Source organism: Thermobifida fusca NBRC 14071 = JCM 3263, assembly GCF_001592045.1.
Taxonomy (GTDB): domain Bacteria; phylum Actinomycetota; class Actinomycetes; order Streptosporangiales; family Streptosporangiaceae; genus Thermobifida; species Thermobifida fusca.
In genome coordinates, this window is sequence record NZ_BCWB01000012.1 from 1 (window position 1) to 44686 (window position 44686).

Sequence of the window (44686 nt, forward strand, 5' to 3'; positions counted from 1 at the left end):
CAGCTCCTCACCGGATCGCTCAGCCTCTACCACGATCTGCTCTGGCAGCGGCCGTGGACTGCCTTGCCGCTCATCCGCGGCCACCGCCTCCTGGCGGGACTGTCGCTGTCAGAGACCTTCGCTTCGCTCGCTGACCGCCGTGACCTCCGCGCATGGCTTGCCGATATCCGGCACTCCATCGCCACGGGAGAACCGCCGCGCCGCTCCCTGTTCGGATGGGACGTCCTGCCCAAGTGCGGGCCGTGGCTGACCGCCGAGGCGCGCGAGCGCGTGCTGGCCCGCTTCGACGCGGTCCTGGAGTCGCTGGAGCCTCTCGCCCCGACCCGAGGCAGGCACGCTGACCTGGCCGCGATCCGCGCGGCCGGCCGCGACCTGCGACTGCTGCACCAGCTCGGCAGCAGCGACCTGCCCCGCATGGAATCGCCGTTCCTCGACGACCGCGTGGTGGAGGCCTGCCTTCAGGTGCGCCACGAAGGCCGGATGAACCCGTTCGAATTCAAGTCCCTCATGAAAACGGCCATGGCTTCCCTCCTCCCCGCGGAGTTCTTGACCCGCCAGTCGAAGACCGACGGCACTCCGCTCGCTGCGGAGGGGTTCACCGAACAACGCGATCGCATCATCCAGATATGGCGGGAGTCCCGACTGGCGGAACTGGGGCTCATCCACCCCGACGTGCTCGTGGAACGGGTCAAACAGCCCTACTCGTTCCGGGGCCCGGACTGGGGCATGGAGCTCACCCTCACCGTCGAGCTGTGGCTGCGGTCCCGCGAACGTGTCCTCCAAGGAGCAAACGGTGGAGACAACAGGAGCTGAATTCCGGCTACGTCCCGAGATCTCAGTCGCGCAAACCGACTACGGCATGGTGCTGCTGGACGGCCGCAGCGGTGAGTACTGGCAGCTCAACGACACCGCGGCGCTGATCGTGCAGCGGCTGCTGGACGGGCACTCCCCCGCCGACGTGGCCCAGTTCCTCACCAGCGAATACGAGGTGGAGCGGACCGACGCGGAACGCGACATCGCCGCGCTCGTCACCAGCCTGAAAGAGAACGGGATGGCGCTGCCATGAGCGAGAACGTAGTGCTGCAGCGCAGCAACGTGCGCCTGTCGTGGCGGACGAAGTGGGCGGCGCGCTGCGCGGTGGGAGCGGCCCGGCTCTTGGCCCGCAAACCCCCGGAGCGGATCCGCGCTACCCTGCTGCGTCTCCGGGGCGAGGTGCGGCCCGCCACCTACGAAGAGGCCAAAGCCGCCCGGGACGCGGTGCTCGCGGTCAGCCTGCGCTGCGCCGGACTGCGGGCCTGCCTGCAGCGTTCGCTGGCTATCGCACTGCTGTGCCGGATGCGCGGCACCTGGGCCACCTGGTGTGTGGGGGTTCCCCGCCGCCCGCCGTTCATCGGACACGCCTGGGTGGAGGCCGAAGGACGCCTCGTGGAAGAAGGCGTCGGCTACGACTACTTCAGCCGTCTGATCACCGTGGACTGACCCTGCCGTGCCTCTGTCTCCTCCCCGCTCCCTGCGCCTGCTCGTCGCCCACCTGTGGCCGCACCGCCGGGCCGTGGCCTTCGGTGCGCTCCTCGGACTGCTCGGCGGTATCGGCACCCTGGCTGAGCCGCTGGTGGCCATGGCCGTGGTGGACGCACTAGGAGAAGGGTCCCCGCTGGGCTGGCTGCTGGCCCTGCTCACCGTGCTGGTCGTCGGCGGGGCCGCGCTTGCCGGGCTGAGCTCCTATGTGCTGCACCGCACCGCCGAGAGCATGGTCGCCGCGGCCCGGAGACGCCTGGTCTCCCACATTCTGCTGCTCCGCGTGCCCGAGCTCGACCGGCTCAAGCCCGGCGACCTGCTCTCCCGGGTGACGTCCGACACCACCTACATCCGTTCCGCGGCCGGCCAGGCCCTGGTCGACTCCGGGAGCGCGCTGCTGGTCGCGATCGGCTCGATCGTGCTCATGGCCTGGATCGACCTGCCGCTGCTGCTGGTGTGCCTGGCCGTGATCGGGGTGATCGGGGTGGGGTCGGCCATGATGATGCCGCCGATCCGCAGGGCCAACGAACGTTCGCAGCGGGCTGTGGGCGAGGTGGGCGCGCTGGTGGAGCGCGCACTGGGCGCGTTCCGCACGCTCAAAGCCAGCTCAGCGGAGCGGCGGGAGATCAGCGCGGCCAAGGCCGCGGTGCGGACCGCGTGGCGGGAAGGGGTGCGTTCCGCGGCGTGGACCGCGGCGACCAACGTCGCTGTTGTCGTCACGTCGCAGGCCGCGTTCCTCGTGGTGCTGGGGGCAGGCGGCGCCCGGGTAGCGATGGGGGCGATCGACGTCTCCGAGCTGATCGCGTTCCTGCTCTACCTGATGCGGCTCACCGGTTTCGTCGCCCAACTGGCGCAGGCGGTCAGCAGCCTGCAGAGCGGGCTGGCTGCGATGCGCCGCATCGCGGAAGTGGAGCAGCTCCCAGTGGAGCACATCGGCGTACCGCCGCGGCGCACCCCGGCCGCGACCTCCGCGGCTTCGGTCTCGTTCACCGGGGTGTCGTTCCGGTACCGCGAGGACGGGCCGTGGACCTTGCGGAATGTGACGCTGGACGTGCCCGCGGGCGGGCTGACCGCACTGGTGGGCCCCTCCGGGGCAGGGAAGACTACGCTGTTTTCCCTGGTGGAGCGGTTCTACGATCCGCATGAGGGCGTGGTCGCCATCGACGGCGTCGACGTGCGCGACATTCCGCTGGTCCGGCTGCGGTCCATGATCGGCTACGTGGAGCAGGACGCCCCCATCCTGGCGGGCACGCTGCGCGACAACCTCTGCTTTGCGGCCCCGCACGCCGACGAAGAAGAGATCCGGCGGGTCGTGGAACTCACCCGGCTCACCTCTCTCGTGGAGCGGCTGCCGGACGGGTTGGACACGCAGGTCGGCCACCGGGGCACCACCTTGTCGGGGGGTGAGCGCCAGCGGGTGGCGATCGCCCGGGCCCTGCTGCGGCGGCCCCGGCTGCTGCTGTTGGACGAGGCGACGTCGCAGTTGGACGCGACCAACGAGACCGCGCTGCGGGACGTGGTCGTCGCTATCGCGAAGACGACGACGGTCATCATCATCGCGCACCGGTTGTCGACGGTGGTGGACGCGGACCGGATCGCGGTTGTGGAAGGCGGCCGGATTCGGGCCGTGGGCAGACACACCGACCTGCTTCTCATCGACGACCTCTACCGGGAGCTGATCGAAGCCCAGCTTCTCGCGTCGTGAACGGGCTGGTGCCCGTCCCGGAGGGCGCCGATTGCTGCGGCGAGTTCCGCTGCCGCGGGCCTGCGGTCCGGGTCGGTGTCCAAGGCGGCCTGCACCCAGGGCAGCAGCAGGCTGGGGGTGCCGCGCAGGTCGGCTTCCCCGTGGAGGACGCGTTCCACGGTCTGCCGCAGTGTGCCGGATCCGAACGGCCGCCGCCCGGTGGCGGCGTAGGCGACGAGGCCGCCCCAGGCGAAGACGTCGGCGGCGGGTCCGGGAACGCGGTGGTGGAACTGTTCTGGGCTGATCCACCCGGGGGACCCGAGGATCTTGCCGCTGTCCGCGTCGCCGGTTTCGCTGGTGCGCCGGGCGATCCCGAAGTCGATGATCTTCGGGCCGTCTCCGGCGAGGAGGACATTGCCGGGTTTGAGGTCGCGGTGCACGATCCCGGCACGGTGGAGGGCCGCGACCGCTTCGGCCAGCCCGGCGGCGAACTCGAGGAGCTCTACCCCCATGAGCGGTCCTTCCGCGTCGACGCGGCGGCCCACGGTGGGGCCTGCGATGTAGCGCATGGCCAGCCAGGGCCGCTCGGTGTGGATGTCGGCGTCGAGGAGCGGGGCCGTGTACGTGTCGGCGACCTCCCTCAGCAGGGCGACTTCGCGGGCGAACCGGTTCCGGCAAGTGGTGTTGGCGGCGACCATCGGGTGGAGGACTTTGACTGCCACCCAGTGGCCTGCGGAGTCGAGGGCGGCGTAGACCGCCGCGGCGCCTCCGGTGCCGATCCGTTCGACGATCCGGTGCCCGCCGATCTGCTCCGGCTCTTCCTCGGGTTCGTCGGTGCTTTCGACGTCGTCGACGAGGGCGTAGGGAACCGTGCCCAGTTCACCAGAAACCGCCATGAAAGTCCCCCCGAACGCAAACCAGTCAGGCACTCACTTACCGGCCGCCACTTCCCAAACCGCCCACTTTTCTCACATGGGTGCGGGGAGAAATCCCGGCGTGGTCCTGGAGTGCCCGCGGGTGGGCGGATGTCCGGCTAGGTGAGGCGGTCGGCGTCCAGGTCGGGTTCGCAGAAGAGACCGCCGACGGTGGGCCCTTCGGGGTCGAGGTCTTCTTCCGGAGCGTCCCCTTCCCACTTGTCGGCGAACACTTCAGCGTCGTCGCGGGGGGTGTATCCCAGGGCACGGGCCTCGTCCAGGGACCACCAGCGCCGGGTGTTGTCGGAGACGCCCCACACCACCCGGAATCCCGGGGAGGGCGCGCGCAGGCAGGCTTCGACGAGGTTCGCGCAGTCGTCGGGGGACAGCCAGGTGGCCAGCCCGTGGCGGCCGAGGGGGTGGGGTCCGCAGTAGCCGATGCGCAGGCAGATGATGTCCATGCCGTAGCGGTCGGCGTACAGGCTGCCCAGGGCTTCCAGGGCGACTTTGCTGACCCCGTAGTAGGTGTCGGGTCGGGGGAACAGGTAGTCGGGGGCGGTGCCCGCAGCACGGGGGTGGAATCCTACGGCGTGGTTGGAGCTGGCCAGCACCATGCGGGTGACTCCGGCCCGGCGGGCCGCTTCTACTGCCACGTATCCGCCGTGGATGTTGGTGTGCAGGATTTCTTCCCACGGCGCTTCGGTGCTGCGGGCAGCCAGGTGGACTACGGCGTCCACCCCGTCCATCGCCTCGGTCATCGCGTCCAGGTCGGTCGCATCACAGGTGACGATCTCCACGCCCGGCCCGGGTTCGAGCGGGCGACGGTCGTGCAGGCGGAGGATACGTCCGGGGCGGACCATGCGGGGGCGCAGCAGGGTGCCGATCCGGCCTCCTGCACCGGTGATGAGGATGCGTTCGGTCATGGGCGTATCTTTCTAGGTGCGCCGATCGGGGGAGAAGCCGGGGCGGTTTCCGCAGGGCGTAGGCAGGCAGCGCCGGCCGGGTTCCGTACTTCGTGTCTGGCTGCGGGGAGGCGGCGCTGACGGCAGAGGGGGTGCCGCCTGCCGGTCGTGTGAGGCGGGGTTCGGGCATCCCGCGCCTTCGCGGGCGGGACCTCGGGGCTGACTGCCGCTTCGCTCAGGGGTGTCCTCGTGGGACTGTGCCCCCCGGGGCGTTGGAGCACCGCTGTTCGGCTGCTGGCCGCTTCCCGGGCCTGGCAGGGCAGGCGCCTGCTCCCCTGCGGGTGCTGTTCGATGGCTTACCCGGCGGGCACAGGAATGCGCGGATGTCCCATGCCGGTCTCGGCTCGAGTGTGCCTCGGAACTGAGGACGGGGCGCAGCGCGGCGTAGACAGAGGGCTGGGGCCGGTGTGCTGCCTGGGTGGACCGGTGCACCCGTGGGGTGGCGAGGTGTCCGGCCCGCACGCTTAGGGTCTCCGGCTGGGCGCGGGCTCTGCTGCCGGGGCGGGGTGGCTGGGTCGGGCAGCAGGGGGTTTGTGGGGATGGGTGGGGCGCAGGGCTGGGAGTGCCTGCCTGGGGGCCGTGGGTTGGTGCGGCGGCTCGCCCGTGCTGGTTTCGGGTGCCTTCCCGGCCCACGGGACGTGGGGGTGGACTGTGGGGCTAGGCAGGCGGGGTTTCCAACTGCACCATGATGGCCCGGCCTTCCGCGGTGACTTCGCCGTTGCAGCGGATCTCCCCGGAGACGAACACTTTGCGGCGTTCCACGCCGGTGATCCGCGAGGAGACGACCAGCGGCGTGTTGAGCGGTGTGGGACGGCGGTAGTCGACGGTGAGGTTGCCGGTCAGGCAGACGCGGCCGAAGACGGCGGTGGCTTCGCCGAGCACCTGGTCGAGGAGGGCGGCGACCCACCCGCCGTGCACGAATCCGGGAGGGCCTTCGTAGAAGCTGTCGAGGGTGACTTCCCCGTAGAGGCCGTCGCCTTCGACGCGCAGGTTCTGGAGGGGGGCCATCGGGTTGGCGGGGCCGCTCACCGCGTTCGCGATCGTGTTGTAGTCGATTCGTCCGCCGTCCCACGTCTGCCGCACCATGGCGCCGACGGGACGGCGGCGGGTGTTGAGCCGCCCGGTGAGTTCTTTGACGATCCGGTTGGCTTCGGCGAGTTCGTCCGGGTCGGCCTCCGTGTGTGCCACAGCGTCGACCAGTTCCCGCACTTGGGCGACCAAGATGCGGAGTTCCTCGGGGAGTTCGTGGCGGTCGACCACGGTGAACCCGTAGTCGGCCGGGTTAGGCAGGTCAGCGATCGGGTGTGCATCGACCGTCATGGGATTGTCATTAGCCCTTCGTCACAGGTGAACTCGGTGGGAATCGCCGCAACCACCACGATGTTACTTACGAGTAAGTCTGTGGACTACTGTACCCCGGGGAAGTCGAATGAAATTCACATTCTCGGGGATTGATACATCCTGTCCCCTCCTCCCCCGTACGGTCCGCGACGGGACGCCTGACCGCTGGCCGGATGCCCCTTCGGGCGCGCACGCTCCGCTATGGCGGTTTCACCGGGGTCTCGCCCGCCGCGGCGATAGCCAGGTCAGGTTTCTGTCTTCGGCTGCGGGTCGGCTAGGTTCTCTGGCGTGAATCGTCCAACCCCGCTGTCCCGCCTTTTCGCGCTGGCGCGCCGACCCCCCGTCCGCGACGGGTTCGGGGTCGGGCTCGCTGTCGGCCTCTCCGGCCTCGCTTTCGGCACCACGGCAACCACCGCGGGCCTCTCTGTTGCCCAGGCGTGCGTGCTCAGCCTGCTGGCGTTTACCGGCGCCTCCCAGTTCGCGCTGGCCGGGGTGGTGGCTGGAGGCGGAAACCTCATCGCGGGGGCGGTGGGCGCGCTGCTCCTCGGCTTCCGCAACACGTTGTACGGCCTGCGGATGAGCGAGCTCCTCGGCTGGCGCGGCCCAGCGCGGGCCCTCGCCGCTCACGGAGTGATCGACGAGACCACCGCGGTGGCTCTGGCGCAGCACGGGCGGGCAGACATCCGCGCCGGCTTCACCACGACTTTCGCCACCCTGTTCCTCTTGTGGAACGCCACCACTGTGATCGGCGCGATCGCGACCGAGCGCATCGGCGACCCTGCGACTTTCGGTCTCGACGTGGTGGGTCCGGCGACTTTCCTGGCCCTGCTGTGGCCGCGGTTGAAGGAAGGGAACCGCGTGCTGGCTATCGCGCTGCTGGGGGCCGCGATCGCACTGGCCACGACTCCCCTGCTGCCGCCGGGCGTCCCGGTGCTGCTGGCGTCGATCGCTGCCCTGCTCGCTTTGGGGGACCGTGCCGCGGACACCGCGCAGACCACGGTGGAGGAGGACGGGAAATGATGTTGTGGATCGCCGTGGTGGCCACCGGGCTCGGCTGCTATCTGCTCAAATACGCGGGAATGGCGGCGCCGCGTGCGCTTCTCGACCACCCGCTGGTGCGCCGGTTCGCGATGGCTGTCCCCGTGGCCCTGCTGGCCGCGCTCATCGCCCTGCAAACCGTAGCGGAGGGCAACCAGTTGGTCGTCGACCTGCCGCGGCTCGGCGGGATCGCGGCCGCGGTGGTGGCTCTCCTCCTGCGGGTCCCTTTTCTGCTCGTGCTGGTGATCGCCGCGGCGACCACGGCGAGCCTGCGGGCGCTCGGACTGGGCTGAAGCGCCGGAGCAATTCAGCACCCCGGGTTTCCCGGGTGGTGCAGCGGATTCGGAATGTCCTTCCGCTGGGGAAGACATCCGGTCGCGGGGGCGTCACAGGACAGCAATAGAGTACAGAAAATCCTTTTCTCTCCTATTCCTGCTTTTCGCCCCCTTATCGACCGAATTGTCGGTTCGCTGGTGGGGCTATCCCCGCTGCGTCTCCTGGGAAAGGTAGAGCTCGAACGCCCGGAGCACCGCCTCTGGTGCGGCACGCTCCTCGGTCTCGCCTGCAAGGAGGGTGTCTAGGTCTCCCATGGGCACAGCGGCCAGCAGGTCGCCTTGCGCTGCCGTCTCGCTGTTCTCCACGAAGCGGACGGTCGGGCTAGCCATTTCCTCTTCTTTGTCAGGCATAGCGAATGCCTTTCTCACCTGGAGAACAAATATTGCCCGAGAGTAACAGCGCCCTCACCAATAGACAACACCTTAAAGCCCGGTCTTATCCCTTTTCTTCACATCTGCGCACACAGAATTGTTCCGCGACACGGAATTCCCTGCCAGAGTCATCCGGATAAGTCGTCTCTGAGAAATCGGTGTCGGCCAGGGCCGCTGCACTGTCGCCGGACGTGCCTGCCCGCCGAGACACCTCGGCTCGACGGGCACCCCACCAGGGGGCCTTGTCCGTGGATGCCCTGGATACTCTGGACGTGGCACAGGCTTGCCGTTCCCTGGCTCAGGCTGTGACCGCGGCACTGGTCAGCTCTGCTGCACCCCACGTGCCGAGGGATGCCCGGTCGGTGCTGGACGATTGCGCAGAGAAGCCGACCGTCGCTCGGCGTTACGGGACCCCGGTGCCGCTGGCAGGGAAAGCGGGCACAGAGCGCCTCGCGGCGCTGCCGTGCTTACGCCACTTTCCGGTACCGGGAAGCGCCGATCGTGCCGCGGAGTTCCGCGCGTTCGACATCGGTCGCCGCGCCGATGTACCCGGCTAGCTCAACCAGGTCCTCTTGGCTGGCCCCTTCCCAGACGACCTGTACCCGGGTGGAGATGTCGAGGGGGATGTGGAGGACTGGACCGCTGAACGGGTCGCTGAGCACGGTGAAGCCGTCGTATTCGATGACCTGGTAGATCCTGTGGTCGTCAGGCTGCCCCTTGTACCGCCCGTTCGTCTCCTCAGGACGGTACACGTAGAGCTGGATCGGCTGGGCGCTCGCCTTCTTGACGTGCCGGTATTCCACGAGGACGTCTTGCTGCTCCGGGTGGGGCTCCACGCTGGTGAGCGTCCAGTCGGGGTGGCGGAGCACCGGGATGGCGGAATACCGGTCGTATTCAGCGCGCAGCACAGTCTGCGTCACCTGGCTCTCCGTGACAACCCCGCCGATGAGGGTGGCGAACGTGATCCCGGTGAGGATCATCGGCACTGTCCTGCGCTTGTGCAGGCTGGCAGCCACCAGGCAGACCACCACCCCGCAGGCCGCGGAAAGCCCTGTCGTCCACCACACGCTGAGGACCGTGCCGTACACCGCGGCCCGCACGATCGCATATCCCAGGGGGACGACCAGCGCGAAGGTGGTGAACACGGCGCTTCGCGGCACGCCGAGGCTGTGCAGGGTCTGGCGCAGCACTCCCCACAGCCCGATGAGGGCCAGGAGTCCCGCAAGCCCAAGGGCGATGACGGCTCCAGGGGCTAACGGGAAAGAGTCGTCCGGCCATAACAGTTCAACCGGCGCGAAGACGGTGGTGAGCGCCGCCACCGCCATCACTGCGGAGGCGAGTGCGAACACAAGGGCACCTACCGTGCGCCGCCACCACACCGGCGGGTGCTTCGTGGCGCTTCGGTCAGCGACAGGGGCGGGGGATGGAGAAACAGTCATGGTCGGTGGTCCAATCACTCTTTGGGAGCGCTCCCACAATGTAGACCATTTCTCTCGGAAATAATGCGCTGTTACTCCATCCCCAGGTGTGATGTTTCCGGCAGCCCCGCCGCGGATCCGCAGTACCACCGCACCAATCTGGTGCGTATCCCCACAATGGCGTGCGACGTACCGGACCCCAGAATTCCTCGACGTGGCGGTGAGTGCGCGCTGTCCGACCCCTGCACGCCGGAAATCCCGCGCGGGCAGCGCACCCGTCAGGTGTGCCGGACATGGCCGCCGCCGGCGGTTTCCAGCGCGTGACCGCGTTTTCCTCTTCTTCCGCTTCCGGACTACCCAGGCCGACGGAGACCCGCTTTTATCCCCGAGAATCGTAGGAGCTTTCGGCCGTCTCCTCAGGTTCTGATCACTTCGGATACCACGAAATCCCCATTGTTGCATGGGAAGGCAATTCTCTGCCGGGCAGGGGTGTTCCATGGGCGTAGTCTCACCCCATGACCGGTACTGCCCCACGCGGCGATGTGCGCCCGCCGACCATCCACGCCGATGAGAAGACCACCCTGCTCGCTTTTCTCGACTATCTACGGGAATCGATCACCGCGAAATTAGCGGGACTGTCGGACGAGCAGGCCCGCACCCCTGGAGTGCCGTCCGGCACCAGCTTGCTGTGGCTGATCAAACATCTCACCGCGGTAGAGCACGACTGGGTCATGTGGGCTTACCGCGGTGAGACAGGTCCACGACGGGAACGTCAGGTGCGGATCACCGCGGACGACACCGTGGCCCAAGCGGTGGCCGCGTATCGGGAGATGGCGCAGCGCACTACGGAGATCGCATTGGCCTGTGACGACCTCCACCGTCCCGGCGTGCGGTCGCTGCGCGAGCACGGCCCCGCGCCCTCGCTGCGCTGGGTGCTGGTGCACCTGGTAGAGGAGACGGCCCGCCACGCCGGGCACGCTGACATCCTCCGCGAGCAGATCGACGGCGCGGTTGGCCGCTGAGACAGCGCGGCCTACCGTCCTGCTCGGAACGCAGCGCCCCGAGGTGGCGAGCCTGCTGGCGCGGGCCGTGACCGGCACTCCACGGCCCGCTGCCGGCCGACGTCAGGGTTTGCGGAGCACGCCGCCGAGCTCCCAGATCTTCTTGGTCTCAGAGGAGCGGCCGACGTAGGGGCGCAGCGGCTCGGGGACGGGGCTGAGCGGCGGCTGGTTGGGGTCGGGCCGCCATTGGGCGACGTCGACGATGCCGGGCTCGACGGGCTCCAGACCGGCGACGAACGCGTGCAGCTCCGCGGGGCGGCGCACCCGCCCCCACGGCCCCAGGGCGAGCATCTCTGCGGTGAAGGCGTCCCCCGCAGCCACATCGTCGCTGCACAGATGGGAGATAGCGAGATAGCTGCCGGACGGCACCGCGTCGAGCATGGTCCGCAGCGCACCCCCCGGGTCGGCACTGTCCGGCAGACAGTGCAGGACCGAGAAGTACAGCAGACCGACCGGCTGGTCGAAGTCGATGAGGGCCCGCAGGTCCTCGCTGGCGAGGATCTCCTCGGGACGCGCCATGTCCGCCGTGATCACCGTGGTGTTGCCGTCTCCGGCGAGCAGCGCACGCCCGTGCGCCAACACGATCGGGTCGATGTCGACGTACACGACCCGGGCGTCCGGTTGGAACTGCTGGGCGACCTCGTGCACGTTGTTCTTTGTGGGCATGCCGCTGCCCATGTCGATGAACTGGCGGATTCCGGCCTCGCGCGCCAGGTAGCGCACCGCGCGGTAGAGGAAGAGGCGGTTCTCCCGCGCGACGTCGAGCATTTCGGGCGAGACCTGGACCAGAGCGAGCGCCGCCTGGCGGTCGACCTCGAAATTGTCCTTACCCCCCATCCCATAGTCGTAGATTCGGGCGACGGTGGGCTGATCGGTACGGATTTCCGGAGACATCGGACGGGTCGGTCCGGACACCTGACGCACACTCCTCACGGGATTTCGCTCATTGCCGTCGTGACGATAGTAATCGTTAGAGCAAGAATTTACCGATCTTTGACGCAATTAATTTCATATTTCAACCGTCATCGCCGCAGCACGCTCGTTTCCCGTGGTCACGACGCCCGCAACCCATTTCCTCATAAGGAATCGAAATGTCGCACTTATGACTTTCTGCCGGTTTTTAGTCCTGGGCTTCGCAGAGATTCCTGCGCTGAGCAGACACCGCCCCTCCACCAGCACCAGGCGTCTCGCCATGATCATTGTTGCTCGCACGCCGCAAAAAGAACCCGCAAAACCCCTCTTTTCGGACAGCACCTTGGTGCTGGCTCAGCGCAGCGCAGACTCGTATTCCCTGCGGGTGTAGGTCTCAGACGTGCGGGTGCCCCGGACACTGCAGGAGACGCTCAGATACTCCGCCGCATCCTCGCCATGGTCAAGGAAAACCAGGTCTGGCCTTTCCTCCTTCGGCACGTTGAGCATGAAAACGGCGCTCGTCCGGTCGAGGAGGCCGTCCCACCGGGTCACCGCAGCGGGTGCAGGCAGGGAGGACAAGCGGACCGTTCCCGGACAGGTCTTCCGGACCAGGGCGAGGGTTTCCGGAGTGTCCATCATGAGGGGCGCCCGGTCACAGAAGCGGGCCCACTCCCCCGCGCTCGCGCACTCCCCCGGCCTTTCCTCAGTCGGCTTGCTCTCGTCATGCACCGGGGGTGCACTGTCTAGCCCGGACGGCCGGGGACCGAACTCCTCGCGCAGAGTCACCCGTCCCATGTACCGGCTGTAGTAGGAGCCGGAGTAGTGGGTGCCGACCACGGCAAGGTCGAAACGGCCGGGCAGGTACTTCCACAGTGCCCAGAGGACCCCTTCGAACTGCTCCTTCCAGTCCGCGGGGATGCTGCCGCCCAGGTCGTCCTCCACCGACACCGAGGCGTAGACCACCGTGCCTTCCGCCTCGTCCTCGTAGACGAGGACAAAGGGATCGAGCGAACTCCCTTGTCCCTCGAACTCTTCGAGGAACACTGCGACGTCAGTGGGGCGGGTGGGGCGCGGGCCGTACTGGACGGCGAGGAAACCGAGGATGAGCAGGAGCACCAGGCTGAGCACTCCCCCGATCACCAGCCAGGCAGCCTTACGCGAGGCGTGGGGAGCCGGCGTCTGCGGTGGGACGGCGGCAGGCCCCAGGGGAAGACCGCAGTGGCTGCAGAACGGACCGCGGACAGGTGCAGTGCAGCGGGGACAGTTCATGGCATTCCTCAACGGTGGGGGATGGATACCGCAAGGCTCGAGGCCCTCAGCCGAGAAGCCCGCAACCCGAAGAGCGTGTGACGATTACACCACGACAAAACTATGTTTGCAAAGTTTTCGCTGATTAAGTGAAGCCATGTTAACTCTCGGTAGAGTGTCCTGGGCTGCCCGCCTTTGACCGCTCAGCGCCGAGAGGCGGCGCAGTCGACAGCAACGGGCTATCGCCACACCGCCAGCAGGTGCCCCCTGGGAAACGGAGTCTTGTTCCTACGACCGGCACGGTTGACCATCGCGCCTGCACAGGGCGTGACCGGCTAGTGGGACAAAGGGGTGCGGCGGTGGCGGGACAAGTCCGTGCCGCCACACCTGGAGTCCGGGTTCGCTATCGAAAGTGCCTGGCTGCGGGCAGGCCGAGACCGCCGGGCTCACCTGGTCGAGGAGCTGGACGAACAAGCCTGAGAGGCATCTGCTGATACAGCAGTGGATGCTCTTGAGCCTTCCCGGCTACAACCGGTCGTTCTTGACACTTGCGAGGAAGGCGACCCATTCAGCCTGGATGAAACCCAGGTGACCGAGGTGTCGGTTCTGAATGTCACGCACCAGGACTGACTCGGGAGTCCCAGCGACCTCAACGCAGTTGCCGCCGGTCTGGTTGCTGTGACTGGACTTGCGCCAGGAAATGGCGACCTCGACGCAAGCTCCCGCGTTACCGCCGCTGCAGCTGGATTTACGCCAGTCAAGGCTCTTGATCGCGAGAGTTCTCCTCTCGCTTCATGAAGGATCTTGAGGGGGTTCACGTCGAGGCAAGGCCTCCGCCTGCAGCGCACCGAAGATAGTGTTGCATCGCTGTATATCTTCAAGTGTGCCAGTGACAAATTCCCCATCATGTGCTCTGCATGAGCTAGTGGTGAGCGATCCGAGAACGCCATGATGCGAAACGGTCCGGACAGTCCGGGATGGGATACCAGACGTCCTGGGGAATCACTTGGAACTTGATTCGGTCCTCGTCCACCAATTTCGCTATATGGTGAAGTTGGTCTCGCATAATCTCTGGCGTTCCGAAACGGCGGCGGAGGACGACTTCGTCCACAACGAACCACAGTAGCGGCCTGTCAGGTCCCTCAACTACTTTACTTCATGCCGTTTGACGCGAGCTTCCGCAAGCCGATCGATCTCGTCTTTCCCCGCAATAGGACGCCCTTCACGCATGACCACTCGCGCGTAGTCCTCTGTCTGGAGAAGTCCAGGGATGAGGACCGTTTGGTACTCGCGGAGCTCGGTTGCTACCCGCTCCAAAGCGATGATGCCAGCAAACCAGTCAGGCGCTCCTTCCCGGCTTGCAAGGCTGATCCACAGCCGGGTGAAGGAGCTTCCTGTGTTGTAGACAGCGTCCAGTTTTCCGCAAAATCCTTTGTGGGAAGTCGTGTTCCCCACTCAATAGCACTGAACATCGACGGAGAAACATTTTTTCGCCTTGGCCACCTCAGCCTGCGAAAGCCCAGATAGTTGCCTGAATCTTCACAGCTCGACCCCAAACCGAATCCGCACCGGGTGTTGGGTGTCCACCATGCTCTACATCTCAACACAAACCAACTGGATCCACTATTGAAATCGACTAAAACTCCAAATGAGTGGACCCTATAGAAAAGGGTTCTTCGCGGTGAGGCTGTCCCCCGGCCAGCCCGCCCCTCGCAGCGCCCGACCCGCACTCACCTGTCCGCCGCGCTGGCTGCAGGGGACCACCCCCTGCGCGGCGCCCGACCAGTGGAGAAACCGCACCCATGGACCACGACACCGCCCCCTCCGGCGAGGGGTTCGTGACCCTGTACGCCGGGCCGCTGGACGGCCTGGTGCTCACTGCCGCCCACCTGGACCGCATGGCCCAGGACCACGGCAGCGAACGCTACTTCCTGCTGACCAACCGCGGCGTCACCGGCCTCTACCAGGAGGTCGACGGCCGCTGGGTCTACGCCACCCCGCGCCTGCCGGCCGCCCCCGACCAGCCCACCGACCAGCCCGAGGAGCCCGCATGACCCCCACCCCCAAGACCCCGGACGGGCAGGAGACCGACGAGGTCTACCGGGTGCGCGGCCAGCGGGTCTGGCGCGACGGCGCCGAGCTGTCCACCCGCCGCATCGAGGCCTTGGCCGCCCGCCTGGCCGCCGTGGCCCGCGCCCGCCGCGAGGCCGAACTGCGCGCCGCCTACCCCGTCGGCACCCGGGTGTGGCTGAGAGGCGACCCGACGCCCCGCACCGTCACCGGCTACACCGACTCCCCGGGCCTTCCGCCCTCGCTGCGTCTGTCCGGCCACACCATCGCCCGCCCCCGCCAGGTCACCCGCAACCCCCCGACCTGACCCGGGCACACCACGACCTTCTTTCCGCCCGACGGCCGCCCGGCCGTCCCGACCCCCACGGAGCCGCACCATGCCCGTGTCCGTTCCGCCGTCGCCGCCGCCCCGCCCCCGGATGCGCCCGCCGCGCCCCTGGGTGCCCGACGACCCGCCCGAGACCGTGCTGCCCGCCTGGATGTACGCCTGCCGGGAGCCGCACCCGCCGCACCGCGTGGTCCGCCCCGACGCTCCCCCGCCGTCGGAGCCGGTCCGGCCGCGGCGGTCCCGCGGCCGGCACGCCCGGCACCGGCGTGTCCGAGAGTGCTCTGCAGAGCAGCGGGAGCTGATCGTGCTGGCCGCGCTGCTCGGCGCGCTCCTCGGCGGGTACGCCTGCCTCGCCGTGACCGTCTCCGTCTGCCCCCTGTGAACAAGGGCGGGGAGCGGAGAGTGCGCCGCCGGGCCGGGACGCCCTCCCGGCCCGGCGGTGTTCTTCCTCCGCGACCTCGGAGAACCGGACACGGCGGCACGTTCCAGCCAGTCTGTGTACACCGAGCACCAAACAACAACAGACGAAACAGAATGGGATTGACATAGTTTTCGTACATCATCTAAGTTCGCAGCAACGTAACTCCCCCGTTCCGGCCCCGCCCCCGCTCGCGTCCGCCCCCGCGTGTTGGAGCCCTCATGCCCTCCCCTGACCGAAAGCCCCGCCAGGTCACCCCCACCGAACTGCTCGACATCCGCGAAGCCGAGTGGCGGCCCCGCCTGGAGTCGCGCTCCCTCGTCAGCGAGACCGTGCTGCCCCAGAAACACCTGGACCAGGCCGCGGTCGCGCTCGGCCGCGTCCTCACCCAGGCCCTCGACCGGGGACGCGAGCCCCGTCTGCTCCGCTGGCCCGCCTGCGTGGCCGCCGTCACCGCCGGCATCGCCACCGCCCGCTACTCCCAGGGCGCGTTCTGGCCCGCACTGTGGGAGACCGCCCGCGTGCCCGCCGCCCGGCAGGACGCCGACACCTGGGGGAAGGCGTTCCTGGGCGCCCTGGACCGGCTGGGCCTGGACCCCTTCCCCGACGAGCACTTCCCCTACGTCACGCCGATCCTCATGCACGCGGGCATCCCCACCTACTGCCTGGGCGACGTGTTCACCCTGCTGCTGGAACGCAGCGTGCGCACCCCCGGCCTGGACGCCCCCGCCTTCCACCACTGGGCCGTGTCCGGACGGCACCGCCTCAACAGCCTCGACGTGCCCGCGCGGCGGTTCATCACCGAGGGCGGCGACTACGCCCTGGAGGTCGTCGACCGCTGCCTGGACCTGCTCGACCGGCTCCGTGACGACCCCGACGCCGACTGCCGGTCCGTGGGCCTGCCGCCGCGCTTCCTCGCCCCCGCCCGCGAGGCCCTGGAACGGGCCGCCGCGTCGGGGACCCCGGTCGCGCGCCCCGCCACCGGCGGCCCCCGGCGGCAGCAGGGCGCCCGGCCCCGGCTGCGCCTCGACCCCTACGCGCACGGCGTGCACGTCGCGCTGCCCGTCATCGGCGACAGCGACGACCACATCGTGCGCTGGCGCATCACCACCGACAGCGGCACGTACCAGGTGCGCGGCCACGGCCGGTGGGCCGCCGCCGCGGGCACCGCCTCCCCCACCCTGTTCCCGCTGCCCGCCCCCAGCCGCACCGTCCGCGTGGAACTCGGCGACACCGGCTTCACCGAACACCTGCCGCTGGTCGACCCCGAGGACCCGCTGCTCGTCTTCACCGACGACGGCGACCCGCTCGACCCCCGGCTCGCGCTGCCGCCCGGCCGCCTGTGGCTGCTGCACCCCGCCGACCGGGCCCTGCTGCGCTCCGGCGGCGACACCGGCGACGACCTGGTCGGCGACACCCCCTACGGCTGGGAGGGGTGGACACTGCTGCGGGTGACCCTGCGCCGCGGCGACCGGATCGGCCTGGAGGGCTGCCCCGAGCGCCTCGTGCACGGCCGCGCCCGCCCCCACCTCGACCAGTCCGCTCCCGTGCGGGGCGTGTCGACCACGTCCGGCTCCCCCGTCCACGCCGACCTGCCCGTGGTGGTGCTGCCCGACGCCGAGGGCGAGGCCGTGGACTGGCACATCGACGTGCTGCACGCCGACACCGGACGGCTGCTGGCCGGCGCCACCGGCCGCAGCGGGCAGCGCGTCAGCCCGCTGGAGGGCCTGCCCCGCCCCGTGCTCGGCTCGTTCCTGGTCACCGTGCGCGGCCCTCTCGGCCGCGGCCTGCGCCGCCACCTCACCGTCGCCGAAGGGCTCACCGCCCGCTACGAGCCCGCCTTCCGGGCGCTCACCCCCACCGGGCTGGAACCGGTGGACGCCGTCCTGGCCGGACCCGACGGGCTGGACGTCGAACCGGAGGCGCAGCGGCTCGGCTCCGGCGAGGCGACGCTCGCGGCGCGGCTGCGCACCGCCGCCGCCGAACTGGCCGTCACCGTCCGCCCGCCGCACCTGGCCGTACTGTGCACCGGCGACCCCAGCCCCCAGTGGCGGCCCCAGCCGCTGCGGCTGGCCACCGAGACCGTGACCGGGGTCGGCGACCTGCTGCTGCGCCTCCCCGAAGGCGAGGAGGACAGCGGGCTGCCCGGGCCGCTGTCGGTGATCTCCGGTGAGGACGTGGTGCAGCGGGTGGAACCCGCGGCGCACCGGGGCGGCGCCACCGTCCGCTACCCGATCGCCCAGATCGGCGACACCGCCGCCGCCCACCGGCACCTGCGGATCGCCGCCCCCTACCGGGACCGGGTCCTGCACGTCGCCGTGGTCAGCCCGCGCCGCCTGGCCACCGGGGCGCACCAGGAGGACGGCGCCGTCGTCCTGGCGGACTTCCCCGGCATGCCCGGGGTCGATGCCGCCCTCTACCCGCACCGCGCGCCGTGGCGGCCGCCCCGGGTGGTGCCGGTGTCCAAGGACGGCCGCATCGCCCTGCCCGAGGACCTGCGCGACGGCGGCCCGCTGGAGGTGCTGCTGGCCGTGGACGACCCGTGGTCGGCGGCGGAGTGGCCCGACTGGCCCGACCGGCGCGACGCCAACCGGCTCACCTGCCCCGCGCCCGGCGTCCCCGACTCCGACGACCCCGAGGAGGTGCTGCTCTCCCGGGTCCTCGCCGGGGAGGCCGACGCCGACCGGCTGCGCGGCACCGACGAGACCGCCGCCCGGCTGTGGCGGGTCGTGGGCCTGGCCGACCGGCTCGTCTCCGTCGGCGTGGACCGCGCCGCCGTCGACGCCTGTGCCCGCGCCCTCGGCGCACACCCCGTCACCGCGCTGCTCGCCCACGGCTCCGCCGGACTGGACCCCGCCGACAGCGTCCGCACCCTCATCGCCAGCGGCCTGGCCGCCGCACCCCAGCACGACCGGGTCACCGTGGACGAGGCGGTCCGGCTGTGGCAGCGGCTGCCCGCCGCGGCCGCCCTGGCCACCAGCGACCTGCTGCCCCGCATCCCCACCGACCCCGCCCGGCAGCGGCCCGAGCACGCCGAACTGCTGGAGGAGCTGGAGCACAGCTGCGGGCCCGCCGCCGCGCAACTGCTGGCCGGCGACGCCGACCCGCACGCCCGCGTCGGCCGCTTCGACGCCTCCGCCGAACACCTCGCCCGCATGCCCGAGGCTCAGGTCAGGGCCGCGTGGCGGGCCGCCGGAGTGGTGCCCCGGGCGCTGCTGGACGCCGACAACCGCTCCCAGGCCGCCCTCGCCCTGTTCGGGGTGCGCAACAGCACCGCGCTGCACGGGGTGCGCTCCCGGGCGGCCACCGTCCTGAAGCTGACCGCCGCGGTGTGCGACCGGCTCCCCGACGCTTACCGGACAGCGGCACGCGCCCTGATCGACAGCCGCCGCCCCGACCGGCCCGGGTCCTGGCGCGACCTGCCCGCCCTGTCCGCCGCGCTGGCCACCGCCGCCCGCCTGGCCGCCCGGGACGTGGACGACTGCCGACGGCTGGTGGAGCGCTACCGGCAGGAGTGGGCGGAACTGGCCGCCGCGGCCCCCGACCTCGCCGCCGTCGACCTCGTCCTCGCCGAACTCACCCTCGCCGGAACCGAACGCGCCCGACTGTTCAAGGAGCCGACCGCGTGACCACCACCCTGGACCCCATCGGCGTCAGCGCCCTGATCAGTGACAGCTACCGCCGCTACCTGCGCTCCCTGCTGCCGCTGCGCGACCGCGGACTCGCCGACGCCCTGGAGGAGCAGATCAGCAGCAGCCCGCTGCTGACCAAGGGGCCGCTGCTGGAGGCCACCCCGCCCTACCGGACCGGCGCCACCCCGCGCCAACTGGTCGCCGAAGGCGTGCTGTCGCCCTCCTTCGCCGCGCCCGGCGGCCCCGCGATCCACCTGGACCGCCCCCTCTACCTGCACCAGGAGCAGGCGATCCGCAAGGCCCGCGCCGGACGCAACCTGGTGGTGGCCACCGGCACCGGGTCGGGCAAGACCGAGAGCTTCCTGCTGCCCATCCTCAACGAGCTGGAGGAGCAGCACCGGCGCGGCGAGCTCGGGCCGGGCGTGCGCGCGCTGCTGCTGTACCCGATGAACGCGCTCGCCAACGACCAGCTCAAACGGCTGCGGGAACTGCTCTCCGGCAGCCCGCACATCACCTTCGGCCGCTACACCGGCGAGACCAAGGACAGCGACCGGCAGGCCCTCGACTCCTACCACCGCCTGCACGGCCAGCGCGACCCGCTGCCCAACGAGCTCATCAGCCGCGAGCAGATGCGGCGCAGGCCGCCGCACCTGCTGCTCACCAACTACGCGATGCTGGAGTACCTGCTGCTGCGCCCCGCCGACCTCGACCTGTTCGAGGGCGAGCACGCCGGGCACTGGCGGTTCGTCGCCCTGGACGAGGCGCACGTCTACGACGGGGCCAAGGCCGCCGAACTGGCGATGCTGCTGCGCCGCCTGCGCGACCGGGTCGCCCCCGGCCGCCGCCTGCAGTGCATCGCCACCAGCGCCACCGTCGGCGACGACCCGCAGGCGGTGATGACGTTCGCGTCCCGGCTGTTCTTCGACGCGCCGTTCGAGTGGGACGCGACCGACCCCGACCGGCAGGACCTGGTGACCGCCGCCCGCCGCACCGACGCCCCGGGCCGGCCGTGGGGGCCGCTGTCGGCCGCCGACTACGCGGCGATCGGCCGCGCCGCCGACCCCGGGGCCGAGCTCGTCGCCGCCGCCCGGCGGCACGGCGTCCCCGACGGCGACGCCTACCGGGTGCTCGCCGCCGAACAGCGCATGCGGAAACTGCGCGCCCTGCTCGCCGACGGCGGCCCGCAGCCGCTGGAGGACCTGGCCGTGCGGGTCTTCGCCGGAGAGCACGACGGCACCGTGCGGCCCGCCGCCGCGCTGGCCGCCCTGGTCGCCCTGGGCAGCCGGGTGCGCGACCCCGACGGCAACCCGCTGCTCTCCGCGCGCTACCACCTGTTCACCCGCGCCACCGAGGGCGCGTTCACCTGCCTGTCCGGGAAGGGGCCGCACGTCTGGCTCTCCCGCCACGAGCACTGCCCCGACTGCCACGCGCCCGCGTTCGAGCTCGCCGCCTGCAAACGCTGCGGCGACGCCTACCTGGTGGGCACCACGGCGGCCGAGGACGCGGCGGTCCGCTTCCTGCCCCAGCGCCGCCCCCAGGACCAGGTCCTGTGGCTGCACCTGGGCGACTCCCCGATCGCCGTCGACGACGATGACGACACCCTGGAGGAGCCCGTCGCGCGGACCACCCCCGAGGACGACCACCTGTGCGTCGGCTGCGGCGCGCTCGGCACCGCGGCGCGCGCCTGCGTCTCCGGCTGCCCGGGCCGTGCCGTGCGCGCGGTGCGGAAGCTGCGCAGCAGGAACGGCCGCCCCAGCGGCTGCCTGTCCTGCGGGGCGCGCGGCCTCGACACGGTGCGCCGCCTGGAGAGCGGCAACGAGGCCGCGGCGGCCGTGGTGGCGACCGCGCTCTACCAGGCGCTGCCCGAGGACGCCGACGCCGGGCGCGCCGACCGCCCCGGCGGGGGCCGCAAACTGCTCACGTTCAGCGACAGCCGCCAGGCCGCCGCGTTCTTCGCGCCCTACCTGGAGCACAGCTACTCGCTGCTGCAGCAGCGGCGGCTCATCCTCGAGGGGCTGGAGCACGGCTTCGACGCCGCCGACGACTTCCGGGTCGACGACCTGATCGGCCACACCGCGCGGCGGGCCGCGCGCGCCGGGAACTTCGAGCGGCGCGTCTCCCGCCAGCGCCGGGAGCACGCCGCCGGCCTGTGGGTGATGCGGGAGCTCGTCGCCACCGACGACCGGCAGTCCCTGGAGGGGCGCGGCCTGCTGCGCGTCCGCATGGAACGCCCCGAGGGCGTGCGGCTGCCCCCGGCGCTGACCCGGATGCTCGGGCTGGACGAGGACGAGGCGTGGGACCTGCTCGGCGAGCTCGTGCGCACCCTGCGCCAGCAGGGCGCGCTGACCATGCCCGAGGGGGTGGCCCCCGACGACGAGGCGTTCGCGCCCCGGCGCGGCCCCGTCTACGTGCGGGAGAGCGGCCCCGCCCCCAAGCGGAAGGTGATCTCCTGGCTGCCCGGCCAGGCCAGCAACCGCCGCGTCGACTACCTGCGGCGGCTGCTGGACCGGCTCGGCGTCGCCGACCCCTCGCTCACCCCCGAGGACCTGCTGCGCGGCGCCTGGAAGCTGCTCACCGGGCTGGGCGGCGGGCGCGAGGGCGAGGGGTGGCTGTGCTCGGACAGCGACCGCGTCCTCGGCACGGTGTGGCGGGTCGACCACACCGCCCTGCTGCTGGCCCCCGTGGGCGCGCACGCCCCGCTCCACCAGTGCGACAGCTGCCGCCGCCTGCACCCGGTGTCGGTGCGCGGGGTGTGCCCCACCCTCAACTGCCCCGGCACGCTCCACCCGTTCACGCCGCCCGCCCCCGAGGCGGACGACGACCACTACCGGCGCCTCTACCGCAGCCTCAACCCGGTGGTGCTGCGCGCCCAGGAGCACACCGCGCAGTGGTCCACCGAGGAGGCCGCCCGCATCCAGGAGGACTTCGTCGAGGGCCGCGTCAACATGCTGTCCTGCTCCACCACCTTCGAGCTCGGCGTGGACGTGGGCGAGCTCCAGGCGGTGCTGCTGCACAACATGCCGCCCACCACCGCCAACTACGTGCAGCGCGCCGGACGCGCCGGGCGGCGCACCGACTCGGCCGCGCTGGTGGTCACGCACGCCCAGCGCCGCTCCCACGACCTGTTCCGCTACCAGGAGCCCGAGCAGATGATCGCCGGGCAGGTGCGCGCGCCCTACGTGCCGCTCGCCAACGAGCGCATCGCCCGCCGCCACGCCCACTCGGTGGCGCTGGCCGCGTTCTTCCGGCACTGGCACCGCGCCACCGGGGAGGCCTGGGCCACCGTCGGCGCGTTCTTCCTGCCCGGGGAGAACGGAGCACCCGCACCGGTGACCCGCGTGGCTGACTTCCTCACCCCGGTCCCTGAGGAGATCAGGGCCGCACTGCGGCGCATTCTGCCGAGCAACGTGGCCGCCGACATCGGGGTGGACGACGACCGGTGGGTTACCGAACTGTGCGAACACTTGGAGCAGTTGCGTCTCGAAGTCGACCAGGACGTCGCCGACTTTGAACGCCGCCGCGTGGCAGCCTTTGAGAAACGCAACGACCTGCTGGCTGGGCGGTTCGGGAAGACCATCAACACCATCGTGCGCCGCTCGCTGCTCAGCTTCCTGGCGACCCGCAACGTGCTGCCCAAGTACGGATTCCCCGTCGACACCGTGGAACTGCGCACCCACCATGCCGAAGAGCCGGTGGGCAGCAAACTTGAGCTGGCCCGCGACCTCACCTCAGCGATCTACGAGTACGCGCCAGGCGTGGAGATCGTGGCGGGCAGCAGAAAATGGCAGTCGGGCGGGGTGTACCGGCTGCCCGGGCGGGAGCTGCGCCGCTTCTCCTACCGGGTGTGCGACACCTGCGGCTACTACGCGGAGAGCACGGAACGGCTCGCTGAAGTCTGTGCGGCCTGCGGGACCGCAGCCACCGGCACGCCCACCGAGTACTGCATTCCCGAGTTCGGTTTCGTGGCCCTGCCCAAGACGGAAGCCGCGGGCCTAACTCCGCCGCAGCGGTCCTGGCACGGCTCTACCCACGTGCTCCGGCTCGCGGTCGACCCCGTGGAACGACGGTGGCCGCTGCCCAGCGGAGGCGAAGTGGTGTGCCTGGCAGGCAGCCGCGGGGAACTCGTGGCGCTCTCCGAAGGGCCGTCTGGACGCGGATTCTGGATCTGTGAATGGTGCGGCTGGGGCGGCAGAGCAGCCCAGAAGCGTCCTAAAGAGCACACGCACCCGCTCAAAGGCATCCCGTGCACCGGCCCGCTCAGCCGCCTGTCCTTGGGGCACAAGTACGAAACCGACCTCGTGGACATCACCTTCCACGGGAAGCTGAACATCACCACAGCGTCGCCCCAGACCCGGTATTCGCTGCTGTACGCTCTGCTGGAAGGCGCGTCAGCCGCGTTGGAGATCAGCCGCGACGACATCGACGGCACCCTGTTCTTCCAGGCCGGGCAGACCACCAGCCTGGTGCTGTTCGACACGGTGCCTGGCGGGGCAGGCGGCGCCGTCCGGATTGCCACGCACTTCCGCGAAGTGCTGCTCGCCGCCCGGAAACGGGTGGAGAACTGCGAGTGCGGGGAAGAGACGTCCTGCTACGGGTGTCTGCGCACCTATCGCAACCAGACCCGCCACGACCTGCTGGTGCGCAGGGACGCGCTCGCCGCGCTGCACTCGCTGACCTGACCGGTCGGGGAGGGGGCACGGCCCCCGCGGAAACCCGTGTTCAGAGGGTTTCCGCGGGGGCCGTGCATGCCGTCACGACTCTGCGCGGAGAATCTCCAGCGACTTCGCCAAATCCTCCGGATACGAGCTGGTGAACTCCACCCGGCGGTACTGCGTGGGGTGGGTGAACGCCAACCGGATCGCGTGCAGCCACTGCCGGTGCACCCCCAGCCGCTCCGCCAACGTGGGATCCGCCCCGTACAGGGTGTCCCCCACGCACGGGTGGCGGATCGCCGACATGTGGACGCGGATCTGGTGGGTGCGGCCCGTCTCCAAGTCGATTTCCAGCAGGCTGGCCGCGCGGAACGCCTCCAACGTGGTGTAGTGGGTCACCGACGGGCGGCCGCCCGCCACCACCGCGAACCGGCCGTCCCCTGACGGGTGCCGGTCGATCGGCGCGTCGATCGTGCCGCGCAGCGGATCAGGGTGCCCCTGCACGAGCGCGTGGTAGACCTTCTCCACTGTGCGCTCCTTGAACGCGCGTTTCAGCGAGCTGTAGGCGATCTCGCTTTTCGCGACCACCATCAGCCCCGTGGTGTTGGCGTCCAAGCGGTGCACGATGCCCTGCCGTTCGGCGGCACCACTGGTCGCGACCGCGACCCCTGCGGCCAGCAGCCCGTCCACCACGGTCGGCCCCGACCAGCCGATCGTGGGGTGGGCGACCACGCCCGCGGGCTTGTCCACCACGACAATGTCGGCGTCCTCGTACACGATGCGCATCCCCGGCACCGGCTCGGGACGCGGCGCAGGGGGGTTCGGGGGCGGGGGCAGGGTGATGTCCAGCCACGCCCCGGCGTTCACCCGGTCGGACTTCGCTGCTGGCGCACCATCGACCAGCACATTGCCTTCAGCGATCAGCTCGGCTGCACGGGTCCGCGACAGGCCGAAGAGGCGGGCGATTGCCGTATCGAGCCGATCGCCTTCCAACCCGTCAGGTACCGGCATGCTCCGGTGATCACTCACGCTTCGTCTCCTCGCGTCGCACCGCGTTTGTCGTCTGTCTCGCGCGTGCCGTCAATGTTGATCCCACGGAAAGCCAACAGCACGGCGAGGACACCGCCGCACACGATCGCGGAGTCGGCGATGTTGAACACCGGCCAGTAGGGCACCTGAATCCAGTCCACGACGTGACCGTGCAACGGGGACGGCGGATGGAACAGCCGGTCCACCCACGTCCCTGGCGCGTCCGGACCCACGAGTGCCGCCGGTATCTCCCGAGTGTCAGGACGCCACACGCGGTCGATGAAATTGCCTATGGCGCCACTGAGGATCAACCCCAGCGACACCGCCCATCCGGCGCTGCGCAGCCGAGGTGCCGTCCACAGGATGGTGCCGATGACCGCCACCATGATCAGGCTGAACACCCAGGTCATCCCGGTACCGATGGAGAACGCTGCCCCCGGGTTGAACACGAGTGTCAGCTTGAGCAGGCCGCCGAGAAGCACGATCGGGTCGCGGGGGGAGAAGTACGCGAGCGCGATCTCCTTGGTGACGAAGTCGGCAACCAAGGGCCCGGCGGCAACCGCCAGCAGCAGCCCTATCCGGCGCGGGCGGTCCTGTGGGGACGCGTTCTCAGCCTCAGTACTCTCGATGCCCTGAGCGGGGTCGACGTCACTCAGCGGGAACTCCTCAACGTGGGATACGGCGTACCGCCGCCTCCGTGGTCTCGCGGCCGTCGGTGTTCCGTCCGCGTGGCGTGCGGGCCAGCCCTCATTCTATGCGCCAACCTGATTCCCTCATCTGGCTGCGCAGCGGCCGTTACTCTTCGACGTGCACGAACCCGCCGTATTCTTCGGCGAGCGCGGCAAGCCCTTCCTCATCCATGACGGCGGGAGCACCGTCCGGGCCGGTGCGGACTTCCACGATCCAGTCCACGTCTTCGGCGTCGTCTTCCCCCGCGTACATGTCCCGGTGCACGGTGCAGGGCGCGTACCCCTGCTCTTGCAACTGCTCGGCGAGTTCTTCCGCGGCGTCGCGTTCCGCCAGCGTCACCAGGACGGCTCCCTCGTGGGTCGCTCGGGTCACCGTTTCCTCCTCGGTCTCGCGGTTTTCGGCGCAAGTATGCCCCGGTCACGTTACAGCCGGAAAACGGCGGCCGGACGGTGCTGCTTCCTGGGATATCCTCAACCCAGCAAGGCGTTGATGGGGACGAGTACCGGCGGACACAGCCATGAGCGACCCGGGGACGGTGGAAGCCTGGGGGTATGACCGCACGGGAAGATCACCCCGGAGCCGCCGGAAGAACGGCGTCTGTGCGGACGCTCAGTAGAACCGGCCGATCAGCAACGAGTGGGGCGCGCGGCAGGACGACGGCCGCGCGGCCAAGGAGGGTGGTACCGCGGGGCGTCTGCCTCGTCCCTCCGTCAGGTGACCAGCACCCCTGATGGAAAGGTACGCCACGTGTCGAAGGAGTCGACTCGACCGTTCCCCACGCTTCCCGCCCAGATCGACCTGCCTGCGATGGAGCACGAGGTGCTGCGGCGGTGGGAAGAACACAAGATCTTCGAACGGTCCCTAGAGCAGACACAGGGCGGCCCGACCTGGGTGTTCTACGAGGGTCCCCCGACCGCGAACGGGACGCCCGGCGTGCACCACGTCGAGGCGCGCGTATTCAAGGACGTGTTCCCCCGGTTCAAGACGATGAAGGGGTTCTACGTCGAACGCAAGGCCGGGTGGGACTGCCACGGCCTGCCCGTTGAGGTCGCCGTCGAAAAAGAACTGGGGATCTCCGGCAAGAAGGACATCGAGGCGTTCGGGATCGCCGAGTTCAACGCCCGCTGCCGCGAGTCGGTGCTGCGGAACGTGGACGCGTTCACCGAGATGACGCGGCGCATGGGCTACTGGGTCAACATGGACGAGGCCTACCGCACCATGGACCGCGAATACGTGGAGTCGGTGTGGTGGGCGATCAAGCAGATCTGGGACAAGGGCCTGCTGGTCCAGGACTACCGGATCAGCCCGTACTGTCCGCGCTGCGGCACCACCCTGTCCGACCACGAGCTCGCGCAGGGCTATGAGACGGTCACCGACCCGTCGGTGTATGTGCGGTTCCCGCTGACGTCCGGCCCGCTCGCCGGGCAGGCCGCGCTGCTGGTGTGGACCACGACCCCGTGGACCCTGGTGTCCAACACGGCTGTGGCCGTGCACCCCGAGGTGGACTATGTGGTGGCCACGGACGGTTCTGAGCAGTTGGTCGTGGCCGAGCCGCTGGTGGGTGCGGCGCTGGGTGACGGCTGGACGCTGACCGGGCAGCGGTTCAAAGGCGCGGAGCTGGAACGCTGGACCTACCAGCGGCCGTTCGAGCTGGTGGAGTTCGACTCCCCCGCGCATTTCGTGGTGCTCGGCGACTATGTGACCGTCGAGGACGGTACCGGCCTGGTGCACCAGGCGCCCGCGTTCGGTGCGGACGACATGCAGGTCTGCCGCGCTTACGGGCTGCCCGTGGTCAACCCGGTGCGCAACGACGGCACGTTCGAGGAGCACCTGGACCTGGTGGGTGGCGAGTTCTTCAAGACCGCGGACGCTGCCCTCGTGGCGGACCTGAAGGACCGCGGCCTGCTGTTCAAGCACCTCGACTACGAGCACAGCTATCCGCACTGCTGGCGTTGCCACACTCCGCTGATGTACTACGCGGTGCCGTCGTGGTACATCAAGACGACCGCGATCAAGGACCAGTTGCTGGCGGAGAACGCCAAGACCAACTGGGTTCCGGCGAACGTCAAGGACGGACGTTACGGGGAGTGGCTGCGCAACAACGTCGACTGGGCGCTGTCCCGCAGCCGCTACTGGGGCACACCGCTGCCGATCTGGGAGTTCCCGGACGGTCGGCGGATCTGTGTGGGCTCCTTGAAGGAGCTGAGCGAGCTGAGCGGGCAGGACTTGTCCGACCTGGACCCGCACCGCCCGTACGTGGACGACATCGTCATCCCCGACCCGGACGCGGACCCGTCGCTGCCGCTGGAGCAGCGGGTGGCCCGCCGGGTGCCGGAAGTCATCGACGTGTGGTTCGACTCCGGTGCGATGCCGTTCGCGCAGTGGGGTGCCCCGCACCGCAACCAGGAGAAGTTCGAAGCAAACTTCCCCGCCCAGTACATCTGCGAGGCGATCGACCAGACCCGCGGCTGGTTCTATTCGCTGATGGCGGTCAGCACGCTGGTCTTCGGCCGCTCCTCGTACGAGAACGTGGTCTGCCTGGGCCACATCCTCGCCGAAGACGGCCGCAAGATGAGCAAGCACCTGGGCAACATCCTGGAGCCGATCCCTGTCATGGACCGGCACGGCGCTGACGCGCTGCGCTGGTTCATGGCGGCCAGCGGTTCGCCGTGGATGCCGCGCCGGGTCGGGCACACGGTCCTGGAGGAGATTGTCCGCAAGGTCCTGCTCACCTACTACAACTCGGCGTCCTTCTTCACCTTGTACGCGGGTGCGGGCGACGGGTGGAGCCACGAGCAGTTGGCGGACGCGCCGGCGCCGCAGGACCGGCCGCTGCTGGACCGCTGGATCCTCTCCGAGCTGCACTCGCTGATCAAGACCGTGGACGACGCGTTGGAGCGGTTCGACACGGCGCTGGCGGGCCGGGCGTTGACCACGTTCATCGACGACCTGTCCAACTGGTATGTGCGCCGGTCGCGCCGCCGGTTCTGGGCGGGTGCGGGCACGCCTGAGGGGGCTGCGGCATTCGCGACCCTGTTCGAATGCTTGGAGACCCTCACCCTGCTGATGGCGCCGATCGTGCCGTTCATCACCGACCACGTGTGGCAGGCGCTGCGCCGTCCGGATGCTCCGGAGTCGGTGCACTTGGCGTCGTGGCCGAAGGCCGACGAGTCGCTGATCGACCCTGCGCTGTCGGAGCAGATGGCGCTGGTGCGCCGCCTGGTGGAGCTGGGCCGGGCGGCCCGGGTGGACTCGGGGCAGCGGGTCCGCCAGCCGCTGGCGCGGGCGCTCGTGGGTGCCCCGGGTTTTGCGGAGCTGCCGGAGCAGTTGCGCGCGCAGATCGCGGAAGAGCTCAACGTGGTGCAGCTCGACCCGCTGTCGGTGGTCGGCGGCGACCTGGTGGACTACTCGGTGAAGCCGAACTTCCGTGCCCTGGGCAAGCGGTTCGGCAAGACCACGCCGCGGGTCGCCCAGGCGATCCGGGAGGCCGACGCTAAGACGCTGGTGGAGCGGCTGCGCGCGGACAATGCGGCGACCGTGGACGTCGACGGGGAGCAGGTGGTGCTCTCCGCTGACGAAGTGGTGGTCACCGAGCAGCCGCGGGAAGGCTGGACGGTGGCGTCGGAGGCCGGTGAGACGGTGGCGTTGGACTTGGAGTTGACGCCGGAGCTGCGCCGGGCCGGTGTTGCCCGCGAGGTGATCCGTCTGGTGCAGGATGCGCGCAAGTCCAGCGGGTTGAACATCTCCGACCGTATCCACCTGTGGTGGTCGGCGACCGACGAGATGACAGCGCAGGCCATGGCTGAGCACGCGGAGGCGATCAGCAGCGAAGTGCTGGCGGTGTCCTTCACCGAGGGCACTGGCGACGCCGACGCCTACGAGGTCGTCTCGGAGGAGTTCGGGATCACCCTGCGGCTGCGGAAGGCCTGAGACACGTCGCACGGGGCCGTGGACCTTTCGGGTTCACGGCCCCGTTGTCGTGGAGTCGTTTCCTCAATCCGACCGTCGGCGGGCACCGCGGCCCCGGTGGGGATACTCGCGGGGGCGGGTGGGCCGGGACGGCGACGTCTTAGGATGTGGCGTCGTCTGCAGCGGCGGTGGTACTGCTGCGAGGCGGGTCGGCAGGGTCGGAACCGTCCTCGGAGTCGGTGGATGTGTCGGATCCGGTCTGGTCCGGTTCCGTCTCAGCGGCAGCCGCTTCCGTGCCCAGGTCGCTGCCCGTGGGGGTCCACCGGGCGGCGAGCTCGGCGATCGCCGCAGCGGAAACGCTCTTGTTTTCGTACTGCTCTTGGGATGGCAGTGTGAAAGGCGGATTCCATTCGGCTGGTTCGCGGAAGGTGATCACGGCCGTCTCGTCGACGTCCGGATCAGTGTCGTCCGCAGGATCCGCCGGGGAGTCGTCGTGGTCGGCGCTGCCGGGCGCGGCGCCGTCGTCACCGGACGGATCGGATTCGGCGGTGTCAGCGCTACCGCTGTCTGCGGCCTCGGACTCCTCGTTGCTGTCTGCAGTCTCGGAATCCGGTTCCGCGGTGGCGGCGTCGACAGACGCGGTGTCCTCGGACTCGCCGTCGTCCGCTTCCGTGTCCCGCTCGGAGTCGACTGTCAGCTCCTCCGCAGCAGAGTCCGGGGTTTCCTCGCTGTCGGCTGCAGGACCGTCGGTGTCGACCGCGGTTGCCCCGTGCAGCTGGTCGGCGAGGACAGGGAGCTCCTGGGTGGCTTCCATATCCGGGGAATGCTCCGCCGCGCTGTCGTCGGAGTCGCTGTCGGAGCAGGGAGGTTCCGCGACAGTCTCCACGGGCGGGTTTTCGTCGACCGGGTCGTCGGTGTCGACTGGGTCGGTGTCCTCCGCCGTTCCCGCCGCACGGTCCTCCGGCTCGGAGGCTGGGACGGCCTCGACTGCGTCGTCGGCGTCCTCTTGGGATGCCGCGGCAGTGGGGGTGTCGTCCGCAGAGCTACCGCTGCTGGATTCGGCGGATTCGTGCTGCTCCTCCTGGGGAGGCTCGGACAGCGTAGCGTCGCGTGCCTCCGCAGGGGGTGGAATGGATGCCTCCCGCACCGGTTCGGAAACCGGCGCGGGGACGGAGATCCCGACTACCGCGGTCCTGTCTCCGTCGTCCTGGACTGCCACGGGAGGGCTGCCGACGCTGGTGGTCGGGGCTGCCACCTGGCCGGTAGCCGCTGCCGTGCCCAGATGCGGGACGGACGCCTTCCCCACATCGTCCGTCCGTACCGGTCCGGTCACGGCCCCGGGGAGTCCGGCACTCCGGTGATCGGGCAGTGACTCCGCACGGCCCGGCCCAAACAGGGCTTTCCTGTTGCGGACGAACTCCACCGCGAGCAGTACAGCGGCGAGCCCGCCGAGACCGAGCGCGATGTTGACCAGAGTCAGCTCTGCGAGGGCTAGTGCTGTGCCCATCACGACGAACGCCGCTATGACCAGCACCAGGCAGACGATGATCACCGGGTGAGCGCCTTACTTAGGAATCGAGAGAACGGACAGGACCGGGGTGACCGTCGACCGTCACTCAGTGGCGATCGTGCGGATCACCCGGGTGGTAGCCATGCGGTGCCGGTTCGGGTGACGCGAACGGGTTCGTGCTCCCCGTGCCCGGGTTGGTGTGCTGCAGCGACGGGCTACCTCCCGTGGGAGCAGACATGGTCTGGAAACCGCCCGTGGTGTTCGGGTTGTTGCCGTAGTCGGGCGCTCCCTCGTTGAGCTCCCGCAACTGCCGTTCGAAGTACTCCTTGAGCCGGCTGCGGTACTCGCGTTCGAAGTCCTTGAGCGCGGCGACCTTGTGCTCCAGCTCGTCGCGCTGCTGCACGAGCGAGCCCATGACCTGGCGGTGGCGCTCCTGGGCATCCCGATCAAGGTTCTCCGACCGGGCGCGAGCCTCGTTGATGATCTGCTCGGCCTGGCGGCGGGCCTTGCTGAGGATGTCCTCGGCCTCGTGGCGGGCCCGGCCCAGGGTCTCGTCGGCCTCGCGGCGGGCGTCCGAGATGGCCTGGTCAGCGGTCTGCTGTGCGAGAGCCAGCACCCGTGCCGCGGTGTCCATGTTGTCTTCGCCGCCGGGCAGGCCCATGGCGGCTGCCGGGGCAGGCTCAGGCTGCCGCATCGGCATTTCAGGCTGGGGGGCCTCCTGAGGAGCGGGGGGCTCCTGGGGCTGGAAGTCGTTCATTCCCGCAGGGGGAACCTTGCCGCGCAGGCACTCAGCGAGTTTGCCGCGCAGTTCCTCGTTCTCCTGGATCAGACGGTCGAGCTCAGCCTCAACCTCGTCGAGGAAGGCGTCGACCTCTTCTTCGTCGTATCCCGGTCGTAGCCGGGTTGTACTGAATTGCTTATTGCGTACATCCGCAGGTGTCAGCGGCATGTTCGTCTCCTTGGCGCGCTTGGACTCTGTCCGTAGGGACGCTACCTGATCGTGACCTTATGGCACTCCAGATCATGGTTAAGACGCATGTATTGGAACCGGAGCCTACCTTCCTGCCTCTCGGATCTTGCTACACGGTCATGACAGACGCCACGATCTGGAGGAGGATCATCACCACAAGGAACAGGATCATGAAGCTCAAGTCGAGTGCGACACTCCCCAACCGGATGGGTTTGATGAAGCGGCGCAGGAACTTGAGCGGTGGGTCCGTGATCGTATAGGTCGTCTCAGCCAAGACCAATACCAACCCGGCGGGCCGCCAGGATCGGGCATACATCCGAACCAGGTCGAACACCAACCGTCCGATCAGCGCGATCAGGAAGAGGTACAGGACGAAGATCAGAACGTTGCCGAGCACGACTTGGACGATGTTCACTCTCGTACTCCGGCTGCCTCGCTGGATGTGTGTGCTGCTCTAACTCTGATTGAAGAACCCTCGCTCCGCGATACGTGCCTTGTCTTCAGCGGTCACCTCAACATTAGCCGGAGACAACAGAAACACTTTATTCGTCACACGCTCGATGCTTCCGTGCAGGCCGAAGATCAAACCCGCCGCGAAGTCGACCAGTCGCTTAGCGTCGCTGTCGACCATCTCGGTGAGGTTCATGATCACCGGAATACCTTCACGGAAATGCTCTCCGATGGTACGCGCTTCGTTGTACGTGCGGGGATGGAGTGTCGTAATACGGGCGAGATCTGCGGTAGCGGGCGCCGGAGCGGGGGAACGTCGCTCATTTCGTGACGGAGAGTGATCAGAGGAATCCGTCACAGCATTGTTTCGAGAGTCGTCGCGGGGACTACGATTCCGACTGGGCCGCTCGTCGAGAGGCTCGTCGAAGTCCTCGAAGTCATCGTATTCGTCCGCGTAACGGTGATCGTAACGGTCGTCCTCCACGAGGCCGAGGTAGACCGCCATCTTGCGCAGCGCGCCGGCCATCTCTTGTCCTCCGTCGTCCCTGTGGTGATTCACCGCAGATGACTTGCCGATGGATTCGGTCCCCGTCCACCCCTGAGCGGAGGAGGGAACAGCGTATGCCCCAGGGTTCATCTGGGGACATTACCCCACGATCAACCTCCGATTGCCAAGCAACGCCGTACCTATTCTCAGATGTGTCGCTCCCCGCTCAATTGCGGCTTCTAGGTCTCCGCTCATCCCGGCGGAAATCACCGTGGCATGAGGGTAGCGAGCTTGGAGTTCCTCAGCGACCGTTTTAAGCCGGTCGAAGGCTTCTCGTGGATCACCCTGGCGCGGTGCGACGGCCATCACACCTCCCAGGGCAAGTCCTTCCTCGGCTTCCACTGCCTCCGCGAGGGCGGGCACGTCACCGGGGTCGGCACCGCCCCGGGGGCCTAGGACGCCCTGTTCGGAGTCGGGGTCCAGGTTGACTTGGATGAGGCAGGTCACCGTACGTTCCGCGGCGCGGACCCGGCGTCCCAGCTCAGTGACGAGCCGCATCCGGTCCACGGAGTGGACCACGTCAGCGTAGCGGGCCACCGAGCGGGCTTTGTTTGTCTGCAGTTGACCGACAAAATGCCAGGTGAGATCGAGATCACGGCATTCGGCTGCTTTCGGCGCCGCCTCCTGGTCGCGGTTCTCGCCGATGTCGCGGATACCCAGTTCCGCGAGAAGACGCACGTCAGAGGCCGGATACTGTTTGGTCACCGCGACGATGGTGATCTCCTCGGGCTTGCGTCCTGCCGCCGCGCAGGCGGCAGCGACCCGCTCGCGGACCCGTTCCAGGTTCGCGGCGAGCTCTGCGCGTCGTGCCTCCCCGCTCATGGGACCCTCCAGACATATCCGGCGAACCGTCCGGTGGTCGCGTCTCTGCGGTAGGAGAACAAGTCGGCGCTCTCCCGAGTACACCGACTGTCATGAGTGATATTCGTCACGCCCAAGTTCGTCAACTGTGCGGTGACTCCGGCTCGAATGTCTAGTCCTGGTGTGCCTTCCGCGGTTGTGCAGCGGGCTTCTGGAACCGTGCGGGCCACCCTGTCCTGCAGGTCGCGGGGCACCTCGTAGCAGCGGCCGCAGATCGCGGGCCCCAGGAGGGCAACACACCGCTCGGGGCGCGCCCCGTGCCGGGCCATCTCCGCCACCAGGGCAGGCACCACTCCCGCCGCCATGCCCGGGCGTCCCGCGTGCGCCGCGCCGATCACCCCGGCTGCGGCGTCCGCGACCAGCAGGGGCAGGCAGTCCGCCACCAGCACCGCCAAGGCGAGGCCTGCTTCCGGGGTGACGACTGCGTCGACGTCCCCCGCCTGGCCGGATCCGGTCACGGTCACCGCGGTGGCGCCGTGCACCTGGTTCATCCACACCACGCGGTCGGGGGAGATCCCGAACCCGAGGGCGGCCCGTTTCCGGTTCTCCGCCACCGCTGCAGGGTCGTCACCCACGTGGTCGCCCAGGTTCAGGGTCGCGTACGGCTCCCCGCTGACTCCTCCGGCACGGCCGGTGAATCCGGCGTGTATCCCGGGGGCCAACTCGACCACGGTGCCCGTCACGGGGAGCACCTCCTTATCCGATTCGTGGGGGAGCGAACGGTGCGGCCGGTCCGCGAGGACCGGCCCGGATGCGGCTATTTGAGGAAGTCGGGGACGTCGAGGTCGTCGCCTTCGTCGAAGACGACGCGGCGTCGCGGTGTGGGGATCTCACCGCTGCGGGAGAACGGGCTGTCGGAGACCCGGGGACGGGTGTACCCGCCCTCCCCTCCCATGGGGTAGAGGCCTCCGGGCCGGTAGGGCCGGTCTTCGTCCCGATTCGCCGGCGTGTCCTTGGTCTCCTTGGCCTCGCTGGCTGCCGCGCTGTCCGACTGCGGTTCCTCTGTTGCGGCCGGTTCCGCTGCCGTCTCAGCCCCGCTGTCCGGTTCCGTCGTGGGACGGGGGTCGCGCGCCAGGCTCGGCGTCGGCGGTTCGGAGCGGGGCGGCTCCACAGTACGCAGCGGCGGCGGAGGAGGCGGTGGCGGGGTGAACCGCTCTGGCGCCGCGGGCGTGGTCGGTGCGCTGACCGCACGGGAAGGGGTGGGGGATGGCGACTCCACCTGGGGTTCGTCGAACCCGGCGGCGATAACCGTGACCCGCACTTCGTCGCCGAGCGCGTCGTCGATGACCGCACCGAAGATGATGTTCGCCTCCGCGGCCGCGGAGTTGGCGACGAGCTGTGCTGCCTCGTTGATCTCGAACAGGCCGAGGTCGGAACCGCCTTGGATCGACAGCAGCACTCCGTGGGCGCCGTCGATGCTGGCTTCCAGCAGCGGCGAGGAGATCGCCATCTCGGCTGCTGCGACCGCGCGGTCGTCTCCGCGTGCCGATCCGATCCCCATGAGAGCCGAGCCCGCCCCGGACATGACCGACTTGACGTCGGCGAAGTCCAGGTTGATCAGCCCAGGGGTGGTGATCAGGTCGGTGATGCCTTGCACACCCGACAGCAGCACCTGGTCGGCGGCTTTGAAGGCGTCGAGGACGCTCACCTGCCGGTCCGAGATCGACAGGAGGCGGTCGTTGGGGATGACGATGAGCGTGTCTACTTCCTCACGCAGCATCGCGATCCCCGCCTCAGCCTGGGTGGCGCGCCGCTTGCCTTCGAAACTGAACGGGCGGGTGACGACACCGATGGTGAGCGCTCCAAGGGAGCGAGCGATGTTGGCGACTACGGGGGCGCCGCCCGTGCCGGTGCCTCCTCCCTCACCGGCGGTCACGAAGACCATGTCGGCGCCCTTGAGGACCTCTTCGATCTCTTCTCGGTGGTCCTCAGCCGCCTTACGCCCCACATCGGGGTTGGCGCCCGCTCCCAAACCTCGAGTAAGTTCACGGCCGACGTCCAGTTTCACGTCGGCGTCGCTCATGAGCAGCGCCTGAGCGTCGGTGTTGATGGCGATGAATTCGACGCCCTTGAGACCCTCTTCGATCATGCGATTGACGGCGTTGACACCGCCGCCGCCGATCCCGACGACTTTGATGACCGCGAGGTAGTTCTGCGGTGCTGCCACGACGAGGGGCCTTTCCGCTCGCTTCTTGCCAGCCGCGCCGCCCCTCCGGGAGGATCGGCCGTGGGGGACGTCCCTCCCGGAACCGGTTCGGCGCGAAAGCTGTCCGGTTCTGCTTGCTTCGTGGTTCCGGGCGCCTCCGGGGAGATGCCCGGGTGGGGCATGGACCGTGCGGGCACGTCCACGTCCCGCCCGCACCACCACTGTGGCACGGGAATGCTTGTCGTTATGTCAACTAAAGACTGTGCTTTCTGACAGTAAGCCGCCACCCTGGTAACGGGCAACTAACCACCGCTTCAGCCTATCGGCGTGTCGCGCACTTCGGTGTCGGATACGCCAGTAAGCGCACCGTCCATCCCGCCCTGGGCAGGCAGGGTTAGGAAGATCACCGGACCACCGCCACCCCTTCAGCGCTCACGTCGTAGTGGCGTCCCGGTTCAGGGGGATGCTGCGCCATGAGCACTTCCAGGGCGCGGGCCTTGTCCGCTGCCCGTTCGGTGTCTCCCCACATCGCTGTGGCCCCGGTGGTGAACTCCAGGGTGAGACGGGCCCGGTCGGTCGCCACCACGGCTGCCACATCCGCGGCCAGAGCGTCGGGGAGTGCGGCAAGCACCAGCGCGCTGTCGGCCACCGCGGGGTTGCCTTCGACGTCGCCGGATACGTGGAGCAGCGGGTAGCCTTCCGGCTCCGCTTCGCTCTTCTCCACCCACACCCCTTCCCAGTCCACGAGGAGGTAGCCGCCGTCTGCTGCGGCCAGCGCGAAGACAGGGACGCGTTCGGTCACCGCGACACGGAGCGTGGCGGGCCAGCCGCGCTGCACGTCCACGGAGTCCACGAGGCGTAGTTCGGACACTCGCGCCGCCACAGCGTCGGTGTCCACCCGGGCCAGCGGGGTCCCCGGGGTCACATCCACGGCCGCCAGCACTTCGGTCTCCGCGAGGCGGTCCAGGCCGGTGACCTCAATCTGGCGGACGGCGAGCAGGCGCGAGCCGAACAGCACCCACAGCACTGCCCCGACCAGGCCGCTCACCAGCAGGATGATGAAGGCGGCCTGCCACGGGTCCGGCCGGGACGCGCCCTCGTCGGAGACCGCTGCGCTGCTCCGCTCTTCGACCGTCACCCTCCTCCCTCCGCTCCCCGGTGGTCGACTGCGGCAGCATACCGCGGCGCCCGCGCCGGGCCCGGCTTATCCGAGGGCTTCGACGATGCGCGGGCCGAGCTCCGTCACGTCCCCGGCGCCCATGGTCAGCACGATGTCGCCTGGCTGCGCCACCGACACCACGCATTCGACCGCGGCGTCGCGGTCGGGACGGTAGTAGACCCGGTCGTGGCCGATGCGCTCGGTGATCAGCTCGGCGGTGACCCCCGGCTCGGGGTCTTCGCGGGCAGCGTAGATCCCGAGGACGACGACCTCGTCCGCCTTGGTGAGCGCGGCAGCGAACTCTTCGGCGAAGATGCGGGTCCGGCTGTACAAGTGGGGCTGGAACAGCACCACGATCCGGCCGGCCTTCCCGCCCTTGGCGGCCTGCGAGTCGAGTGCGGCGCGTGCGGCGTCCAAATCGGCGGCGATCTCGGTGGGGTGGTGGGCGTAGCTGTCGTAGACGCTCACCCCGTTCGCTTCGCCCTTGAATTCGAAGCGGCGGGCCGCCCCCGCGAATTCGGCGAGTCCTTCCACCGCGACTTCAGGGTCGTAGCCGATGGTGTCGGCGACAGCGACAGCGGCAGCGGCGTTGAGCGTGTTGTGCCGGCCGGGCAGGGGAAGGGTGCAGTGCACCGGGTCCCCGGTGGGCGGGTCGATGGTGAACATCGTGGTGAACCCGTCCACGGTGATGTCGCGGACCCGGTAGTCGGCCGTGTCGGCTTCGCCGTAGGTGAGGACTTTCAGCCCCCGCTGGCGGGCGACCTCGGCGACCCGGCGCGCCCCCGGGTCGTCCACCCCTACCACCACGGTTTCGGACACGCGGCCGATGAATGCGGCGAACTTGTCGTGGATCTCTTCCAGGTCGCCGTAGTTGTCCAAGTGGTCGGCTTCGACGTTGGTGATCACGGCGACGCGGGGCGAAAGCATGAGGAAGGAGCCGTCGCTTTCGTCGGCCTCCACCACGATGATGTCGTCCGCGCCCGCATCAGCGCCGAGCCCGGTGGTGACCAGCTGCCCGCCGATGACATACCCGGGCATGGCCCCCAGGTGCTGCAACACCACGGTGATCATGGACGTGGTGGTGGTCTTGCCGTGGGTTCCCGCGACGGCGACCCCGTAGCGGCCCAGCAGCAGTGCGCCGAGGGCCGCGGCGCGCGGCAGGATGCGCAGGTTGCGGGCGCGTGCTTCCACGAGCTCCGGGTTGGTGTCGCGGATCGCGGAGGAGACGACGACCGTGTCGGCGTCCCCCACGTGCTCGGCGGCGTGGCCGACGTGGACGGTCGCGCCGAGCTCCTCCAGTTCCCGGAGCAGGGCGCTGTCCCGTGCGTCACTGCCGGACACTTCCACGCCGCGCTGCAGCAGCACGCGCGCGATTCCGGACATGCCCGCGCCCCCCATGCCGATGAAGTGGACGCGGCCCAGCTTGTCGACTTCGACCGGTTCGGTCGGTTCGACCAGGCTCATCGGGTGTCCCCCGATTCCTCCGAATAGTCGATGGGCATCTCTGGAGTCGGCCGTTCCCCGCGGGCGATCGCGATGACCTCGCGGGCCAGCGCCATGTCGGCGTCCCGGCGTCCCAGCCGCGCCGCGGCCTCCGACATGGCCACGATTCGATCAGTGTCTGTGAGCAGCGGGATGAGGTGCTCTCTGATCCAGTCGCGGCTCAGCTCCGAGTTGGCGACCATGAGGCCGCCGCCCGCCTGCACGATCGGTTCAGCGTTGAGCCGCTGCTCCCCGTTACCGATCGCGAGCGGGACGAACACGGCGGGCAGGCCCACCGCGGTCAGTTCCGCACAGGTGAGCGCCCCCGAGCGGCACATGGCGATGTCGGCCGCTGCGTACGCGAGCTCCATCTCGTCGACGTAGGGCACCACCACGTAGGGCACGCCGCCCCGAGTGCGGTCTTCGGGGCCGTCCGCGTTCTTGGGGCCGACCACGTGCAGCACCTGGATGCCTGCCTGGTAGAAGTCTTCGGCGCTGTCGAAAGCGGCCTGGTTGATGGCCTGGGCCCCCTGGGAGCCGCCGAAGATCAGCAGGGTCGGCAGGTCGGGGCGGAGCCCGAACTTGGAGCGGGCTTTGTCGCCCACAGCGAGCCGGTCCAGGTTGGAGATCCGGGTCCGCAGGGGGATGCCGATGTAGCGGCCGTTGCGGATCTCCGTGTGCGGATGCCCGGTGAACACGTGGGGGGTGAGCCGGGCGCCGAGCCGGTTGGCCAGGCCGGGCAGCGGGTTGGCTTCGTGGACCACAATCGGGATGCGGCGACTGCGTGCAGCCAAGTATCCCGGGGTGGCCACGTAGCCGCCGAAACCGACCAGGATGTCGGCCTGGACACGGTCCAGGTGCTTGGCTGCGGTGCTGATCGCGTTGGCCAGCCTGCCGGGGACGGAAAGCAACTGGGGGGTGAGCTTCCGGGGCAGCGGGACAGCGGGGATCTCCGCCAGTTCGTAGCCCCGCATGGGGACGAGCCGCTGCTCCAGTCCTCGCTTCGTACCCAGGCACAGCACCTGGGTGTCAGGGTTGATCCGCCGTAGCGCATCGGCCAGTGCCAGTGCGGGTTCCACATGTCCGGCCGTGCCGCCGCCGGCGAGGACTACCCTCATCGTCGCCGATTCCTCCTCGCTTGAACCTGCGTCGGGCGTGTCTTAGGAGCCCGGTCAGCGCCTGGGGCTGTGCGGCCCGCGCTGTTACCCAGGCCAAGCCAGCTTAGAGCCCTTTGGGGGTATGTAGGGCCTCGAGCACTGAGTGCGCTGCGTGCGGCGGGCTCGTTCCGGGCTAGCGCCAGTAGGACCCCCATGCCCAACATTGTGGGGATGAGTGACGATCCCCCGGCTGAAACGAAGGGTAGCGGGATGCCCGTCACCGGGAGCACCCCGATGACCGTGCCGATGTTGACCATCGCCTGCACACAGATCCACGTGGTGATCGCCACCGCGGACAGTCGGACGAACGGGTCGGTGGTCCGGGCCGCGACCCGCAGCCCCGAGTAGCCAAGAACCCCGAAAAGCCCGATCACCAGCAGCGTACCGAGCAGGCCGAACTCTTCGCCGATGATGGCGAAGATGAAGTCGCTCTCCGGGTGGGGCAGGTGGCCCCACTTCTCTCGGCTCGCCCCGATACCGACGCCCAGGAGGCCGCCGGTGCCCAGCGCGTACAGGCCGTGCAGCAACTGGTAGCCGCTGTTGAACGGGTCGGCTTCCGGGTTGAGGAAGGCGGTGAGGCGTTTCAGCCGGTAGGGTTCGACCGCGATCATGATGGCGACCAGGAGTCCGACGAGGCCGACCACTCCGAAGAACAGGCGGCCGGGGGCGCCGATGATCCACAGCAGCGCCACGAGGACAGCCATCAGCACGAACGAGGTGCCCAGGTCGCTGCCCATGAGGACGAGCAGCACCAGGATTCCGCAGACGGGCAGCAGCGGGACCAGCAGGTGCCGCCATTCGGTCAGTTCCCGGAGTTCTTCTTTGCGGGCCAGCAGGTTCGCTCCCCACAGCGCGAAGGCGAGCTTGGCTGGTTCGGACGCCTGCACGGTGATCCCGCCGATGTTGAGCCAGCGGGTGGCCCCGTAGTATTCGACTCCGCGGAACGTGGTGATCACCAGGAGCACGATGGACACCAGGAGCAGCGGTCCGCCGAGCAGCCGCAGAGTCCGCGGAGGCAGCCGGGAGGCCAGCAGCATCAGCGGGATGCCGATGAGCGCGGCAACCGCCTGCTTCAAGAAGAGGGAGAACGCGGAGCCGGTCTCGGTGTAGGAGTCGACCATGGAGGAGGACAGCACCATGACCAGGCCGAGCACGATGAGCAGGACGCTGCTGCCGACCAGCAGGTAGTAGGAGGTCAGGGGACGGTCCAGCAGCCGGGTGAACTCCTTGACCCGGCTGAGCACGGCGCCGTCCGTCTTCGCGTTCCGCGTTCTTCTGCGCGCGCCGGCGCCTCTTCCCCCCGTAGCCGAGGAAACCGGTGTGGTGGCCGCCATGTCCCTCCTCCCTCCCACGCCGCCTGAGCACTCCATGGGGTGCGTGATGCACCGTGCTGCACCAGTTTGGCGGTTAGCAGGGCCGAGGACATGCACATAACCGGCGTGTTGGGGTTTTTTCTGACTCCATGTCTTCGCAGACGCACCGGCCCGCCAAAAAGTTCACGGGTTTTCGGCGGGGCCGGTGGCGGTTGAGGGTTCAGCCGGCGAGTGCACGGACTTCTCGGGCGAACGCTTCACCCCGTTCGATGTAGTTGGTGAACATGTCCATGGAGGCTGCTGCGGGGGCGAGGAGCACGGTGTCGCCTTTCTGGGCGAGCCGGGCCGCGGCGGCCACCACTTCAGCCATGGCGCCTTCGTCGGTGCGGGCCACGTCCACGACAGGCACGTGGGGGGCGTGCGTGTCGAGCGCTTCCCGCAACTGGTGCCGGTCGGCGCCGAGCAGGACGACGCCGCGCAGCCGGCTCGCGGCCTGCCGCACCAGGCCGGTGACGTCGGCGCCTTTGAGGAGGCCGCCGGCGATCCACACCACCGAGGGGTAGGCGGCCAGCGAAGCGGCGGCGGCGTGCGCGTTCGTCGCTTTGGAGTCGTCGACGTAGTCGACCCCGTCGATGGTGGCCACGTGGGCGATGCGGTGCGGTTCGGGCTGGAAGTTCCGCAGTCCGGTGCGCACCGCCTCCGGGGCGACGCCGATCGACCGGGCGAGTGCGGCGGCGGCCAGCGCGTTCGCCACGTTGTGCGGTGCGCGGGGGGTGACGTCGGCCAGGGTGGCGAGTTCGGTGGCCTCGGTGCGCGGGTTGGCGACGAAAGCGCGGTCGACGAGCAGGTCCTCGACGAGTCCGAGTTCTCCGGCGCGCGGCACGTCCAGGCTGAATCCGACGAGCGGTGCAGCGGGGTCGCCGTGGGTTTCAGCGAGCTCGCGCAGCGCAGGGTCGGCGGCGTTGACGATGCGGATGGTGCCGGCGCCGTAGACCTTGGCCTTGGCGGCCGCGTAGGGTTCCATGCCTCCGTGCCAGTCCAAGTGGTCGGGGGCGAGGTTGATGATCGCGGCCGCGTGCGGCTGCACGGTGGCGGACCAGTGGAGTTGGAAGCTGGAGAGTTCCACGGCGAGGATGTCCCAGCGGTCGGGGCCGTCGGCGAGCGCCGCGTCGATGACGGGGGTGCCCACGTTGCCGACGGCGAGGGCGCGCCGCCCGTCGGCCCGCAGCATCGCTTCGAGCATGCGCACCGTGGTGGTCTTGCCGTTGGTGCCGGTGACGGCCAGCCAGACCTGGCCGGCGGGGCGGAGCCGCCAGGCCAGTTCGACGTCGCCGATCACCTCGACCCCGGCGTCGGCCGCCGCGACCAGGACGGGCGCGTCGGGCCGCCAGCCGGGTGAGGTGACGACGAGGTCGGTTCCCGCGGGGAGTGTGGTGGGCTCACCGAGTTCCACGGTGGCGCCGAGTTCCCGCAGGGTGCGGGCGCGTTCCCGGTTCACGTCGTCGTCGCGGCCTTCCACGACGGTGACGTGCGCCCCGTGTTTCAGCAGTGCTCGGGCGACAGGGGGTCCGGAGACCCCCAGTCCTGTGACGCAGACCCGGCGTCCCCTCAGCTCCATCGCGGTGTCACTCATCGCTTATCGAGGCATCCATTCCAGGTAGAACAAGGCCATCGCTGCGGCGACGAACAGCCCTTGAATGATCCAGAACCGGATCACGATCGTGGTTTCGGCCCACCCTTTCAGCTCGAAGTGGTGCTGGAGGGGCGCCATGCGGAACACCCGTTTCCCGGTGAGGCGGAAGGAGCCGACCTGGATGATCACCGAGGCGGTGATGAGGACGAACAGACCTCCGATGACCAGCAGCAGCAGCTGGGTGCGGGTGGTGATGGCCAGTCCCACGAGCAGGCCGCCGAGCGCGAGCGAGCCGGTGTCGCCCATGAAGATCTTGGCGGGGGGTGCGTTGAACCAGAGGAAGGCGATGCACCCGCCGAGCGCGGCTGCGGCGACCACGGCCAGGTCGAGGGGGTCGCGCACCGTGTAGCAGTTGGGCTCCAGGGCGTTGATGCAGCTCTGGCGGAGCTGCCAGTTGCCGATGATGACGTAGGCGACGAGGGAGAGGATGGTCGCTCCGGTGGCCAGGCCGTCGAGGCCGTCGGTGAGGTTCACCGCGTTGGAGGTGGCCACGATCAGCAGCAGCGCCCAGATCACGAACAGCCACACGGCCATGGGGGGACCGAAGTCGCGCAGCAGGGACAGGTGGGTGGAGCCCGGCGTGTAGGTGTAGGAGTTGGGGAACATGGTGACGCCGATGGCGAACCCTACGCCCACGATGATCTGGCCGAGCATTTTCGCACCGCTGCGCAGGCCCAGGCTGCGGCGCTTGTAGATCTTGATGAAGTCGTCGAGGAATCCTACGCAGCCCAGCCCGACGAACAGGAGGATCACCAGCACGCCGGAGACGGTCGGCGGTGTCATGGTGACCGCGTGCGCGCCGAAGTAGCCGACGACCGTGCCGAAGATGATGGCGATACCGCCCATGGTGGGCGTGCCCTGCTTGGTCTTGTGGCCTTGCGGACCGTCGTCGCGGATCTCTTGTCCAAACTTGAACCGGTAGAGGATCCTGATCAGAGGGGGCAGGAGGAGGAAGGAGACCAGCAGGGAGATCCCCGCAGCTGCGATGATGCCGGTCATTCAGCCGCCTCCACATCGATCAGCTGCTCGGCTACCTGCTCCAGCCCAGCCACTCGTGATCCCTTCAACATGACGATGTCCTTGGGTCTGAGACGCTCTTTGAGCACCGCGACCGCCTCGGTCACGTCGGCGACCGTGACGGTCTCCCCTTTCCAGTCGGCAACGGAGGCGGCGCCGTCCGCGATGCTCGCGGCCTGCTCTCCGACGGTGATGAGGACGTCCACTCCGCTTTCGGTCACCAGCCGTCCGATCCGTTCGTGTTCGGTCCGGTGCGCGGAGCCGAGTTCGGCCATGTGGCCGAGGACCGCGAAAGCGCGGCGGCCGGAGGCCAGCGTCGCCAGGGTGCGCAGTGCCGCACTCATGGATTCGGGGTTGGCGTTGTAGGCGTCGTTGACGATGGTTACGCCGTCAGGCCGCTCGGTGACCTCCATGCGCCAGCGGCTCACCGGTCCGGCTTCGCTCAGTGCCGCGGCGATAGCGGTGACCGGTTCGCCGAGTTCGCGGAGGACTGCGGCGACGGCCAGGGCGTTGTGCACTTGGTGGGTGCCGACGAGCCGCAGACTCACGGGGGCGGTGTCCTCGCCGATGGCGAGGGTGAAGCGAGGACGCCCGCGTTCGTCTAGGGCGATGCCTTCAGCCCGCACGTCGGCGTCGGGGGCCAGGCCGTAGCTCACGACTCGCGCTGCGGTGCGCGAGGCCATGCCGATGACGGCGTCGTCGTCGGCGTTGAGGACGGCGACCCCTCCTTGCGCGGCCGCGGGAAGCGCTTCCACGAGTTCGCCTTTGGCCTGGGCGATGGTGTCCCGGCTGCCGAACTCGCCCATGTGGGCGCTGCCGACATTGAGCACGACTCCGATGCGTGGCGGCG

At 69.2% G+C, this 44686-nt stretch carries 39 protein-coding genes and 2 pseudogenes; 14 read left to right on the forward strand and 27 right to left on the reverse strand.

Annotated features, from left to right (window positions below; translation table 11 throughout):
- From TF1_RS01915 to TF1_RS16620, 5 genes and pseudogenes are all read left to right on the forward strand, one after another.
- Window positions 1-813: asparagine synthase-related protein (locus TF1_RS01915; RefSeq protein ID WP_255266124.1), on the forward strand; the 813-nt coding region annotated here is incomplete at its 5' end.
- Complete coding sequence (locus TF1_RS01920; protein WP_011291591.1) at window positions 794-1066, forward strand: lasso peptide biosynthesis PqqD family chaperone; 273 nt, start codon at window positions 794-796, stop codon at window positions 1064-1066. The genes TF1_RS01915 and TF1_RS01920, both read left to right, overlap by 20 nt.
- Window positions 1063-1479 carry a lasso peptide biosynthesis B2 protein gene (locus TF1_RS01925; RefSeq protein ID WP_011291590.1) on the forward strand — a complete coding sequence of 139 codons (417 nt, stop codon included), beginning with the start codon at window positions 1063-1065 and terminating at the stop codon, window positions 1477-1479. The genes TF1_RS01920 and TF1_RS01925 overlap by 4 nt, the downstream gene beginning before the upstream one ends.
- Window positions 1480-1516: 37 nt before the next feature.
- A pseudogene (locus tag TF1_RS16615) lies at window positions 1517-2338 on the forward strand (ABC transporter transmembrane domain-containing protein); the annotation flags it as partial.
- 69 nt (window positions 2339-2407) lie between these two features.
- A complete protein-coding gene (locus TF1_RS16620; protein ID WP_394326520.1) occupies window positions 2408-3223 on the forward strand; it encodes an ABC transporter ATP-binding protein in 816 nt (271 codons plus the stop codon).
- Here TF1_RS16620 and TF1_RS01935 read toward each other — a convergent pair.
- The 3 genes from TF1_RS01935 to TF1_RS01945 form a co-directional block, all read right to left on the reverse strand.
- Complete coding sequence (locus tag TF1_RS01935) at window positions 3184-4098, reverse strand: serine/threonine-protein kinase (RefSeq protein ID WP_011291588.1); 915 nt, start codon at window positions 4096-4098, stop codon at window positions 3184-3186. The two genes, TF1_RS16620 and TF1_RS01935, sit on opposite strands and share 40 nt — an antisense overlap.
- Window positions 4099-4235: 137 nt before the next feature.
- On the reverse strand, window positions 4236-5039 hold the full coding sequence (locus tag TF1_RS01940) for an NAD-dependent epimerase/dehydratase family protein (protein WP_011291587.1): 804 nt from the start codon (window positions 5037-5039) through the stop codon (window positions 4236-4238).
- 696 nt (window positions 5040-5735) lie between these two features.
- Complete coding sequence (locus TF1_RS01945) at window positions 5736-6398, reverse strand: PaaI family thioesterase (RefSeq protein WP_061783575.1); 663 nt, start codon at window positions 6396-6398, stop codon at window positions 5736-5738.
- Between the two features lie 309 nt (window positions 6399-6707).
- Between TF1_RS01945 and TF1_RS01950 the strand changes: the two genes are divergently transcribed.
- Together TF1_RS01950 and TF1_RS01955 are read left to right on the forward strand one after the other, a co-directional pair.
- Window positions 6708-7439 (forward strand): AzlC family ABC transporter permease, encoded by a 732-nt coding sequence (locus TF1_RS01950; RefSeq protein WP_061783576.1) that lies wholly within the window; start codon window positions 6708-6710, stop codon window positions 7437-7439.
- Window positions 7436-7750 (forward strand): AzlD domain-containing protein, encoded by a 315-nt coding sequence (locus tag TF1_RS01955; RefSeq protein WP_011291584.1) that lies wholly within the window; start codon window positions 7436-7438, stop codon window positions 7748-7750. The genes TF1_RS01950 and TF1_RS01955 overlap by 4 nt, the downstream gene beginning before the upstream one ends.
- A 186-nt stretch (window positions 7751-7936) precedes the next feature.
- Here the strand turns inward: TF1_RS01955 and TF1_RS01960 are convergent, their stop codons facing one another.
- Window positions 7937-8122 carry a hypothetical protein gene (locus tag TF1_RS01960; RefSeq protein ID WP_227480842.1) on the reverse strand — a complete coding sequence of 62 codons (186 nt, stop codon included), beginning with the start codon at window positions 8120-8122 and terminating at the stop codon, window positions 7937-7939.
- A 509-nt stretch (window positions 8123-8631) separates the two neighbouring features.
- Complete coding sequence (locus TF1_RS01965) at window positions 8632-9513, reverse strand: hypothetical protein (RefSeq protein ID WP_104612997.1); 882 nt, start codon at window positions 9511-9513, stop codon at window positions 8632-8634.
- Window positions 9514-10097: 584 nt separating this feature from the next.
- Between TF1_RS01965 and TF1_RS01970 the strand changes: the two genes are divergently transcribed.
- On the forward strand, window positions 10098-10604 hold the full coding sequence (locus tag TF1_RS01970; RefSeq protein ID WP_061783577.1) for a DinB family protein: 507 nt from the start codon (window positions 10098-10100) through the stop codon (window positions 10602-10604).
- Between the two features lie 102 nt (window positions 10605-10706).
- Here the strand turns inward: TF1_RS01970 and TF1_RS01975 are convergent, their stop codons facing one another.
- The 5 genes and pseudogenes from TF1_RS01975 to TF1_RS01985 all read right to left on the reverse strand — a co-directional run bounded on the left by TF1_RS01975 (window position 10707) and on the right by TF1_RS01985 (window position 14258).
- Window positions 10707-11558, reverse strand: a complete 852-nt coding sequence (locus TF1_RS01975; RefSeq protein ID WP_061783578.1) for an SAM-dependent methyltransferase — start codon at window positions 11556-11558, stop codon at window positions 10707-10709.
- A 351-nt stretch (window positions 11559-11909) separates the two neighbouring features.
- The gene (locus TF1_RS01980) at window positions 11910-12824 is read right to left on the reverse strand and encodes a hypothetical protein (protein ID WP_011291577.1); all 915 of its coding nucleotides are present in this window, start codon (window positions 12822-12824) and stop codon (window positions 11910-11912) included.
- A gap of 504 nt (window positions 12825-13328) precedes the next feature.
- Entirely contained in the window at window positions 13329-13574 is a 246-nt protein-coding gene (locus tag TF1_RS15690) for a DUF397 domain-containing protein (protein ID WP_081430403.1), read from the reverse strand.
- A gap of 151 nt (window positions 13575-13725) precedes the next feature.
- Window positions 13726-13938 (reverse strand): annotated as a pseudogene (locus TF1_RS16625) (Scr1 family TA system antitoxin-like transcriptional regulator); the annotation flags it as partial.
- Window positions 13939-13949: 11 nt separating this feature from the next.
- Window positions 13950-14258: a Scr1 family TA system antitoxin-like transcriptional regulator gene (locus tag TF1_RS01985; protein WP_011291575.1), complete on the reverse strand. Its 309-nt coding sequence runs from the start codon at window positions 14256-14258 to the stop codon at window positions 13950-13952.
- A 347-nt stretch (window positions 14259-14605) separates the two neighbouring features.
- On the opposite strand from TF1_RS01985, the gene TF1_RS01990 reads away from it, so the two are divergent.
- The 5 genes from TF1_RS01990 (at window position 14606) to TF1_RS02010 (ending at window position 23930) form a co-directional block, all read left to right on the forward strand.
- The gene (locus TF1_RS01990) at window positions 14606-14857 is read left to right on the forward strand and encodes a hypothetical protein (protein ID WP_041427861.1); all 252 of its coding nucleotides are present in this window, start codon (window positions 14606-14608) and stop codon (window positions 14855-14857) included.
- Window positions 14854-15180 (forward strand): hypothetical protein, encoded by a 327-nt coding sequence (locus TF1_RS16085; protein WP_016188499.1) that lies wholly within the window; start codon window positions 14854-14856, stop codon window positions 15178-15180. Before TF1_RS01990 ends, TF1_RS16085 begins: the two co-directional genes overlap by 4 nt.
- 70 nt (window positions 15181-15250) lie before the next feature.
- Complete coding sequence (locus TF1_RS16090) at window positions 15251-15583, forward strand: hypothetical protein (protein WP_011291573.1); 333 nt, start codon at window positions 15251-15253, stop codon at window positions 15581-15583.
- Between the two features lie 257 nt (window positions 15584-15840).
- Entirely contained in the window at window positions 15841-19248 is a 3408-nt protein-coding gene (locus tag TF1_RS02005; RefSeq protein WP_061783579.1) for a hypothetical protein, read from the forward strand.
- On the forward strand, window positions 19245-23930 hold the full coding sequence (locus TF1_RS02010; RefSeq protein WP_061783580.1) for a DEAD/DEAH box helicase: 4686 nt from the start codon (window positions 19245-19247) through the stop codon (window positions 23928-23930). The genes TF1_RS02005 and TF1_RS02010 overlap by 4 nt, the downstream gene beginning before the upstream one ends.
- A 72-nt stretch (window positions 23931-24002) precedes the next feature.
- On the opposite strand, the gene TF1_RS02015 is transcribed toward TF1_RS02010, so the two are convergent.
- From TF1_RS02015 to TF1_RS02025, 3 genes are all read right to left on the reverse strand, one after another.
- A complete protein-coding gene (locus TF1_RS02015) occupies window positions 24003-24932 on the reverse strand; it encodes an RluA family pseudouridine synthase (RefSeq protein ID WP_011291570.1) in 930 nt (309 codons plus the stop codon).
- The gene (locus TF1_RS02020; protein WP_011291569.1) at window positions 24929-25477 is read right to left on the reverse strand and encodes a signal peptidase II; all 549 of its coding nucleotides are present in this window, start codon (window positions 25475-25477) and stop codon (window positions 24929-24931) included. The genes TF1_RS02015 and TF1_RS02020 overlap by 4 nt, the downstream gene beginning before the upstream one ends.
- A gap of 250 nt (window positions 25478-25727) precedes the next feature.
- Window positions 25728-25994 carry a hypothetical protein gene (locus TF1_RS02025; RefSeq protein ID WP_011291568.1) on the reverse strand — a complete coding sequence of 89 codons (267 nt, stop codon included), beginning with the start codon at window positions 25992-25994 and terminating at the stop codon, window positions 25728-25730.
- A gap of 375 nt (window positions 25995-26369) precedes the next feature.
- Here TF1_RS02025 and ileS point away from each other — a divergent pair, with 375 nt between their 5' ends.
- Window positions 26370-29552: an isoleucine--tRNA ligase gene (ileS, locus tag TF1_RS02030; protein ID WP_016188495.1), complete on the forward strand. Its 3183-nt coding sequence runs from the start codon at window positions 26370-26372 to the stop codon at window positions 29550-29552.
- Window positions 29553-29691: 139 nt separating this feature from the next.
- Here the strand turns inward: ileS and TF1_RS02035 are convergent, their stop codons facing one another.
- The 14 genes from TF1_RS02035 to TF1_RS02100 all read right to left on the reverse strand — a co-directional run.
- Window positions 29692-31083, reverse strand: a complete 1392-nt coding sequence (locus tag TF1_RS02035; protein ID WP_061783581.1) for a hypothetical protein — start codon at window positions 31081-31083, stop codon at window positions 29692-29694.
- Window positions 31084-31147: 64 nt separating this feature from the next.
- Entirely contained in the window at window positions 31148-31990 is an 843-nt protein-coding gene (locus TF1_RS02040) for a DivIVA domain-containing protein (RefSeq protein ID WP_011291565.1), read from the reverse strand.
- A 130-nt stretch (window positions 31991-32120) separates the two neighbouring features.
- Window positions 32121-32426, reverse strand: a complete 306-nt coding sequence (locus tag TF1_RS02045) for a YggT family protein (RefSeq protein ID WP_061783582.1) — start codon at window positions 32424-32426, stop codon at window positions 32121-32123.
- A 39-nt stretch (window positions 32427-32465) separates the two neighbouring features.
- Window positions 32466-32987, reverse strand: coding sequence for a cell division protein SepF (locus tag TF1_RS02050; protein WP_038043538.1), 522 nt, complete (start codon window positions 32985-32987; stop codon window positions 32466-32468).
- Between the two features lie 120 nt (window positions 32988-33107).
- Window positions 33108-33830, reverse strand: a complete 723-nt coding sequence (locus TF1_RS02055) for a YggS family pyridoxal phosphate-dependent enzyme (protein ID WP_011291562.1) — start codon at window positions 33828-33830, stop codon at window positions 33108-33110.
- Window positions 33827-34552: a peptidoglycan editing factor PgeF gene (pgeF, locus tag TF1_RS02060; protein WP_038043535.1), complete on the reverse strand. Its 726-nt coding sequence runs from the start codon at window positions 34550-34552 to the stop codon at window positions 33827-33829. Before pgeF ends, TF1_RS02055 begins: the two co-directional genes overlap by 4 nt.
- Window positions 34553-34626: 74 nt before the next feature.
- On the reverse strand, window positions 34627-36036 hold the full coding sequence (gene ftsZ, locus TF1_RS02065) for a cell division protein FtsZ (RefSeq protein WP_011291560.1): 1410 nt from the start codon (window positions 36034-36036) through the stop codon (window positions 34627-34629).
- Between the two features lie 382 nt (window positions 36037-36418).
- The gene (locus TF1_RS02070) at window positions 36419-37153 is read right to left on the reverse strand and encodes a cell division protein FtsQ/DivIB (RefSeq protein WP_061783583.1); all 735 of its coding nucleotides are present in this window, start codon (window positions 37151-37153) and stop codon (window positions 36419-36421) included.
- 66 nt (window positions 37154-37219) lie between these two features.
- On the reverse strand, window positions 37220-38638 hold the full coding sequence (murC, locus tag TF1_RS02075; RefSeq protein WP_016188492.1) for a UDP-N-acetylmuramate--L-alanine ligase: 1419 nt from the start codon (window positions 38636-38638) through the stop codon (window positions 37220-37222).
- Window positions 38635-39774: an undecaprenyldiphospho-muramoylpentapeptide beta-N-acetylglucosaminyltransferase gene (gene murG / locus TF1_RS02080; RefSeq protein ID WP_011291557.1), complete on the reverse strand. Its 1140-nt coding sequence runs from the start codon at window positions 39772-39774 to the stop codon at window positions 38635-38637. The genes murC and murG overlap by 4 nt, the downstream gene beginning before the upstream one ends.
- Window positions 39771-41147: a putative lipid II flippase FtsW gene (gene ftsW / locus TF1_RS02085; protein WP_011291556.1), complete on the reverse strand. Its 1377-nt coding sequence runs from the start codon at window positions 41145-41147 to the stop codon at window positions 39771-39773. The genes murG and ftsW overlap by 4 nt, the downstream gene beginning before the upstream one ends.
- Before the next feature lie 199 nt (window positions 41148-41346).
- Window positions 41347-42759 carry a UDP-N-acetylmuramoyl-L-alanine--D-glutamate ligase gene (murD, locus tag TF1_RS02090; RefSeq protein WP_041427854.1) on the reverse strand — a complete coding sequence of 471 codons (1413 nt, stop codon included), beginning with the start codon at window positions 42757-42759 and terminating at the stop codon, window positions 41347-41349.
- A 3-nt stretch (window positions 42760-42762) separates the two neighbouring features.
- Entirely contained in the window at window positions 42763-43818 is a 1056-nt protein-coding gene (gene mraY, locus TF1_RS02095; RefSeq protein ID WP_011291554.1) for a phospho-N-acetylmuramoyl-pentapeptide-transferase, read from the reverse strand.
- On the reverse strand, window positions 43815-44686 hold an 872-nt coding region (locus TF1_RS02100; protein WP_255266125.1), incomplete at its 5' end, for a UDP-N-acetylmuramoyl-tripeptide--D-alanyl-D-alanine ligase. The genes mraY and TF1_RS02100, both read right to left, overlap by 4 nt.

Excerpts from the sequence above, each read along its gene's own strand:
- TF1_RS01925 (WP_011291590.1), top strand. The coding sequence starts at position 1,063 with ATGAGCGAGAACGTAGTGCTGCAGCGCAGCAACGTGCGCCTGTCGTGG.
- TF1_RS16620 (WP_394326520.1), top strand. The coding sequence starts at position 2,408 with ATGCGCCGCATCGCGGAAGTGGAGCAGCTCCCAGTGGAGCACATCGGC.
- TF1_RS01935 (WP_011291588.1), bottom strand. The coding sequence starts at position 4,098 with ATGGCGGTTTCTGGTGAACTGGGCACGGTTCCCTACGCCCTCGTCGAC.
- TF1_RS01940 (WP_011291587.1), bottom strand. The coding sequence starts at position 5,039 with ATGACCGAACGCATCCTCATCACCGGTGCAGGAGGCCGGATCGGCACC.
- TF1_RS01945 (WP_061783575.1), bottom strand. The coding sequence starts at position 6,398 with ATGACGGTCGATGCACACCCGATCGCTGACCTGCCTAACCCGGCCGAC.
- TF1_RS01955 (WP_011291584.1), top strand. The coding sequence starts at position 7,436 with ATGATGTTGTGGATCGCCGTGGTGGCCACCGGGCTCGGCTGCTATCTG.
- TF1_RS01960 (WP_227480842.1), bottom strand. The coding sequence starts at position 8,122 with ATGGCTAGCCCGACCGTCCGCTTCGTGGAGAACAGCGAGACGGCAGCG.
- TF1_RS01970 (WP_061783577.1), top strand. The coding sequence starts at position 10,098 with ATGACCGGTACTGCCCCACGCGGCGATGTGCGCCCGCCGACCATCCAC.
- TF1_RS01980 (WP_011291577.1), bottom strand. The coding sequence starts at position 12,824 with ATGAACTGTCCCCGCTGCACTGCACCTGTCCGCGGTCCGTTCTGCAGC.
- TF1_RS01990 (WP_041427861.1), top strand. The coding sequence starts at position 14,606 with ATGGACCACGACACCGCCCCCTCCGGCGAGGGGTTCGTGACCCTGTAC.
- TF1_RS16085 (WP_016188499.1), top strand. The coding sequence starts at position 14,854 with ATGACCCCCACCCCCAAGACCCCGGACGGGCAGGAGACCGACGAGGTC.
- TF1_RS16090 (WP_011291573.1), top strand. The coding sequence starts at position 15,251 with ATGCCCGTGTCCGTTCCGCCGTCGCCGCCGCCCCGCCCCCGGATGCGC.
- TF1_RS02005 (WP_061783579.1), top strand. The coding sequence starts at position 15,841 with ATGCCCTCCCCTGACCGAAAGCCCCGCCAGGTCACCCCCACCGAACTG.
- TF1_RS02040 (WP_011291565.1), bottom strand. The coding sequence starts at position 31,990 with ATGCCGCTGACACCTGCGGATGTACGCAATAAGCAATTCAGTACAACC.
- TF1_RS02050 (WP_038043538.1), bottom strand. The coding sequence starts at position 32,987 with ATGGCCGGCGCGCTGCGCAAGATGGCGGTCTACCTCGGCCTCGTGGAG.
- TF1_RS02055 (WP_011291562.1), bottom strand. The coding sequence starts at position 33,830 with ATGAGCGGGGAGGCACGACGCGCAGAGCTCGCCGCGAACCTGGAACGG.
- murC (WP_016188492.1), bottom strand. The coding sequence starts at position 38,638 with ATGAGCCTGGTCGAACCGACCGAACCGGTCGAAGTCGACAAGCTGGGC.
- murG (WP_011291557.1), bottom strand. The coding sequence starts at position 39,774 with ATGAGGGTAGTCCTCGCCGGCGGCGGCACGGCCGGACATGTGGAACCC.
- ftsW (WP_011291556.1), bottom strand. The coding sequence starts at position 41,147 with ATGGCGGCCACCACACCGGTTTCCTCGGCTACGGGGGGAAGAGGCGCC.
- murD (WP_041427854.1), bottom strand. The coding sequence starts at position 42,759 with ATGAGTGACACCGCGATGGAGCTGAGGGGACGCCGGGTCTGCGTCACA.
- mraY (WP_011291554.1), bottom strand. The coding sequence starts at position 43,818 with ATGACCGGCATCATCGCAGCTGCGGGGATCTCCCTGCTGGTCTCCTTC.